The organism is Ferrimonas sp., from assembly GCF_048263965.1.
In the GTDB taxonomy this organism is placed as follows: Bacteria; Pseudomonadota; Gammaproteobacteria; order Enterobacterales; family Shewanellaceae; genus Ferrimonas.
Genome location: NZ_JBLXDO010000026.1, coordinates 1 through 56,872, shown reverse-complemented (window position 1 = coordinate 56,872; position 56,872 = coordinate 1). Strand labels below are relative to the sequence as shown.

The following is a 56,872-nucleotide window of genomic DNA, read 5'->3' as shown; positions in this document are numbered from 1 at the left end:
TGGGTTTGTTTGGCGACTACACAATAACCTTTCCAGCCGTTTTCGTATCTAGTTCCCGCTAATGTGCGAAGAACCTTAAAAAAGGGGAGCCATCGGCTCCCCTTTTTCTATTCCCCCTTGGCCAGCCGGCGGCTCAATGCGCTCTGACTGATCCCCAGCATCTTGGCGGCGGCGGTCTGGTTGTTGGCGGTGCGGCTCATCGCCTCCTCGATGATGGCCCGGTTCACCTCGGCGAGGCTGGGCAGTTGTTCTGGGAAGCGCAGTAGCTGTGCCGGTGTCGCGTCCCCCTGATGTTCCTGCATCGCCTCCACGAAGGGGGCGATGTTCAGGTGGGTGTCGTCGCTGCGACTGACGGCGTCGAACACCATCCCCTTGAGCTCCTGCAGGTTACCCGGGAAGGGGTAGCCCGCCAGTCTGGTGGCCAGATCTGCCGGCAGCAGCGGGGCTGGGCGCTGCATCTGCTCACTGGCCTGCTCGATGAAATGGTTGAGCAGCAGCGGCAGGTCCAGGGGGCGCTCCCTCAGGGGGGGCAGGTTGATGCGGTGAGCCCGCAGCCGGTAGAGCAGGTCATTACGGAAACGCCCCGCCTTTTTCAGCTCCAGCAGATCGTGCTGGGTCGAGGTGACGATGCGACAGCGCACCGGGAAGGGACGGTCGCTGCCGATGGGATAGTACTGACGGTACTGCAGCAGATCCAGCAGCTTTGCCTGGGCTTCCAGGGGCAGGTCGCCAATTTCATCCAGGTAGAGCAGCCCCTCTTGGGCGCTGTGCACCAGGCCGGCCCGGGCTGGCTCATCCTCTTCGACGGCACCGCGAACCTGGCCAAACAGGGTGGCCTCAAACCCCTGCAGGCTGAGGCCCGCCAGGTTGACCCGGACGAAGGGGGTCTCCGCCCCAATCAGGCGGTGTAGGGCCTGGGCAAAGAGGTCCTTGCCACAGCCACTCTCGCCGGTGATCAGGATCGGTTCCGGACTGATGGCCAGGGCTTCCAGGTAACGCAGCCGGTCCAGCATCGCCGGCTCGCAGGTGAGGATGTGGTTGAAGGCTTCAGGCTGAGCCAGCTCACGGCTGAGGAAGCTCTCCTTGATCTGCTGATAGCTGCGCTCCAGACCCACCACTTCCAGGGCGCGGCGCACCGTGCTGGCCAGGTCCTCGACGTTACCGGTCTTGATGAAGTAGTCGTAGGCGCCCCGCTTCATGCAGCGTACTGCGGTTTCCACCTCATTGACCCCGGTGACGATGATCACCCGGGTGTTGGGGAAGCGGCCGCGGATCTCTTCCAGCAGTTGTTCTCCGGAGTGGAAGGGCATGGTCAGATCCAGCAGCACCAGGGCATACTCCTTAAGCTCCATGCGGTTCAGCACCTGGCGGCTGTCCACGCAGGTGTCCAGTGTGGCCTCGGGCACCAGACGGGTCAGGGTCATGGAGAGGGTGCGCAGCCACTGGGCTTCGTCGTCCACCAGTAATAGGTTTCGTGCCAGTTTCATGCTTGCTCCTCCTCGGGGAAGTAGAGGGTCATGGTGGTGCCTTGCTCCAGTTCGGACTCAACCAGCCATTTGCCATTGTGTTCATTGATGATGCGGCTGCACACCGACAGCCCCAGCCCGGTGCCGCCTACATGGCGGCGGGTGGTAAAGAAGGGCTCTTTGATGCGCTGTACCGTCTCGTGGTCCATGCCACAGCCGTTGTCGCGAATCTTGATAAAGACCCCCTGGGGATCCCGGCCGGTCTCCAGTTGGAGCACGCCGCGGTCCGGGCTCATGGCGTGGCAGGCATTCTGAATCAAGTTGATCATCACCTGTTGCAGCTGCTGGGCATCGCCTCGCACTCTCGGCTCATGCTCATCCAGTGCGGTCTGGACACCGAAACGTTTCACCTGGTTGGCGGTGAGGCGCAGGGAGACCTGGACCACGTCGTTCAGGCTCAGGCTCTGGTGGCTGGCCTGGTCGGCGGGGCGGGCGTACTGCTTAAGGTCATCGACGATGCGGGCGATGCGTCTGGCCCCCTCTTCGATGGTGTGGCTGCCGTTGTCCAGTTCTCTCAGAGCCCGGTCCGGGTCCAGCCCGGCGATCAGCCAGAAGGGATCCTGCTCCCGGTACAGCTCAATGGCGGGCTTGAGATCCTGCATCGCTTCGCTGAACAGGGCGATGGCATGGACAATCAGTCCGGTGGGGTTATTGATCTCGTGGGCGATGCCTGCGGACAGCTCTCCCAGTGAGGCCAAGCGGCTGGCCTGTTCATTGGCCTGGCGCAGCTTGTGCTGCTCCGTGGTCTCCTCAAGCATCACCACCGCCTGCTCCTGACCTATGGGGTGGATCTGCAGCTGCCAGTACTGCTGCCCCTGGTGCAGCTCCTTTACCTGGCCCTTCTGGGTGTTGAGTACCATCCTCAATATCGGCGCCAGCTGGAAGTGCAGGCCCAGGCTGTCCAGTAGGGCACCGGACTCCAGCATCGACTGGTTCTTACCGTTGCTCCACAGGCACTCCTGGCGGCGGTCAAACAGGAACACCCCGTGAGGGATGCCGTCGAGCACCGATTGAAACTGGCGCGACAGCTGGGAGATGCGACTTTCCGCCAGCCGACGCTGCTCCAGTTCGTTATCCAGATCCAGGGTGCGTTTGTGCAGCCGACGGCTGATGGAGAAGGTAAACACCAGGCCGATGGCGGCCAAGGTGGCGATCAGCACCGAGCCCCACATCACCTGTTCGTGGGTGGAGGTGAGATCCACCTTCTCACGGCCGGTGCCAAACCATTTGTTCACCAGCAGGTCGTACTCGCCGGAGAGCTTGAGCTGACGCAGGGCCTTGTTGATCTCGGCCATCAGCGGCGCATTCTTGTCATTGCTGACGAAGTTGAAGGCACCGTAGATCAGGGGATCACTGGCACTGCGCACCGAGGGGTAGAGGGGCTGAAGGCGCCGGGCGACAAAGTTCTCCGCCAGCACCACATCCACCCGCTTCTGCAGCAGCATCTTGAAACCGGTTTCATACAGGTCCACGTCGATGCGGATGAAGTTCTGTGGGTGCCCCCGCAGGTAGACGTCGACGAAGGAGCCCACCTTGATCGCCACACGCTTGCCCGCCAGGTCCTGCCAGTTGTTGATGAAGCTCTTACCCTGAAGGGTGTAGGCCTTGGCGTGGGTGGCGTAGATGGGATCGGATTGCTGGGCATTGCGGCTGATGGCCACCGGGCTCACCACACAGATGACGTCGATGTCGCTGTCAGGGTTATGAACATCCCGAACTAACTGCTGGAAGGATTTGCGCCTGGGGTGGATGCTGTGTCCGGTCAGTTGACCGATTCGTTTGAGCAGCTCGATATTGAAGCCCTGATCCACCCCGTTCTTGCGCCATTCCAGCGGTGCGGTATTGGAGTGAACCCCAAACACCACAGGCTCGCCGGAGGCCAGACAGAGGGATGAGAACAGCAGCAGAATTGAGAGGCAATATTTCATGGGAGAATCATACCTAAGAGTAGGTAGCCGAGATGTGCAGAGGATCGCGAATTGGACTCAGGTCCAGTGCGGACTCTCACTCAGGGGAGCATGCGCTGTGTTGCCGGTCCCAAAAAAAGGGGCCCGAAGGCCCCTTGAAGTACATCGTACAGGAGTTAGAACTTGTAGTGCAGACCCATGGTGAAGATGTTGTCACCTTCGTCGTACAGCTTGGCGGCAGCGGTGGCCACTTCCGCATCGAAACGGCTGTAGTGGGCGTACAGCTTGGCGGCTTTGCTCAGCTTGTAATCGGCGCCAACGGCGTAGTTGGTCACTTCAGCCTTGGTCACGTCGCCCTTGTTCAGGCCAGCCAGGCTCTTCATGACGTTGCCCGCGTATTTGCCGTTACCGGAGTCGTCCTGGCCGTAACGTACCTTCAGGGTGATCACGTCAGTCAGAGGGTAGGCGGCGTCAACAACGAAACCACTGCCATCCAGGTTCTCGAAGTTGAGGTCTTTGGTGTCCTGGAACATGGCACCCAGCTTCACCTTGCCCAGTTTTACCTGACCAGTGACACGGTAGGCTTCATCGCCGCCCAGACCTGCGTTGTAGCCCAGGGCCACGAAGTAGTTCTTCTTCGCCAGCTTCTTGTCGCCGTAGAGGGCGGATACTGAGTACAGGTCACCCTCGACGTCTGCGTCGGCGCCGTAGGCATCATCTTCCAGCTGGTAGGTACCCATCAGAGTCAGGCCACCCAGTTTAGGGGAGATGTAGCTGATCATGTCGCCGTAGCGGCTGTTGCCGGAGAACAGACGGTTGATGTCGGTGTTGGTCAGGTTGAACTTGTCTACGCCGCCTTCAGCTTTCCAGAATGCGGAGCCCATCTTACCGAAGGTCAGTTGACCGAAGCCGCCTTTCAGACCCAGATAGGTGTCACGAGAGGAGAAAGGGTTGCTGGCGGCGCTGTCTTCACCGCGAACCATCACCTCGGCCTTGTACACCAGAGCCAGGGCGTCGTTCAGGGCTACGTTGCCCTTGATGCCAACCAGGGAGAAGTCGTTCTCGATGGTGGTGCCTTCGCCACCGCCGATGTTGGAGGCGAAGCTGGTGTCGGCGTCAGTCACGGCCAGACGCATGGCGCCGTAGAAGGTGGGCATTTCTGCCTGTACTGCAGTGGAGCCCAGCAGAGCCAGCAGCATAGAGGAAGCTACAATGCTTTTTTTCATCTTACATACCCTATTTTATTTGGTGTGGGATTGCTTGGCGAAAAGATTAAGAAATAAATAGCCGACATAATGTGATCTAAAGTGGAATTTATATTTGTTTAATTGTCTGTGGTTTTAATATTTGCTCCGAGCCTTATTTTATAGTTTTTTTTGACCCTGATAATGCAACGCTATGCAAAAACGCATAGGCGTTGATGGTGCAATGCACATCTGCATAGCCGCAAAACCCCGCTGTGACAGTGGTTTCACTTCTGTCTATCCAATGAGTATCTGGCTTGTAATTCCGCCTTGGCTGACAAAAGATAAAAGGTAAAAGAGAGCCAGCATTAAATTGTTCTATTTAAATGGTTCAGAAAATGAATATTAAGGCTCTTTTATTGACGGCGTGAAAAATCATTTTTCATGTTCGTAAAACCACCTAGGAGATATCGATGAACGCTCGCAAATATGCACTGTCTCTGAGTGCACTTTTGGTGTCCGGTGTATTGTCTGCTTCCACTCTGGCTGCAGACAATCTGGCCGATTTCCACGCTGATAACCTGGGCTGTGAAGCCTGCCACACCGAGAGCATGGAGTTGTCTGACGACAACCTGAGCCATGAGAATGGTCAGTGTGTCAGCTGCCACGGCGATCTGAAAGAGGTGGCCGAGTCCACCAAGCACGAGCATTTCAACGCTCACGCTTCCCACTTCCCCGGTGAGCCAGCCTGTACCGCCTGTCACGCGGGCCACCAGAAGTCCCTGAACTACTGCGATTCCTGCCACAGCTTCGATTTCGACATGCCTTACCACGGCAAGTGGGAGCGCCACGAGCCTTCCATCGCCGAGTTGCACAAGGATAAGGCTGACCGCGAAGCCGCCCTGGCTGCTGCCCCCCGTGACACCGTCGATGTACTGGTTGTGGGTTCCGGTGGCGCCGGTTTCTCCGCCGCCGTATCTGCCTTCGACAACGGCGCCAAGGTGATGCTGATTGAGAAGGAGCCTGTGATTGGTGGCAACGCCAAGCTGGCTGCCGGTGGTATGAACGCCGCCGAGACCAAGCAACAGGCCGCCAAAGGCATCAAAGACAGCATCGAACTGATGACCAAGGACACCATGAAAGGTGGCCGCAACATCAACGATCCTGCCCTGGTTAAGGTGCTGGTTGAGGACTCCGCAGGCTCCATCGACTGGATGACCGGTATGGGCGCGGATCTGAGCGACGTAGGTCGTATGGGCGGTGCATCCGTTAACCGTACTCACCGTCCAACCGGCGGTGCCGGTGTGGGTGCCCATGTGGTTCAGGTGCTGTATGACAACGCGGTGAAGCGCGACATCGACATGCGCATGAACACCCGCGGTGTTGAAGTCCTCAAAGATGCCTCCGGCAAAGTGAAGGGCATGCTGGTCAAGGGCAAGTACACAGGTTACTACTGGGTGAAAGCCGACGCCGTGGTGCTGGCCACCGGTGGTTTCGGTAAGAACAACGACCGTGTTGCCAAACTGGATCCCAAGCTGAAGGGCTTTAAAGCCACCAACCAGCCTGGTGCCACAGGTGACGGTCTGGACGTGGCCGGCGAAGCCGGTGCCGCCATGGTCGATCTGAAGTACATCCAGGCGCACCCAACCCTGTCCATCAAGGGCGGCGTGATGGTGACCGAGGCGGTTCGTGGTAACGGCGCCATCCTGGTGAACCGCGAAGGCAAGCGTTTCGTCAACGAGATCACCACCCGTGACAAGGCTGCCGCAGCCATCCTGCAACAGACTGGCAAGACCGCCTTCCTGATCTTCGATGACTCCGTACGTAAGTCTCTGAAGAAGATTGAGAAGTACATTGGTCTGGGCGTAGTGCCTGCCAACGCTTCCATCGTGGAACTGGGCAAATCCCAGGGCATCAACGGCGACGAGCTGAAGAAGTCCATCGCCCGCTACAACGAGTTTGTGGCTGCCGGTAAGGACAGTGATTTCGAGCGTCCTCAGCTGCCTCGCGCCCTGAACGAAGGCCAGTACTACGCCATCGAAGTGGGTCCGGGCGTACACCACACCATGGGTGGCGTGAAGATCGACAACAAGTCCGAAGTTCTGGACACCAAGGGTAAGGTGATTCCTGGCCTGTACGGTGCCGGCGAGGTGACTGGTGGCGTTCACGGTGCCAACCGCCTGGGTGGTAACGCCATCTCCGACATCGTGACCTTCGGTCGCCTGGCCGGTGAGGAAGCGGCCAAGTACTCCAAGCAGTAACAGCGAACATCAGTTTCATTCCTGCACGCTTTTGGGAGGGCCTCGCGCCCTCCCTTTTTTGTGCCTGTCTCTCCAGATTCAGCCTGAACTTTGTTTGTTGTCAATCTCAGCAGTGGTGAGTGTCGTCAGGACCGGTTGCGGCGGATGCCCGTGCTGTCGGCATGGAAAAACTCAGCAGAGAACTCGATACAGTAGAAATAAAGGTGTGATCAAAGTCACATTGTCTGTTAGATCTTATAGGGAGTGGCGGCATAGAGCCGCAAAGCACGCGCTAAAGGGAGAGAACAACAATGCGTACACTGATTGCATCCGCGGCCATGATGATGGCATCCATGGCTTCAGCCAGCACCCTGACCCTGCCCACAGGGTTCTACGCCATGGAGGTCAATGGTGCGCCCGCCCAGCAGCAGGGACGAACCCTGGACCTGGGAGAGGGCAAGCAGGTGGTGACCTTGAGGTACATCAACCCCTACATCAGCCACCCCGAGTCCAACGATTTCTACACTTCCAAGCCTCAGTACCTGGTGTTCAATGCCGGTTCTGGGGAGATGCAGCTGGTGCTGGAAGAGCGTCGCCAGTTTGACCCCTACAAGGGGGACTTGAAGTTCCACATTCAGGCCAATGGTCGCAAGGTGGCCATGAAACGCTACAGTGGCCACTCAGCCATTGCAGCCGCCCTGGCGGACTAGTTCCACCCGTAACATCTGTCTTCAACCGCACGAAAAATTCGGGGAGCCATCGGCTCCCCTTTTTTGATGCTGGATTCTCTGCGTCAACAGCCAACTCAGATTGACCGAGGCGGTGTTACTCCAGATACCAGTACCCCAGATTGATGAACTCCAGCAGGGTGGCGCTGTCCTCCTTGTCCGACAACAGGGGGCTCAGAGTGCCAGAACCCAGGCGAGCCTGTTCCCGCAACGGCAGTGCCAGAGCCTGGGTGTTCAGTAGCCAGTGGTGGCCATCCAGATAGAGGCTGCCGGGGCGATCTCCCTCCAGGTGCACCACCTTGAGGCCTCCAATGCGCACAATCTCTACCCCCTGGTCGAGGGCATCAATGAGCTGAGGCAACTCCAGGGGTGTTTGGGGAGGCAGGGGATCCAGTTCAAACCGGTTCTGGCTGAGCAGGGTACCCAGCATGGGGCGCAGGGTGGTGGGGTCGGAGATCAACTTGGCCATCAGGCTTAGCAGCCCCTGCTGATGGTCGGCGCTGATAAGAGAGGCCTGTCTGGGCTCGGAGTCAGAGGTGAACCGCTGCTGGCCCTGGTTGGTGTCCTGAAGCTGGTCGGCCAATTGGCACAGCAGCTCCTGCTGACTGGGGGCACGAAACCCCACCGAGTAGGAGAGGGAGGGAGTCAGGGTCTGGCCGCAGTGGGGGTAGCCCGGCGGAATGTAGAGCAGATCCCCCGGGGCCATCTCCACGTCCAACAGTGGCTCAAAATCCTCCACCAGCGCCAGGGCGCCGCTGCCCTTTCTGGGTTTGTGCTCACCCCGGTCGCCCACTTGCCAGCGGCGCTGCCCCTGGCCCTGGATGATAAATACGTCGTAGTTGTCGATGTGGGGACCCACCCCGCCACCGGGTGCGGCGAAGGAGGCCATCAGATCATCGAAACGCCAGTCCGGCAGGAAGCGGAAACAGGCGGCCAGCTCGCTGGCGGCGGGCTCCAGGTGATTGACCGCCTGCACCAGCAGTTGCCAGCCGCAATCGCCCAGTGGTTCAAAGTCGGTGACCGGACCCGACTCGCTGCGCCACTGGCCCTCCTGTTGGATCACCAGTCGGCTGCTGACCGACTCCTCGGTGGCCAGCCCCGCCAGCTCATCGGGCTCAATGGGGTCCAGGAAGTCCGCAAACGCGCCTTTGATAAACAGGGGCTTCTTCTGCCAGTGGTGGCGCAGAAACTCCTGAGTGTCGAGGTTGAGGTGGTACATGGCGCTCCTTGTCGATATTTCCACGTCCTCTGGGACCCCGGATTATATCCATTACCTAGCCCTTAGGCGACGGGATACGGAAGAACAGGGCGTAGAGCACCGGCACCATGATCAGGGTAAGCAGGGTCGCGAAGGAGAGCCCGCCCACCAGCACCACAGACATGGAGCGGAAGAAGGCGTCGAAAAACAGCGGTAGCACCCCAAGCACCGTGGTCAATGCGCCCATCATCACCGGCCGCACCCGACTGGCGGAGGCGTCGATGACCGCCTGGTAGGGAGGCTTGCCTTCGCTGATCTCCAGATCGATCTGGTCCACCAGGACGATGGCATTTTTGATCAGCAGGCCGGAGAGGGAGAGCAGGCCCAGGATCCCCATAAACTCCATGGGGGTGGCAGTGGTCAGCAGGCCCGCCACCACCCCAATCAGCGCCAGGGGCACCACCAGCCAGATGATCACCGGCTGGCGGACGGTACCGAACAGCACGAATACGATCACCACCATAAACATCACCCCCAGGGGGATCACCGACGCCAGATCCTCCTGGGATTCGCTGGAGTCGCCATACTCCCCGTCCCACTCCAGGGTATAGCCGTTGGGCAGGGGAATCGCTTCTATCTTGGCCTTGATGCGCCCCAGCAGATCCGACGCCAGCTCACCGGGGAGGGGATCGCTCTGGGCCTTGATGGTCCACAGCCTGTCCTCCCGCTTTATCTGGCCATCTCGCCAGGTGGTGCGAAACCCCTCCACCACCTGAGTGATGGGTACACTCTGGCCGGTGGAGGCGCTCAGCACCTGGATGTTCTGAATCCCCTCTATCCCCACCCGCTCCAGGGCGGGGGCCCGGGCAAAGATGGGGATAAGGTCGTCAAACTCCCGGAAGGTGCCTATCTGACGGCCGGAGAAGTTGGTCAGCAGGGCCATGGCCAGATCCTCCCGGTTGATGCCGGCCCGCCGGGCCTCGGACTCCGAGTAGAGGGGCTCGATGACGCTGACCGGCTGACGCCAGTCATTCTTGATGGCAATGGCACCGCCGTCGGCAATCATGATCGCCTTGGCCTGGTCCGCCAGTTGCCGCAGTACCGCCCGATCCGGCCCCTTGAAGGTGGCCTCGATCTTGGAGCCTCCTCCGGGACCGAGGACGAAGCGCCACACCTTGGCCTGGGCGTTGGGAAAGCTCTGGTCGATGAAGTTCTGAACCAGGGGGATCAGGGTATCGTTGCGCCGGTAATCATCCAGGCGCACCAGCAACTGGCCGTAGGCGCTGTTTTCCGATTCCGGGGCGTACACCAGCATGTAGCGCAGGCCTCCGGCCCCTATGGTGGCATTGACCGACTCAACCCCCTCCTGCTCCAGGATAAAGGCTTCAACGGCGGTCAGGTCCTTATAGGTGCGCTCGATATCGCTGCCCTGGGGCAGCCAGTAGTCCACCACCATCTGCGGGGTGGTGGAGGCGGGGAAGAAACCATCCTTGACGAACTGGAAGCCCCAGGCGGAGAGGAGGAACAGGCCAAAGATACCGAGCACCAGCAAGCCGCGCAGTCTCAGCGACAGCTCCAGGGTGGCCTTGTAGCTGCGGATAAAGCCGCTCTCCTGGGATTGGTGCTCCTGGGGTTGCTGCTCTTTGAACAGCCAGTAGCAGAACAGCGGGGTCAGGGTCAGGGCAAACACCCAGCTGTAGAGCAGAGAGATGAGGATCACCCAGAACAGGTGGCCGGTGTACTCGGCGGTGTCACCGGGGGCAAAGCCAATGGGGGCGAAGGCGATGATCCCCACCAGGGTGCCGCCCAGCAGCGGCCACTGGGTCTGGGTGACGATGTTTTTGGCGATCTCCAGTTTTTTGATGCCCCGCTGCATCCCCACCAGAATCCCCTCGGTGACCACGATGGCGTTGTCCACCATCATCCCCAGGGCGATGATCAGGGCCCCCAGGGAGATGCGGTGCATGGGGATGCCTCCGATGTGCATGGTGGCCAGGGTGGCGGCGATGGTGAGCAGTAAAATGGCGCCGATCACCGCGGCGGATTTCAGCCCCATAAACAGCAGCAGGGTTACCACTACGATCGCCAGGGCGATAAGCACATTGGCTACAAATCCCTGTACCGAGGCCTCCACCTCCTGGCCCTGATGATAGAACTGATTCACCTCCATGCCCCAGGGGCGACGGCTTTCGGCGTCCGCCAGTTTGGCGTCTATCGCCTTGCCGACCTTGACGATGTTACTGCCCTGGACCGCAGAGATCCCCATGGCCACCGCCGGTTGGCTGTTGAAGCGGTAGCTGTGATCCCTGGGGGTTTGGTAGCCACGCCAGACATTGGCGATGTCCTTGAGGTAGACCACCTGGCCGTCCGAGGTGGAGGAGACCTGCAGGTTACGAATGGATTCCACCGAGTCGATGTTGCCACTGGGGTAGATGATCACCCGTTTGTCGCCGATCTTCACATCACCGGCGCTGCTGACGGTGTTCTGGCTCTCCAGGGTAGCGTAGATGTTGTTGATGTTCAGCCCCAGGGCGGTAGCGTGGGCCCGGGAGATCTCCACATAGATCCCTTCGCTGCGCTCCCCACCCAGGGTCACCTTGGCCACATCCTCCACCTGCAGCAGCTCGCTCTGCAACTGCTTGGCGTAGCGGCGCAGCTCCGCATCGGAAAACCCCTGGCCGGTGATCAGGTAGTAGAGGCCATAGACGTCGCCAAAGTCGTCCACCACCACAGACTCGTACGTCCCCGGGGGCAGGTCGCTCTGGGCGTCCCTCACCTTGTTCCTCAGCTTGGTCCACACCAACTGCAGGGCATCCTTGGTCTTGGAAAACTCATACTTGATGTTGACCTTGATCTCCGACACCCCATCGGAGGAGGTGGACTCCAGAAAATCCACCTCCTGCATCTCCTGAATCGCCTGCTCCAGAGGGTCGGTGACCTCTTCGGCTACCTCCTCCGGGCTGGCGCCGGGGTAGAGGGTAATGACCGGGGCTTCCCGAATGGTGAAGTCCGGGTCTTCCAGCCGGGGCATCTCCTGGTAGGCGTTCCAGCCCCCCATGCACACCAGGATGATCAGGATGACGCTGAACACCTTGTTGCGGATGCTGAACTCTGCCAGGTTCATTCCTGCCATGGTTTCACCTCCATCCCCTCGGACAGGTAGGTGCCGCCGGCAGCCACTATGGTGTCGCCGATGACCAGACCCTCATTCACCGGCACCAGGTCGCCCACCCCCTCCGCCACCAGGATATCCCGGCGGCTGACAGTGTTGCTCTGCTGCTGATAGAGCCACACATAGGTTTGTTGCCCCTGTTGCTGCACTGCGTCCAGGGGGATGGCCAGGGTGGCGCTGTCGGCCCCGGGCGGCGTGGCTTCCACCGTGGCCAGCATGCCGGGGAGAATCAGCTTGTCCTCGGGCGGGGTGAATAACCAGGTGACCGGGTAGGTCTGGGAGCTGGGATCGGCAATCAGGCCGATCTCCTTGAACCGGGCGGTGAAACGTCGGCTGGGATCGGCGTTGATGTACACCTCGACCGTGGGGGGCTCGGCATTCTGAATCAGCCTGGAGGGGACATTGAAATTGACTTCCAGCTCCTGGGTGTCAATCAGCTTGGCCACCAGCTCACCGGCGGCGATGTTCTGCAGGTTGATCACCGGCACCTGGGCGATGATGCCGGAGAAGGGGGCGTGCAGGACGCTGTCATCCAGGGCTTTCTGGGCGATCCCCAGATTGGCCTTGGCGATGTCCCGGGCGGAGAGCTGCTTGGTGAGATCACTCTGGGAGATCAGCCCCTTGGAGGCCACCTGCTCCAGTCGCCGGTACTCCCGCTCGGCGTTATCATACTCCGCCTGGGCCGAGGCCAGTTTATTGAGGAAGTCCCTCTGGTCCAGCTTGGCCAGCAACTCCCCCTCCTGGACCTGCTGAGCTTCGATAATATTCAGCTCCTTGAGCAGGCCACTGACCTGGAAACTCAGGTCGGCGTCCCTGGAGGCGTCCACCACGGCGGGAAATTCATAGATCTGGTTGCGCTGGGCGTCGGAGATGGTGAATAGCTTCACCGGCCTGACTGCAGCGGCGCGTTGTTGTTCCGGTTCCGGGGAGCAGGCGATCAGCAGCGGCAGGCTGAGCAGCAGGGGTTTCAGGGAGTTCATCGGGGTCTCCGTCGGTGAAAGCTCAGTGTTTAGCCTAGACGAAGATGTTGAATGATAGAGGAAAGAAAAACGCCACCTTAGCGGTGGCGTTTTCACGAAGCGATGGGGTTACAGCTCTTCGAGGAAGCGCTGGGCACGGCCGGTGTAGTTGGCCGGAGTCAGCTGCTTGAGCTCTGCCTTCACCTCGTCGGGCAGGGCCAGGCCGTCGATAAACTCAGCCATCATCTGCTGGTTGACCCGCTTGCCCCGGGTCAGCTCCTTGAGCTTCTCATAGGGTTTTTCGATGCCGTAGCGGCGCATCACGGTTTGGATGGGCTCCGCCAACAGTTCCCAGTTGCTGTCCAGTTCGGCCAGCAGGCTGGCCTCGTTGACCTCCAGCTTGCTGATCCCCTTCAGGGTGGCCTGGTAGGCGATCAGGCTGTAGCCGGCGCCCACACCCAGATTGCGCAGCACGGTGGAGTCGGTCAGGTCACGCTGCCAGCGGGAGACTGGCAGTTTGGCCGCCAGGTGCTGGAACAGGGCGTTGGCCAGGCCCAGATTGCCTTCGGAGTTTTCGAAGTCGATGGGGTTGACCTTATGGGGCATGGTGGAGGAGCCAATCTCGCCAGCCACTGTCTTCTGTTTGAAGTGGCCCAGGGCGATGTAGCCCCACACGTCCCGGTCGAAGTCGATGAGAATGGTGTTGAACCGGGCGATGGCGTCGAACAGCTCGGCGATGTAATCGTGAGGTTCAATCTGGGTGGTCCAGGGGTTCCAGGTCAGGCCCAGGCCGGTCACAAAGCGTTCGGCCATCTGGTGCCAGTCTGCATCCGGGTAGGCGGACAGGTGGGCGTTGTAGTTGCCTACGGCGCCGTTGATCTTGCCCAGGATCTCTACCGCAGCGATCTGCTTCACCTGGCGTTCCAGGCGGATGGCAACGTTGGCCATCTCCTTGCCCATGGTGGTGGGGCTGGCGGGCTGGCCATGGGTACGGGCCATCATGGGGATGGCGGCGTAGCGCTGGGCCAGATCCTTGATGGCGTCGACCAGTTGCTGACAGTAGGGCAGGATCACCTGATCACGGGCTTCGGTCAGCATCAGGCCGTGGGAGAGGTTGTTGATGTCTTCACTGGTGCAGGCGAAGTGAACAAACTCGTTGATGGCGTGCAGCTCGGCGTTGTCTGCGATGCGCTCCTTGATGAAGTACTCCACCGCCTTCACGTCGTGGTTGGTGGTGCGCTCAATCTCCTTCACCCGGGCGGCGTCGGCTTCGCTGAAGTTGGCCACGATGCCATCGAGCACGGTCAGTGCCTCTTCGGAGAAGCAGGGAACTTCGTTGATCTCAGGGCAGGCAGCCAGCATCTTCAGCCAGCTGATCTCAACCTGAACCCGGTACTTGACCAGACCGAACTCACTGAAGATGGAACGAAGAGGGGATGTTTTGCTTCCATAGCGGCCGTCAACCGGAGAGATGGCAGTGAGGCTGGAAAGCTCCATTTAGGACTCCTTGGGTACAAAGACAGAGGTTGTGACCCGGGCTCGTGCCAGGGTTCGTTATAGTTGCGGGCAATTCTACCAAAGGCCTGCCCGAGTTTGGAGAGTCAATGCGCTCCAAAAAAAGATGCGCCCGTGGGGCGCATCCTATGGATTATCGCAAGGCCTGCATTGCCGCCTTGACCATGGCGCCCCGTGAGAACATCAGCTGGCGGCGTTTGCCACCCAACTGGCGCCACAGAACCGCCGCCCGAACGGCGCCCAGCAGCAGGGCACGGATGCGGGCCTGGTTGCTGCTCTGTTGCAGCTGCTCCGGGTTGCCGACCACCTGGATCTTGGCCCCCAGCGGGCTGATCACGTCGCTGTAGATGGAAGCCATGTTGGCCAGCACCTGGGGATCGGTCAGCTCGAAGTGGTGCAGCTGGCGCTTCACCTGGTTAATACGCTCACCCAGCATCCCCAGGGCAGAGGAGCTCTTGGCCAGTTTGCGCTCCAGGGCCAGGATGCCGACGATGTAACGAGTCAGATCCACATCCTTGCGGTTGCCATCGCCGATCTGGTCCACCAGGGTACGGAAGCCGGCATTGAGCTGATGGCGGTCGTAGACCTCCTCCACGCTGTCCGGGTTGGTGATCATCACCGCGCCCAGGGAGTGGCTCATCGCCTCCTCATCGACCCGCCCGTAGCGAGCCAGTTGCTGCACCTGCCATACCGCCTGACAAAGGGCAGCGAAGGCCAGGGTGCGCGCTTGCAGGTTATCTTGCATCTTAAATTCCGTTAGCGAATGACAGCGTCGATGATGCCGCCTCCCAGGCAGACCTCACCATCATAGAATACGGCGGACTGGCCCGGGGTGACCGAGGAGACCTGCTCATCGAACATCACTTCCAAGTCACCATTATCCAATACCTTGAGGCTACAGGGAATATCCTGTTGGCGATAGCGGGTTTTTACCGTTATCCGGCTGCCATCGGCCGGACCCTTGCGGTCCACCCAGTGCAGCTGATTGGCCACCAGGCCTTTGGAGTAGAGCCTTGGGTGGTCGGCCCCCTGGGCCACCAGCAGGACGTTGCGCTCCAGATCCTTGTCTACCACGTACCAGGGATCATCACCTGAGTTCTTCAGGCCGCCGATCCCCAGTCCTTTACGCTGGCCCAGGGTGTGGTACATCAGCCCCTGGTGAGTACCGATCACCTCGCCGTCCACGGTCTCAATGTCGCCGGGCTGAGCGGGCAGGTACTTGGAGAGGAAATCGGTGAACTTGCGCTCGCCGATAAAGCAGATGCCGGTGCTGTCCTTCTTGGAGGCGGTAACCAGATCCTGCTCTTCGGCGATACGGCGCACCTCTGGTTTCTCCAGCTCACCCACGGGGAACAGGGTCTGGCCCACGTGTTCGCTGCCCAGGGTATAGAGGAAGTAGCTCTGGTCCTTGTTGCCATCCAGGCCTCTGAGCATCTGGAAGTTGCCGTCCTCGGTTTCGCGGCGGCGCACATAGTGCCCGGTGGCGATGTAGTCGGCGCCCAGGGCTTCGGCAGCGAACTCCAGGAAGGCTTTAAACTTGATCTCTTTGTTGCACATGATGTCCGGGTTGGGGGTGCGCCCCGCCTTGTACTCCTCCAGGAAGTACTCGAACACGTTGTCCCAGTATTCGGCAGCAAAGTTGACACTGTGCAGTTCGATGCCAAGTTTGTCGCACACCGCCTGAGCGTCCGCCAGATCCTGCGCTGCGGCGCAATACTCTTCGGTGTCATCCTCCTCCCAGTTCTTCATGAAGAGGCCCTCTACCTGATAGCCCTGCTGCATCAGCAGATAGGCGGAGACAGAGGAGTCGACGCCGCCGGACATACCGACGATCACCTTTTTTGAGCTGTTATCTGACATAGACAAGCGAATTCCGGTTAGTGGTGTGGCTCAACAAAAAACGGCGCCCGCAAAGCGGGCGGGGCAGAATTTTATCACGAAATGGCCATATGGGGTTAGTGTCGACCCCCTTCAAGGGGGCAGGCGGAGAAACTTCCAAATAATTGGAACTAATTTTCCAGCTGCCGGTATTCTCCGCTGGCCAGTCCGTCCAGGGTCCAGTTGCCCATGCGATAGCGAATCAGCCTCAGGGTCGGGTGGCCGATATGGGCGGTCATGCGACGAACCTGACGGTTGCGCCCCTCGATGATGGTGATCGCCAGCCAGCTGGTGGGGATGGACTTGCGCTCGCGAATGGGCGGGTTGCGCGGCCACAGCCCTTGTGGCTCCGCAATGCGTTCCACCTTGGCGGGCAGGGTAGGGCCATCGTTGAGCGTCACTCCGTCGCGCAGTTGCGCCAGCGCGTCGTCACTGGGTTCCCCCTCGACCTGGACCCAGTAGGTCTTACTGGTCTTCTTGCCCGGCTGGGTCAGCCTGGCCTGAAGCTTGCCGTCGTTGGTGAGCACCAGCAATCCTTCACTGTCCCTGTCCAGGCGACCGGCGGCGTACACCCCGGAAACGGGAATGAAATCCTTGAGGGTGGCGCGATTCTGATCGTCGGTGAACTGGGTCAGCACATCAAAGGGCTTGTTGAACAGCAGCACCTTTCTCGGACCCTGAGGGGGGCGAGGGCGAGGGCGATTTGCCGATGCCGGACGGCGTGTGGTTCTTTGGGGTCTTCTCTTTTGCATCCCTGTAGTTTACCCAGCTTGATACCGAGGGACTAGGGTATGTCGGTGCCGGGTGGGTAATTTTGTACTGCTCGATGAACCAATAAGCGGTTTAGGGTCGCTTTTGCAGTGATTTTAGGTAGATACTCCGGCGGCTGCCAACATCTCACCGATGAAAAAACAACCCCTAGACCAAGGTTCAATGGTATGACCCTTATGATGAAGTCATACTCTATGGCGCTAAGTGGTGGCCGTTTCTAATCTGTGCAGTCTGGTATATGATGACGGCGAAATGTGACAAAGCTCATGATTCGGTCGGAAGGGCCGGCCCCCCCTACATGCGCAAGGAAAAAGGAGAATTACATGGAGTCTAAGATTGTCGTTCCAGCTGCTGGTGAGAAGATTACCGTTGCCGACAGCGGTGCGCTGAACGTCCCCAACGAACCCATTATTCCGTACATCGAAGGTGATGGCATCGGCGTGGATGTGACCCCCCCTATGCGTAAGGTTCTGGACGCTGCGGTAGAGAAAGCCTACGGCGGACAGAAGAAGATTCACTGGATGGAGATCTACTGCGGTGAGAAATCCACCCAGGTCTACGGTGCCGACACCTGGCTGCCAGAAGAGACTCTGGAGGCGGTGAAGGATTACGCCGTTGCCATCAAGGGCCCTCTGACCACTCCGGTGGGCGGTGGCATCCGTTCTCTGAACGTGGCCCTGCGTCAGGAGTTGGACCTGTATGTGTGCCTGCGTCCTGTGCGCTACTACCAGGGCACCCCCAGCCCGCTGAAGAACCCCGAACTGACCGACATGGTGATCTTCCGTGAGAACAGTGAAGACATCTACGCCGGCGTCGAGTGGCAGGCGGGCACCGCCGAAGCGGACAAGGTGATCAAGTTCCTGACCGAAGAGATGGGCGCCACCAAGATCCGTTTCGAGGAGAACTGCGGCATCGGCATCAAGCCCATCTCCAAAGAGGGTACCGAACGTCTGGTGCGTGCTGCCATCCAGTACGCCATCGACAACGACCGCGACTCTGTCACCCTGGTACACAAGGGCAACATCATGAAGTTCACCGAAGGGGCCTTCAAGGACTTCGGTTATGAACTGGCTCAGCGTGAGTTCGGTGCCGAACTGCTGGACGGTGGCCCGTGGTGCAAGATGACCAACCCCAGCACTGGCAAGGAGATCATCATCAAGGATGTGATCGCCGATGCCTTCCTGCAACAGATCCTGCTGCGTCCCGCCGAGTACGATGTGATTGCCACCATGAACCTCAACGGTGACTACATCTCCGACGCCCTGGCGGCCCAGGTTGGTGGTATCGGCATCGCCCCCGGTGCCAACATCGGTGACGGCGTGGCCCTGTTTGAAGCCACCCACGGTACCGCACCCAAGTATGCGGGCCAGGATAAGGTCAACCCGGGTTCCCTGATCCTCTCCGGTGAGATGATGCTGCGTCACCTGGGCTGGCTGGAAGCCGCCGACCTGGTGGTCAAGGGCATGGAAGGTGCCATCGCCGCCAAGACCGTGACCTACGACTTCGACCGCCTGATGGAGGACGCCACCCTGCTGAGCTGCTCCGAGTTTGGTGATGCGGTGATCGATAATATGTAAGAGCCTGTGTAGCCATTGGCTTGCGGCAATAAAAAAAGCAGACCATCCGGTCTGCTTTTTTTAATTCAGATTCCGCCTTACTTGGCGGGAGTGATGTTGGAGGCGTGCATCCCCTTGGGACCCTCTTCCATCTCAAACTCCACGTGTTGGCCGGCCTTTAGCGTCCGATACCCTTCCATCTGGATGGTGGAGTAGTGGGCAAACACATCTTCACCTCCAGTCTCAGGGCAGATAAATCCGAATCCTTTGGCGTTGTTAAACCACTTCACTGTTCCGTTAGCCATACCTCGACTTCCTTCCATTAGTCTTGAATCGTCTTGTAATCGTCTGGCTTCGCCCATATAACTGGTAGTGAGGGCGAAACGTAGCGGCCAACTATTGATGTTGACTCCCTATCTATTAACAAATGAGCAACATGGCCGTCAAGCCTTAAATGAATCACAATCTTCAACAAACCCCTATGGAATGACTAAGCTTTTACAATGAGCAGAGAGACCCTACCAGACTTGGTTGTTGAGAGAGAATCTCAAGAACAGGCTGTGGAGCCACCGCCTCAGTACAAGGTGATACTGAATAATGATGACTACACACCCATGGACTTTGTGGTTGAAGTACTGCAGAAATTTTTTGCCAAGCCCGTCGAGGAAGCGACGGAGATCATGTTGACAATCCACCATCAGGGAAAGGGTATTTGTGGGTTGTTCACCCTGGACATCGCCGAAACTAAGGCGATGCAGGTAAACCGGTACGCTCGTGAACACGGTCATCCTCTGTTGTGCTCAACAGAGCGCGTGTAACCAGCATGTCCAACGTAACTCAGGGGAACTCCATATGCTGAACAAAGACCTCGAACTGACCTTGAACACGGCGTTCCAGCGGGCCAAAAACAGCCGCCACGAGTTCATGACTGTTGAGCACCTGCTGCTCGCCCTGCTGGACAACCCGGCCGCCAAAGAGGCCCTGGAGGCCTGTGGCGCGAAACTCGTGACCCTGCGACAGGAGATCGAGGGCTTCATTGAACAGACCACGCCGTTGATCCCTGCCGATGATGAGGAGCGGGAGACCCAGCCGACTCTGGGGTTCCAGCGGGTGCTGCAACGGGCCGTTTTTCACGTACAGAGCAGCGGACGCAACGAGGTGTCCGGTGCCAATGTGCTGGTGGCCATCTTCAGTGAGCAGGAGTCCCAGGCGGTCTACCTGCTGCGCAAATCCGACGTCACCCGCCTGGATGTGGTCAATTTCATCGCCCACGGGGTGGTGAAGGGCGGCGAGGATATGGACGCCGGTGGTGGTGATAGCCAGGAAGAGGTGCAGAGCGAAGAGTCTGCCGAGGGCAATGAGAAGCTCGAGAACTTCGCCACCAATCTGAACGAGCAGGCCAAAGCCGGCCTGATTGATCCGCTGATTGGCCGCGACAACGAACTGGAGCGCGCCATCCAGGTTCTGTGTCGCCGCCGCAAGAACAACCCGCTGCTGGTGGGTGAAGCCGGGGTAGGTAAAACTGCCATCGCCGAAGGCCTGGCCTATCGCATCGTCAATGAGCAGGTACCCGAGGTGATGGCCGAGGCCATCATCTTCAGCCTGGATATGGGCTCGCTGCTGGCGGGCACCAAGTACCGGGGCGATTTTGAGAAACGCTTCAAGTCGGTACTGCGCCAGTTGCAGCGCCGTAAGAACGCCATCCTCTTCATCGATGAGATCCACACCATCATCGGTGCAGGCGCGGCCAGCGGCGGCATGATGGATGCGTCCAACCTGCTGAAGCCCTTGCTCTCAAGCGGTAAGCTGCGCTGCATCGGTTCCACCACCTACCAGGAGTTCCAGGGGATCTTCGAGAAGGATCGCGCCCTGGCCCGCCGCTTCCAGAAGATTGATGTGGTGGAACCCAGCGTCGAGGACACCATCCGCATCCTGCAGGGCCTGAAGGAGCGTTATGAGCAGCATCATGCGGTGCGCTATACCCAGTCGGCCCTGACCGCGGCGGCGGAGCTCTCCTCCAAGCACATCAACGAACGTCACCTGCCTGACAAGGCGATCGACGTGATTGATGAGGCGGGGGCCCGCATGGCGCTGTTGCCCCCTTCGAAGCGTAAGAAGACGGTCTCTGTCAACGACGTTGAGGCGATCATCGCCAAGATGGCACGGATCCCGGAGAAGTCGGTGTCTGCGTCCGACAAGGATCTGCTGGCCAATCTGGACCGAAACCTGAAGATGGTGGTCTTCGGTCAGGACCCGGCCATCGATGCCCTGACCGCCTCCATCCGTCTCTCCCGCTCAGGCCTGGGCAATGAGGATAAGCCCGTGGGCAGCTTCCTGTTGGCCGGTCCTACCGGGGTGGGTAAGACAGAGGTCACCAACCAACTGGCCAGGTTGATGGGGATTGAGCTGATTCGCTTCGATATGTCCGAGTACATGGAGCGTCACAGTGTCTCCCGTCTGGTGGGTGCCCCTCCGGGCTATGTGGGCTATGACCAGGGTGGTCTGCTCACCGATGCGGTGCTCAAGCATCCCCACTCCGTGGTGCTGCTGGATGAGATCGAGAAGGCCCACCCGGACGTGTACAACCTGCTGCTGCAGGTGATGGACCACGGTACCCTGACCGACAACAACGGACGCAAGGCGGACTTCCGCAATGTGATCCTGGTGATGACCACCAACGCCGGTGTTCAGGAGACCATTCGTAAGTCCATCGGCTTCCGTCAACAAGACCACAGCCTGGATGCCATGAGCGAGATCAACCGGGTGTTTACCCCAGAGTTCCGCAACCGTCTCGACTCCATCATCTGGTTCAACCATCTGGATATGCAGGTGATCGCCAAGGTGGTGGACAAGTTTCTGGTGGAGCTGCAGGCGCAGTTGGACGCCAAGAGCGTCACCCTGCAGGTGGACGAGGATGCGCGGGTATGGATGGCCGAGAAGGGCTACGACGAGAACATGGGCGCTCGCCCCATGGGGCGTCTGGTTCAGGAGCAGCTCAAGAAGCCGCTGGCCAATGAGATCCTGTTCGGTCGCCTCCAGGGCGGTGGTGAGGTGCAGGTGACCGTGGAGTCGGATGAACTGACCTTCCACTATGCCCCGGAAGAGGTGGCGGAAGCCTGACGCCAAGTCCAATAAACAAAAAGCCCAGCGTTTGCTGGGCTTTTTTGAATCCGGCGTCGGCCGCAGAGGCGGCCTCGCAACAGGAATTAACGAGAACGGAAGACGATGCGGCCCTTGCTCAGGTCGTAGGGAGTCAGAGCTACAGTCACGGTATCGCCAGTGAGGATACGGATGTAGTTCTTGCGCATCTTGCCAGAGATGTGGGCGGTCACGACGTGGCCGTTTTCCAGTTCAACACGGAACATGGTGTTGGGGAGGGTCTCCAGGATGGTGCCCTGCATCTCAATACTGTCTTCTTTTGCCATTAAGTGGTTATCCTGTTACGAAACAAAAATCGGGCGTATCATGCCGTAATTTACGGCTAGTGTAAAGTTGGCTTAGGCCAGGGTGTGCCAGCCGCCTGTTGTCAGGGTCTGATAGGGGCGATACTGGGTTTTATAGGCCATCTTCCGGCACTCCTCGATCTGGTAGCCCAGATAGAGAAAATGCTTACCCTCACTCTTGGCGTACTCCAACTGTTTAAGTATACCGCACACCCCCAAGGAGCGCTTATCCAACTCGGGCTCGAAGAAGGTGTAAACCGCAGACAGCGCCTGACTGAGGCGGTCGGTGACCGCCACCAGCACCAGCTTGCCGTCGAGCCGCCCCTCCAGGTATCTCTGTTCCAGCCAGTCGCAGGGGAGGAAGCGATTGAACTGCTCATCTGTGGGAGGATACATGGGGCCGTCGCTGTGACGTCCGCGAATGTATCTGTGATACAGGGCCCGGTGCTCATCGGTGGGCTGGCTGGCCACCCGCCAGGTCAGATCCCGGTTTCTGGCCAGTACCCGCTTTTGAGAGCGACTGGGGGCAAACTCTTTGACCAAGACCCGAACCGGCTCACAGGAGCGGCATTCCGGACAGTGGGGCCGATAGACATCGCTGCCGCTGCGCCTGAATCCCAGGCTCATCAATCCTTCGAAGTGGCCCGGGTTCATTTTGCTCTGCACAATCAGCAGTTGCTCTTTTTTCTCAGGCCGGTAGCTGCACTCGAAGGGTTGGCTCAGCCCCAGGGGCAACCGGCTCACCTCAGACATCCAGATTGATCTCCTGTGGTTGCCAGCGAACCGAATCCATCCGCTGATCCCGGCAGCCTGACAGAAGCTGCAGAAAGGCTTCTCGCGAGAGGCTTTCACTGCCCAGGTTGGCCAGGTGCTCATTGGGCACCTGAGCGTCAATCCAGTGGATGTTGCACGACTTCAGGTGTTGGTTCAGGGCCCAGAAGGCGGCCTTGGAGGCATCACTTTGACGATGGAACATCGATTCACCGCAGAACAGCCCGCCCACCAGCACACCATAGAGGCCGCCCACCAGGGTGCCGTTGTGCCATACCTCCACCGAGTGGGCCTGGCCCAGACGGTGAAGCTCAAGGTAGCCGGCGCGCATTTGAGGCGAGATCCAGGTGCCCTCCTGCTTGGATCTGGGGGAGGCGCAGCCGTCGATGACGCCGGCGAAATGATGATTCAGGGTCAGTCGCCACCCCATGCGACGCACCGACCGCTTCAGGCTGCGCGACGGCCTGTGATTGGCCACCTGAAACACCGCCCTGGGGTCCGGGGACCACCAGAGAATGGGCTCATCCGGGTTGAACCAGGGGAAGATTCCCCTACGGTAGGCCTGCATCAACCGCTCCGGGGAGAGGTCGCCACCTATGGCCAGCAGGCCGTTGGGTTCGGCCAGTGCCTCCTCCGGGGTGGGGAACCAGTGATGTTCATTATTGAGGTAGCGGACAACCTTGACCATAACGCGTACTATAGAACCTGTGTCTTATTAAAGTTAGCGAAAAAACCATGCAGGTGATACGAGGATTGTTGGTGCTGATGCTTCTCGGCACCTCCCTGGCCCATGCCCAGGTCTATAACCGCAACCAGGCGGTGCCGGTGCAGAAGGTGGATTATGCCACAGTGGAATCGGTACGCCAGGTGGAACAACAAGAGCTTATCGAAGATCGCAATCGGGGTTGGAAGACCTTTGGCGGCGCCCTTATCGGCGGTCTGATCGGTAACCAGTTTGGGGACGGCTCCGGGCGGGATGTGGCCACCGTGGTGGGTGCCTTACTGGGGGCCAATATGGCCCACAACCGCAATCCCGGCTATCAGGTTCGTCAGGTACGCCTGGTGGAACTGATTGTGGTGACCGAGGAGGGGGAGCGCCTCATGGTCCTGCAGGACAGGGATCCGGCGATGCTGTTTGCCCCTGGGGATGAGGTGAGGCTGGTGTTCCTCTCCAATGACAATGTTCGTGTCGACAAGGCGATGTAGCACCGCATGCCTTCCCTGAGCAACAAGGGCGCCTCGAGGCGCCCCTGTTGTTTATTGGCTGGGGAGAATTCGTCCCTGTTCCATCTGAACTACCCGATCCATCCTTTCCAGGCCGGCACTCTTGTGGGTGACATAGAGGACGGTGCGTTGGCCCTGCAGCAGCCCATCCAGTACCCGGCGCTCGGTGTCATCGTCCAGGCCCTCAGTGGGTTCATCCATCAGCAGCACAGATCCTGGGTGAAGCAGGGCCCGGGCCAGGCCGATGCGACGGGCTTCACCGCCGGAGAGCTGTCGGCCTCCCTCTCCCAGCCAGAGTGCCAGCCCCTCCCTCTCCAGCAGACCCTTGAGGCCCACGGCATCCAGAGCCTCTTCCAGCTCCGCATCACAGGCTGTGGGCCTGGCCAGCAGCAGGTTTTCCTTCAGGGTGCCACTGAACACGTGGACGCGCTGCTCCACCAGACGGACCTGTTGCCTCAGTGAGGCTTCGTTGAGCTCATGCCAGGGGGTTGAGCCCAGGGTCAGGCTGCCTGAGTCCGGCTGCCACTCCCGGCTCAGCAGGCTCAGCAGGGAAGATTTGCCGCAGCCGGTCTTACCCACCAGGGCGACCTTTTCGCCGGTGGCCAGAGTCAGGCTGACCTGTTGCAGGGCAGCAACGGGGCTGCCGGGGTAGGCAAAGCTGACGTCACTCAAATGTATCGGCGCGTTTTGCCAGCTGGCCCGGCCAAAGGTGAGCGATGAGCGCTGCTCCAGTACCGGCCTGAGTCGCCCGGCGGCATTGATGGTGTGACTCAGGTGCTGGAAGGCACCGGCCACGGGCACCAAAGCCTCGAAGCTGGCCAGGGTCACAAAGGCGACCAGGGCCAGCAGCGGTCCGGGTGGGGTGAGGCTGCCAATCTGGTCAGCGGCCAGGTAGAGCATCAATACCAGTGCCCAGCCATTGAGCAGCTGCAGCAGGGCCTGAGAGGCGGCGGTGATCCGGGTCAGCTGGCGCTGGGATTGCAGCAGCCCAGACTCGGCATCGCGGATCTGGCTCCGTTGGGCCGGTGTGCCGCCGTAGACCGACAGTTCGGTCTGGGCGGCGATAAAGTCCACCAGCTGCTGACGCAGGGCGCGGGTGCTTTCCCCCAGCTGCCGCCCTGGGCCTCGACCCAGACGGTAGAAGAGCAGGGGCAGGATCACCAGCAGGCTCAGCAGAATGGCGACCAGCAGCGCCGCCAGATTGGGGTCAAACAGGGCCACCAGGGCGCCCACGGCGGCGATGGCAACCACGGCCGCCACCAGGGGGGAGATCAGCCTCAGGTAGAGGTGATCCAGGGTGTCCACATCCGTCACCATGCGATTCAGCAGATCGCCGTCGCGCAGATCGCCTCTGTCTCCCGGGGTCAGAGGCGCCAGGGCTCGGAAGAAGCGGTCGCGCAGGTCGGTGAGCAGACGGAAGGTGGCATCATGGCTGACCACCCGTTCCGCCCAGCGAGCCGCGGTACGCAGGATGGAGAGGCCGCGGACCCCGCCACTGGGGTACATGTAGTTGAACTGGCCCCGGGTCGCCACCACCAGGCCAGCGCTGGCGGAAGCCGCCAGGAACCACCCCGACAGGGAGAGCAGGCCGATGCTGGCACACAGGGTGATAATGGCCAGCAGAATACCCAGGCTCATCATCCGCCAATGGGGGCGGAACAGGCTCAGGAAGGGTTTAAGATCATTCATCGACGGCCTCCCTGGGCAGAATCTCCAATACCTGGTCCAGCTCCTCCAGCGCCTGACGGCGGTGGCTGACCAGGATTACACTCTTCTGTTGCCAGTGATGTCTCAGGCCGTCCATCACCAGAGTTTCACTCTTGTTGTCCAGACTGGCGGTGGGTTCATCCAGCAGCAGCAGTGGCGCATCCTTGAGCAGGGCCCGCGCCAGGGCCAGCCTCTGCGCCTGTCCTACCGACAGGCCGCTGTTGCGGTCCCCGACTCTGTGCGCCAGTCCGCCAGGGAACAGGGCCAGGGCCTCATCCAGGTGGGAGAGGGCACAGGCCTGGGTCAGTTGTGTGTCGGTGACCTGGGGATTGCCCAGCAGCAGGTTGTCCCGGACACTGCCGTGTACCAGGGCAGGGTTCTGGCCCAGCCAGCTGTAGTGGCTCATCCAGTGGTCTCGCGCCAGGTCTCGCACCTCGGTGCCATTGACCTTGAGGCTGCCCTGGTAGGGCATCAGGCCCATGAGGGCCTTGAGTATGGAGCTCTTGCCAGCACCGGAGGGGCCCACCAGGCCGAGCTTCTGCCCGGGTGTCAGGCTGAAGCTGACCGGAAGGGTCAGTGGGGTGCCATCAGGGGCGGTCACCACCAGCCGGTCCGCCTCCAGGGCGATAAGATCAGCCTGATTCAGGGTGTTCTCTCCCGATGCCTGCGGTTCTGGTTGCTCCAGGAAGGCGACGATGGACTCGGCGGCGCCCAAGGCCTGGGCCTTGGCGTGATAGAAGGCCCCAAGGTCTCGCAAAGGTTGATAGAACTCGGGCGCCAGCAGCAGCACCAGGAAGCCGGTAAACAGGGTGATGCCGGCGCCATAGTGGCCGAAGTCCAGGTGACCCAGATAGCTGAAACCGAAGTAGACGGCGATCAGGGCGATGGAGATGGCGGCAAAGAACTCCAGCACCGCCGAGGAGAGGAAGGCCATGCGCAGCACCTCCATGGTGCGCTCACGGAACTCTTCTGAGGCTTGGTTCAGGGAGCGGGCCTGGGCGTCGACGGCGGCAAACTGGCGTATGGTGCTGATGCCGCGAAGCCGGTCGAGGAAGGTGCCGGAGAGGCGGGCCAGGGCCTGGAAGTTGCGCTTGTTGGCGTCGGCGGCGCCCATGCCGATGATCGCCATAAAGAGAATGGTCAGCGGGGCGGTGCCCAGCAGGATAAGACCGGCAATCCAGTTGATGGGGAACAGCAGCACCAGGATCATCAGGGGGATCATGCCCGCCAGCATCATCTGCGGCAGGTATTTGGCGAAGAAGTCCTGCATCTGCTCGGTCTGCTCAAGCAGCATGGTGGTCCAGGCTCCCTGAGCACGTTGAGCCGTATAGGCAGGGCCCAGTCGGTCCATCTTATCCAGGATGGCGCTGCGGGTATTCTGACGAACCAGGGCGCCGATGTTGAAGCTGAAGCGTTCACGTCCGGCCAGAGCCAGGGACTTGAGGGCGATGAGTGCCGCCAGCATCAGGAACTGCTGGGTCAGCTGCTCTTTGGCCACGTCGAGGATAATGAGTTGGTGCAGCAGGTCGGCCAGGATCCACGCCTGGCCGATGATCGCCAGACCGGCGAGCAGGCCGCACCCCAGGGTGAGCATCAGCCACAGGCGGGCCGGCTTGGCAGCGCCGCGGAGCCAGGTGGTCAGGTGGCGCTGAAGGGCTTTATCCATAACAACTGTCTTTCAAAGGCGAAAAGGGGGAGTCTGCGCTCCCCCTTGATTCGTGATAACAACCGGAATCTTATTGAGCGTCCAGGAAACGCTCGGCGTCCAGGGCAGCCATACAACCTGTGCCGGCGGAGGTGATCGCCTGGCGGTAGTTGTGGTCCATCACGTCGCCGGCGGCAAACACGCCGGGTACAGAGGTGGCGGTGGCGTTGCCCTCAAGGCCGCTCTGAACCAGGATGTAGCCATCCTTCATCTCAAGCTGGCCTTCGAAGATCTGGGTGTTGGGCTGGTGGCCGATGGCGATAAAGGCGCCGTCTACGGTCAGTTCCTCGGTGGCATCGGACTTGGTGTCCTTGATGCGAACACCGGTGACGCCCATGTCGTCGCCCAGTACTTCATCCAGGGTACGGTCGGTGTGTAGTACGATGTTGCCGTTCTCCACCTTGTCCATCAGTCGCTTCACCAGGATTTTCTCTGCCCGGAAGCTGTCACGGCGATGGATCAGGTGCACCTCACTGGCGATGTTGGAGAGGTAGAGCGCCTCCTCCACGGCGGTGTTGCCGCCGCCGACAACGGCCACAGGTTTGTTGCGGTAGAAGAAGCCGTCGCAGGTGGCACAGGCGGACACACCGCGCCCCTTGAACGCTTCTTCGGAGTCCAGGCCCAGGTACTTGGCGCTGGCACCGGTGGAGATGATCAGTGCATCACAGGTGTACTCACCGCTGTCGCCTTTGAGGCGGAAGGGGCGGGTCTTCAGGTCCACCTCATTGATGTGATCGAACAGGATCTCGGTTTCAAACTTCTCCGCGTGCTCCTGCATCCGCTGCATCAGGCCGGGGCCGGTCAGCCCTTTCGGATCACCGGGCCAGTTCTCCACCTCGGTGGTGGTGGTCAGCTGGCCGCCCTGTTGCATGCCGGTGATCAGTACCGGATTAAGGTTGGCGCGGGCTGCGTACACCGCTGCGGTGTAGCCGGCGGGGCCGGAACCAAGGATCAGAAGGCCGCAGTGTTTTGCCTGGGTCATTAGAGTCTCCATCCATAAGCATATGCCCGGATTTTATGGGCCGGGGAGGCAAAAGAAAAGGGGGCCATTGCCCCCTTTTTTCGATTGCACTGTCAGGTTTTTTATCCAACCAGCAGGGAGCGTGGCTCGACGAACTCGAAGTTCAGGGCCTCGGCCACCTCTTCACAGGTGATCTTGCCGTCCATCACATTCAGGCCGTTCAGCAGGTGCTTGTCGTCCAGCAGGGCTTGTTTATAACCCTTCTCCGCCAGGGCCACAATGTAGGGCAGGGTGGCGTTGTTCAGGGCGAAGGTGGAGGTGCGAGGCACGGCGCCAGGCATGTTGGCCACACAGTAGTGCACCACGTCGTCGATGATGTAGACAGGGTCCTGATGGGTGGTGGGCTTGGAGGTTTCGGCGCAACCGCCCTGATCGATGGCGACGTCCACAATGGCCGCGCCGGACTTCATCTTGCTGATGTGCTCTCGGGTGACCAGCTTAGGGGCGGCAGCGCCGGGGATCAGTACGCCACCGATCACCAGGTCCGCTTCCAGCACGTGCTTCTCCAAAGCTTCTGCGGTGGAGTAGATCACCTTGGCGCGGTTCTCGAACTGATGGTTCAGGTCACGCAGTACGTTGACGTTACGGTCGAGGATGGTCACGTCGGCGCCCAGGCCAACCGCCATCAGGGCGGCGTTGCGGCCAACCATGCCGCCACCAATCACCACCACCTTGGCAGGTTCTACGCCGGGTACGCCGCCCAGCAGCATGCCTCGGCCCTGGTTGGACTTTTCCAGTGCCTGGGCACCGGCTTGGATGGACATGCGACCGGCCACTTCGGACATGGGGGCCAGCAGAGGCAGGCCGCCCTTATCATCGGTCACGGTTTCATAGGCGATGCAGATGGCACCGCTCTTAACCAGGTCCTCGGTCTGAGGCAGGTCGGGGGCCAGGTGCAGGTAGGTGAACAGAATCTGGCCGGGGCGCAGCATGGCACGTTCTACCGCCTGAGGCTCTTTTACCTTTACAATCATCTCCGCCTGGGCGAAGACCTGCTCTGCGGTGCCGAGGATTTCGGCGCCGGCGTTGATGTAGTCCTGATCGTCAAAACCAATGCCGCTGCCTGCCTGGGTTTGCACCAGTACCTGATGGCCGCGGCGGGTCAATTCCCGCACGCTGGCTGGCACCATGCCAACTCGGTACTCGTGGTTCTTAATCTCCTTTGGCACACCGATGATCATATTGTCCCCTTTTGTATTTTCTATTAATCCACAGGCGTAAGTATGGAAAAACTACCCCTGAATATGATTTTTTCGTGGCTATCGGGTGCGAATCAGTATATTATTCAGTCGGAAGTTTTTCTTCCGATATATTTGGGCATTATTAGGATAAAAACCCAACCAAGAAGGGAAAAGGAAGCACAAAATGGCATATAATAAGAAAAAGCCACTCAAAGAGTTGGACAGAATCGACCGCAACATCCTTAATGAACTGCAGAAGGATGGCCGCATCTCCAACGTTGAACTGTCCAAGCGCGTGGGTCTGAGTCCGACTCCCTGTCTGGAGCGGGTTAAGCGCCTCGAGCGCCAGGGTTTCATCCAGGGTTACACCGCACTGGTAAACCCCCACTATCTGGGCGCCTCTTTGCTGGTTTATGTGGAGATCACCCTCAACCGTGACTCCCCGGACGTGTTTGATAAGTTCAATCACTCCGTGATGGCTCTGGAAGACATCCAGGAGTGCCACCTGGTATCCGGCGATTTCGACTACCTGCTGAAAACCCGCGTGAGCGACATGTCCGCTTACCGTCAGCTGCTGTCCGACACTCTGCTGAAGCTCCCCGGTGTGAAGGACACCCGCACCTACGTGGTGATGGAAGAGGTCAAGCAGACCAGCCGGGTTCAGATCAGTCAGACCACCATCCCTGCCTGATCCTCGGGAAACCCCCAGCCAACAGTGCCTCCAGCGGAGGCACTGTTGCGTTTAGGCCCCTGTAAACCCCGCCAATAACTGTATAGATAACCATGCATCTGCCGCCATTGTCTGATATGGTAGGCTTCTCTATTGAATCTGCGAGAAAAAAAGGGTTACGCCTTGAGTGAGCAAGAGACTGCGACACGCACTCTAAACGGCATTCAGCGATTACTGGAACTGGGGTTAATTCTCTGTTGTGCCCTGGCTCTCTATCTCCTTGCCGCCCTGGGAAGCTTCCATCCGGCAGACCCGGGCTGGAGTCAGACCGCCTGGGACGGGCAGGTGCATAATACCATGGGGCGGGTAGGCGCCTGGCTGGCAGACCTTCTCTACTTCGCCTTTGGCATCAGTGCCTGGGCCATTCCGGTGCTGAGCGCAGGCATCGGCTGGTTGATGTTCCGCCGCAGCTACCGCCTGGGCGAGATTGACTACTTCTCCGTGGCCCTGCGCATTGTTGGCCTGCTGCTGATGCTGCTCGGATTCTCCACCCTGGCCTCCATTAACGCCGATGACATCTACTATTTCTCCGCTGGCGGGGTGATCGGTGATGTGATTCGTGATGCCATGCTGCCCTATTTCAACCTGATGGGCACCACCCTGTTGCTGCTCTGCTTTATTGGCGCTGGCTTTACCCTGTTTACCGGTCTGAGCTGGGTGACTGTGGTGGAGGCGGTGGGCGCTGGCGTCATCAAGGCGCTGCTGTGGCTCTGGGCCCTGCCGGGCAGATTGTTCAATCGTGACAAAGGGGATCAGGAGTCGTCCGAGGATGACATTCTGGCGGTGGCCAAGAAGCACAAAGAGCCGGCATTCAGCGGCGCTGCCACTCCGGCCTATGCCACCTCGGCCATCTCCGCGGATCTGGAGCGGGAAGTGGAGAGCGAGGATGAGCCTACCGACTGGCTCGACCGGGTGCCGTTCCTCTACCGTTTCCGTTGGTTTAACCGTTTTGTGGCCTGGTATGACGAGCGCCGTTACGGGCCGGAAGAGGCTCAGGATGAACTGCCCCAGCCATCCATCAAGGCTGAGCCCCAGGTGGATGCCGAGGCCCTGTTTGGTGCCCGAACCGAGCCGGTGATGGGAGCCGAGCCCCCACAGGATGAGCCGGTTGCGCCAGCTCTGACCCAGGAGCTGAACTCAGACCCGCATCAAGGGGGGCTGCTACCTAAGGCTGTTAAACCAGCCAGGGCGGTCAAATCGAAAGAGAAGGTCCAGCCTGCGGCAGCAGAGGCGCAGACAGAGGTCCAGACCCTGATGCCCACCCTGGAGCTGCTGGACAGGCCCAACAAGAGCAAGAACCCCATCAGTCGCGACGAGCTGGATCAGATCGCCCGCCTGGTGGAGCTGAAGCTGGCGGATTTCAGTATCTCTGCCCAGGTGGTGGACGTGCATCCCGGCCCGGTGATCACCCGGTTTGAACTGGATCTGGCCCCAGGGGTCAAAGTCTCCAAGATCACCAACCTGGCCAAGGATCTGGCTCGGGCCCTGTCTGCGGTCAGTGTGCGGGTGGTGGAGGTGATCCCTGGTAAGTCGGTGATCGGCCTGGAACTGCCCAACAAGCACCGGGAGATTGTCTATCTTCGCGACGTGCTGGGCAGCGACAAGTTTGAGCAGTCCAAGTCCAACCTGGCCATGGTGTTGGGACAGGATATCGCGGGTTACCCGGTGACCGTGGATCTGGCCAAGATGCCCCACCTGCTGGTGGCCGGTACCACAGGCTCGGGTAAGTCGGTGGGGGTCAACGTGATGATCCTCAGTCTGCTGTACAAGTCCACCCCGGAAGAGGTGCGGCTGATCATGATCGACCCCAAGATGCTGGAACTGTCGGTCTATGAGGGGATTCCTCACCTGTTGTGTGAGGTGGTCACTGACATGAAGGAGGCCTCCAATGCTCTGCGCTGGTGCGTGGGCGAGATGGAACGTCGCTACAAGTTGATGTCCGCCATGGGGGTACGAAACCTCAAAGGGTTCAACGCCAAGGTTCAGCAAGCCCGAGACGCCGGCGAGCCGTTGACCGACCCACTGTGGAGCGCAACGGACTCCATGGATGTTCAGCCCCCAGAGCTTGAGAAGCTGCCCTCCATCGTGGTGGTGGTGGATGAGTTTGCCGACATGATGATGATCGTCGGCAAGAAGGTGGAGGAGCTGATTGCCCGTATCGCTCAGAAGGCCCGGGCTGCCGGCATCCACCTGATTCTGGCGACTCAGCGCCCGTCGGTGGATGTGATTACCGGCCTGATTAAGGCTAACATCCCCACTCGCATCGCCTTCCAGGTGTCCAGTCGGGTGGATTCCCGCACCATCCTGGATCAGCAGGGTGCGGAGCAGTTGCTGGGGCAGGGTGACATGCTCTATCTGCCTCCCGGCACCGGCGTACCGATGCGGGTTCATGGGGCGTTTGTGGATGACCATGAGGTGCACCGGGTGGTGGCGGATTGGCGCGCCCGTGGCGAGCCTGACTACATTGAAGAGATCCTCGCCGGCGAGAGCGGCGGGGAACAGGTGTTGCTCCCTGGAGAGAGCGGCGATGCAGAGGGGGAAAAGGACCCCCTGTACGATGAGGCGGTGGCCTTCGTCATCGAGTCCCGTCGGGCGTCCATCTCCAGCGTCCAGCGTAAGCTGAAGATCGGCTACAACCGGGCGGCGCGTCTGGTCGAGGAGATGGAGCAGAGTGGGCTGGTGAGCCCTCCGGGCCACAATGGCAACCGTGAGGTGCTGGTGCCCGCCAGAGATTAGACAAGATGCCCAGGGGAGGGATTGGCGCAACACTCTCCAACTGAGGCATTACCTCCAGAGAGGAACTATGAAAAGAGTGATTTTGGCAGTAGCCCTGCTGCCTGCGTTGGCTCATGCCGGAGCCGAAGAGAACCTGAAGCAGAAGCTGTCGCAGCTGGAGAGCTTCCAGGCGGGCTTCAGCCAGCAGGTGTTTGATGACCAGGGAGAGCTGATCCAGGAGGGCGAAGGCCGTCTGGCGGTGAGCTCCCCGGATCGCTTCCGCTGGCAGTTGACCGCGCCGGAAGAGAGCCTGGTGGTGGCCGACGGCAGTGCCGTGTGGGTCTACGATCCGCTGATGGAGGCGGTGTCCGTCTATCGTCAGGATGACGCCATCGCTCAGACACCGCTGACCATACTGACCCGCACCGATGACCAGGCCTGGAGTCAGTATCAGTTCAGTCAGAATGATCAGTGCTTCGACGCCGAGCCCATCAGCGAAGAGAGCCACATCCGCCGTATGTCTGTCTGCTTCCAGGGCGACAGCATCGCATCCTTGGCGATGGTGGACAGCCAGGCGGTTCGCAGTGAATTTACCCTGTCCGGCTTCAGCTCTGAGGCTGTGTCCGCGGAGCAGTTTCAGTTCACGGCGCCCGAGGGCACCGAGATCGACGATCAGCGCGGTCAATGAGCAGCCTGAGCCTGGACTTTAGCCCGGATTTTCGTCCGCTGGCGGCGCGAATGCGCCCGGAGAAGCTGGAACATTACATAGGCCAGGAGCATCTGTTTGCCCCTGGCAAGCCCTTGCGTCAGGCCCTGGAAGCGGGCCGCGCCCACTCCATGATCCTCTGGGGCCCGCCGGGCACCGGCAAGACCACCCTGGCAGAGCTGGTGGCCAGCTACTCCAACGCCCATGTGGAGCGGATCTCTGCGGTCACCTCCGGAGTCAAGGAGATTCGTGAAGCGATCGCCAAGGCCAAGGAGGTGGCCCAGGCCCAGGGCCGTCGCACCCTGCTGTTTGTGGATGAGGTTCACCGATTCAATAAGAGTCAGCAGGATGCCTTCCTGCCCTTTATTGAAGATGGCACGGTGATCTTCGTTGGCGCCACCACGGAAAACCCCTCTTTCGAGGTGAACAGCGCACTGCTCTCCCGGGCCAGGGTCTATGTGATCAAGAAGCTGGACGCCGAAGCGATCAAGCGGATCCTCAGCGATGCCCTGGCCGATACGGACCGTGGGTTGGGCAAGCTCAACCTCAGCATGGCCGATGAGGTGCTGACCGCCCTGGCCGTGCTGGTGGACGGCGATGCTCGCCGCGCCCTGAACCTGTTGGAGCTGATGGCGGACATGAGTGAGGATGGCGTTCTCACTCAGGAGATGCTGACTCAGGTGGCCGGTGAGCCGGTGGCTCGCTTCGACAACAACGGCGACCAGTTCTACGACCTGATCTCGGCGGTACACAAGTCGGTGCGTGGCTCCAATCCGGATGCGGCCCTCTACTGGTACTGCCGCATCCTCGAAGGGGGCGGCGATCCCCTGTATGTGGCCAGGCGCTGCCTGGCGATCGCCTCCGAGGATGTGGGCAACGCCGACCCCAGAGCCATGGAGGTGGCCCTGAATGCCTGGGACTGCTTCCACCGGGTCGGCCCGGCAGAGGGGGAGCGGGCCATTGCCCAGGCCCTGGTTTATCTGGCGGCGGCACCCAAGAGCAACGCCGTCTACACCGCCTTCAAGGCCGCCCGGATGCGGGCGCGGGAAACCGGGCACCTGGAGGTGCCGGTGCATCTGCGCAATGCCCCCACCAAGTTGATGAAGGAGCTGGGTCACGGCGCCGAGTACCGCTACGCTCACGATGAGCCTGGTGCCTATGCAGCCGGCGAAGTCTATCTGCCGCCGGAGCTGGAGCAGGACAAGTTCTACCAGCCTACTGAGCGAGGCCTGGAGAGGAAGATCAAAGAGAAACTCAATCAGTTGGCGGAAATGGACCGCCAAAGTGGGAACAAACGCTATGAATAACCTTATTGCGGTGGCCTTGGGGGGCGCGGTGGGAGCGAGCGCACGTTATGGCACATCAATTCTTGCCCTAAAGCTATTCGGAACTGGCTTTCCCTTTGGTACACTGATCGTCAATTGCATAGGTTCTCTGATTATGGGGGCGCTTTACGCCTGGGGCGATGTCTCTAATCTATCCCCGACCCTGAAAGCGTTTATTGGTGTTGGCATGCTGGGTGCGTTAACCACCTTCTCCACCTTCTCCAATGAAACCGTCCTGCTGATGCAGGAAGGGTACTGGATCAAAGCCATGTTGAATGTATTGCTGAACGTAGGCCTCTGTCTTGCGATGGTGTTCTGCGGTCAGCAGTTGGTTTATGCACGACTCTAAATAGAAGCGATATGTTAGACAGCAAATACCTAAGAGCCGACATCGAGCAAACTGCCGAGCGTCTGGCTACCCGAGGCTACATCCTGGATGTGGCGCGTTTGACCAAACTGGACGAACAGCGTAAAGCGCTGCAGGTCGAAACTCAGGAACTGCAAGCTGAACGTAACAGTCGCTCGAAATCGATCGGCAAGGCTAAGGCCAATGGCGAAGACATTGCCCCGTTGCTGGCGGAAGTGGCCAGCCTGGGCGATAAGCTGACCGAGACCAAGGCAGCCCAGGACAAGCTGCTGGCCGAATGGGACGACATCGTTGCCGGCATCCCTAACCTGCCGGATGCGTCCTGCCCCATCGGTGCCGATGAGGATGAGAACGTCGAGGTAAGCAGCTGGGGTGAACCCCGCAGCTTCGATTTCGACGTCAAGGATCACGTGGACCTGGGCGAAGGTGTGGATGGGCTGGACTTTGCCTCCGCCGCCAAGCTGTCCGGTTCCCGCTTCATCGTGATGAAGGGCCAGGTGGCCCGCATGCATCGCGCCCTGGCCCAGTACATGCTGGATGTGCACACCACAGAGCACGGCTACACCGAGATGTACGTGCCCTACCTGGTGAACCCGGACAGCCTGCGCGGTACCGGTCAGCTGCCCAAGTTTGGTGAGGACCTGTTCCACACCGAGCAGCTGGAAGAGGATACCGATCGTCGTCTGAGCCTGATCCCCACCGCCGAGGTGCCGCTGACCAACATGGCTCGTGATGAGATCATCGATGCCAAAGCGCTGCCGGTGAAGATGACCGCCCATACTCCCTGCTTCCGCAGCGAAGCCGGTGCGTCCGGTCGTGACACCCGCGGCCTGATTCGTCAGCATCAGTTTGACAAGGTGGAGCTGGTTCAACTGGCCAAGCCTTCCGAGTCCATGGCGGCTCTGGAGCAACTGACCGGTCACGCCGAGAAGATCCTGCAGAACCTGAATCTGCCCTACCGTAAGGTGGTGCTGTGCACCGGTGACATGGGCTTTGGTTCCACCAAAACCTATGACCTGGAAGTGTGGGTACCCAGTCAAGCCAAGTACCGCGAGATCTCCTCCTGCTCCAACATGGGTGACTTCCAGGCGCGTCGCATGAAGGCGCGCTGGCGTAACCCTGAAACCGGCAAGCCAGAGCTGCTGCACACCCTGAATGGCTCCGGCCTGGCGGTGGGCCGGACTCTGGTGGCCATTCTGGAGAACTGCCAACAGGCGGATGGTCGCATTGAGATCCCCGAAGTGCTGCGCCCCTACATGGGTGGCCTGACCCACATCGGTTAATTCAAAGCACCCGTAATTCGATGAAAGCCCGGCCAAGTGCCGGGCTTTTTTGTGCTTGAGGCTAGGGCAATCGCTGTACTAAGGAGCTAAGGGTCCCGCTTCTCCAGCTGTTTCAGCCGCTGCCTCAGGGCAACCACTTCGCTGAGCAGGGCGGAGAACACCAGCACCATGATGGAGATGATGGAGAGTTCGCCACTGGAGTAACTGTCATAGCGCATCACCGTGTAGACCACGGCGGTCAGCAGAAGGACCAGGGTGGAGATCAGCATGGTGCGGCGCCTCTTCAGGGTGGATGCCATACTCTGATAATAGACGGCGATCACTCAGATAGCATAGGATCTCCAGTCAGTTAGCTCCAACCTCTCCCCGAGGTGACAGGCAGAAAAAGAGGCGCTTCAGCGCCTCTCGCCTGATCTGGCGTGACCCCAGCTTCAGAAGCGAACTTTGGCCCCCAGGTTCAGAGTTGTTCCCAGTCCTTTGGTGTTGTAGCCCCCATAGGTAAAGGCCTGGGAGGTGGCGGGGTAGTAGTCTTCATTGAACAGGTTTTCGACCCCCGCAAACATCTCCCAGTTCGCCAGTTGGTAACGTGCGCTGAGGTTGACCACGTCATAGCTGTTGACCGGCGCCTGATCGCCGACATATTTTCCATCGACAGGCTCAAACCGCTCTCGGTCTCCGACGTGCAAGTAGGTTAAGGAGATCTTGGCGTTGTCGACCGGTGCCCAGTCCAGATAGGCGGTTATCTTGGGCGCCGAAACCTGACGGGCCCCCAGATAGGTATCATTGTCTGTGTCTTTGCCCTCAACCCAGCTGTAGGTGCCTCCTAGGGAAAGGGCGCCATTGACCCTGTAGTCCAGGCTGGCTTCGTAGCCCCAGATCTTTTGCGGGGCTCGAACTGGCATGTAGACACCCGTATTGGGATCAAACTTATTGGAGGTTCCGAGTTCTGAGGTGCTTCGATAGGCGGCGAAGCTGAACAGCAGATCGTCAAACTGGCTGCTGAAGCCCAGCTCGTAGTTGTCGATGATGGACGCTTCGGTTCGGATGTCATTGATGTCAGACACGGTGGCGGTGCGAAGCAGTCGGCCAATGTCCGAGATGTCTGCTCCCTGGGAGTAGTTGGCGAAGGGGGAGAAGCGTTCATCAGCCAGGTATCTCAGGCCAAAGTTGTAGGTGGTGGCCCTGTATTCGAGTTTGCCTCCGGTGACATCCATTGGGATGGAACAGACGTCGGCACTGCGGCACAGCTTCAGGGTCTGATAGTCACCCACATCCAGGTCGATGCTCTCTTTACGTACCCCCGCCTTGACCACCCAGTCATCGGCGACGATCCATTTGGTCTGCAGGAAGAACGCCAGGTTGTTCATGTCCATTTCAGGCACCCAGATGCGATCATCGACCAGGGGCTGGGAGGTCACGTCGTTTAGCAGATCGGCGCCGTAGATGAAGGTTCCCTCGACACCGTCCCATTCCAGCTGGCTGTTGAAGGTTGCCCGAAAGCCGCTCTTTTCCGACTTGATGTAAGACTGACCACCGGCGTAACCCTCTTCCGGATTGGAGAGCACCGGGGAGTAGAAAAAGACGTTTTCAATCTTTTGCCAGTAGCCATCGACGGTCATCTCCGTGTTGGTGAATACCTCGAGATCACTGTATTGAAGCATGACGTTGTGGTTGCCACGGGGACCCTGGGGCTCCCCCGGGTTGGGGGTTCCTGTGGTGTTCTTGATGGCGTAGGTTTTCTCACCGGCGTTTATGTCCCCCACGACATCGACCAGATCCGCGTCGATCTGGGACTCATAGTAGTTGTAGGTCAGCCGCATCACCTTGTCGTCGTCCAACTGATAACCCAGCTTGGCAAAGTAGTTGTTGGCGACGCTGTCTGAGATGCCATACTTGGTCCCGATGATGTCTCCCTCTGCGTCCCTTTGTACCCCGTTTTCCTCTCTCACTGCTGACAGAACGTAGCTGAAATCGTCCACGGAGCCACTCAGACCGCCCTCCAGCCTGAACCCCTGGCTGTCTTCCAGCTTCACCAGGCTGGCCCGGCTGGAGAGGCCGAGTTCAACCTGGTTCTCCTTACCGGGCTTCTTGGTGATGTAGTTGATGATGCCACCGGCGGCGCCGTTGCCATAGATGGAGGTGGCGCCTTTGATGACCTCGATTCGCTCGATGACGGAAGGATCCAGGGTGCGGATACCCAGGCCGCCATTGCGTAAGGGGGTAGATTGGGGCACGCCGTCTATCATCACCAGGGCGGAACGTCCCCTCAGGGTCTGGCCAAAGTTACTGGTGCTGCCAGTGGAGGGAGCCATGCCCGGAACCCGTATCGCGAGCATGTTCTGCAGCTCCGAACTGACCTGCAGATCATCCTGTAACTGCTCAGCCGTCACTATGGTGATCGACGCAGGCACTTCATCAATGCTCTCGATGATTCGGCTGCCTGTGACGACGATTCTTTCGATGTTTTCCTCGGGTGAGGAGCCGGTTTCAGCGATGGCAGTGGCGGGAAGGGCAAGGGCGACGCAGAGGGCCAGGTAGGACTTATGCATTGAATACAACCTTAATGAGTGGTTAAGAAACTGCGCCATATTACTCAGGTGATGACTAGATGCAAATGAGAATGATCACGATTCGCAACAATGTAAATCCACATTTAAAGTAAGAGAAAAGCGGATTAGAACAGTCATTTAGTCAAAAGTGGGCGATTTTGGAGCGGGATGAGGTCCATTATTGGCAAGTCGGGTCATCTGTTGCCTTCGGTTACAACTATCAACTGTTGCTGAACGTCCATGGATGGTATAGATCTCTTTTTATGTCAGTTTTCCCCCAAGTGCCTCGAGCTGCTATGCCCATGTTCGCCAAACCGCTGCAGGCCCTAGCCCTGGTTCTTATGATTTGGACGGTCAACCTGTCGGTGCTGGCCAGCCAAGGGCTGGAGGAGGCGATGCATCATCATGAGGCTGGCGCGCCCTGTGCCCACGCCCTGCTGATTGATCTCTGGTTTCAGGCTGCCGGCCTTACCGCGGTTACCTGGCCCGCTTCGGTCCCCGGTCTGGCTGAGGGGGCATCTCAGCGTCGTGTGCTGCCTCAGCTTGCACTTCAGAACAGGGGCAACCGCGATCCACCGATTGCTCTGTCATGAATTCACCCTTTTTAACGATTCATAGACGGAGTTTCTCTATGCGAAGCAAAACAGTGCTGGGGCAGTTCGCTCTGCTGATTGGCTTATTTCAGCTGCCGGTGAGTGCTCTGGCGTCGGACCCTGAAGGTCACCATCATCATGAATTTGAGGAGCATCAGGCCCACCTGCATGGGGCAGGTCTGTTGACCCTGGTCCAGGACCAGCACCTGGTGCAGGTCAGCCTGGAGGTGGATACCCACTCTCTGTGGGGCTTTGAGCATGCACCGGCCGATGAGAGCCAGTGGGCTAAGGTGGAGCAGGTGATGACTCGGCTGGAGCAGGGGCACGCCTTGTTCAGCTTGAACGACCCGGCTCAATGCCGCCCTGATGGGGTCAACCTGAGCCGGCCTGAAGGGCTGGATAACCCTTCGGAGCATGGTCATATGGAGTTGGAGGTCAGCTGGCAGTGGCGCTGTGAGGCCCCCTCGGCCCTGAATCAGCTGGAGGTGGGATTGTTTGCCCAGTTTCCTGAGCTGCACTCGTTGACGGTTCAACGCCTGACGGCGCAAGACAGTGGTGGAGGCCAGCTCGATCGCCAACACACCACCCTAAGCTGGTAGGGGGCGCCATGACACAATTGGCCATAGAGGGCCTGAGCTACCGCTGGTCAGGCTCAGGGCGAGAGCTCAGGGTCGATGAGCTGGCACTGAACGCCGGGGAGAGGGTGTTGCTGCAGGGGCCGTCAGGCAGCGGCAAGTCTACCCTGCTCAACCTGATCAGTGGCGTACTGTCCGGTTATCAGGGACGGCTCAAGCTGGAGGGGGCGGAACTCTCGGACCTGTCTGCGGTGGGCCGGGATCGCCTGCGGGCGGAGTCCATGGGGATCATCTTTCAGCAGTTCAACCTGCTTCCCTACCTGAATGTGGAAGAGAACGTGCTGATGCCACTGAAGTTTTCTAAGGAGCGCCGGTGCAGAGTCGGCAATCCCACCAAAGAAGCCCGCCGGTTGCTCACCGCCATGGAGCTGGATGAGAGCCTGCATCGTCAGCCTGTGACTCAGTTGTCCGTGGGGCAGCAGCAGCGAGTGGCGGTCGCCAGGGCGCTGATTGGATCGCCGGGCCTGATTCTGGCGGATGAGCCCACCTCAGCCCTGGATCCCAAGGCCAGAGACAGCTTCCTGTCGTTGCTGACGCAGCAGTGCGCTCAGTCAGGCTCGGCCCTGCTTCTGGTCAGTCATGACCCGGCATTGGCCGAGGTGGTGGAGCGGGGTTATCAGTTGGTGGTCAATCAGCTTGGAACCGAGGTGCTGCCATGTTGAGCCTGATGACACGCAGCATGGCCAACCGGCGTACCAGCGTCGGCCTGACCCTGGCGGTGATCGCCCTCTCCGTGGCCCTGTTTATTGGGGTAGAGATGGTCAGGACCCAGGCCAGGCAGAGTTTCGCCAACACCATCTCAGGCACCGACCTGGTGGTGGGTGCGCGCAGCGGCAGCATCAACCTGCTGCTCTACTCGGTGTTCCGGCTCGGGGATGCCACCAATAATATCGGCTATGACACCTACCGGAGGCTGGCGGGCACCAAGGGGGTGGCCTGGACCATTCCTCTGGCCTTGGGGGATTCCCACAAGGGGTACCGGGTGGTGGGCACCAACCTCGATTATTTCCGCCACTACCGCTACGGCAAGGGGCAGTCCCTGGCCTTGTCCGAGGGCGGCCCGTTTGAGGGGCTGTTCGATGTGGTCCTGGGTGCCGAGGTGGCCAGTAAGCTGGGCTATCAGCTTGAAGATCAGCTGGTGCTCTCCCATGGCGCCGGCGCGTCGGTCAGCTTCTCCAAACACGATGAGATGCCCTTTACCGTCGTGGGAATCCTGGCGCCAACCGGCACCCCGGTAGACCGGAGCCTGCATGTGTCCCTGGAGGCCATCGAAGCGATACACCTGGGATGGCAGGGGGGCGGCCGGCGCTATGCGGTCAGTGGTGACCAGGTGGGGCAGTATGATCTGACCCCTAAGACCATCACTGCCTTCCTGGTGGGGCTGGAGAGTAAGCTGAGGCTGCTTGGGGTACAGCGGGCCATCAATACCAACCGCTCTGAACCTTTGTCCGCCATTCTGCCCGGTATGGCCCTGTCCCAGCTGTGGGCGCTGCTGTCGCAAGGTGAGCGCGCCCTGGCCATCGTTTCTGGCTTTGTGGTGGCGGTCGGGCTGACCGGCATGTTGACCACCTTGCTGGCGAGTCTGGGGGAGCGACGCCGTGAGATGGCCATCTTGAGGGCCATGGGGGCCGGGCCCAGACACATCTTCCTATTGTTGTGGGGAGAGGCGGCGCTGCTGAGCCTGATTGGAACCCTGTTCGGTTATCTGTTGGCTCAGCTCAGTGTGCTGGTGCTGGCGCCCTGGGCTAGGAGTCAGTATGGTCTTGAGCTGAGCCTGGGCATGCCAGCGGATTCGGTGCTGTGGATGATGGGGGCGGTACAATTGGCCGGCACCCTGGCCGGGATCGTACCCGCCTGGCGAGCCTATCGCCATACCCTCAGTGATGGCCTGACCCAAAGATTGTAAGGAGAGAAAAATGAAAATGCGATATCTGTTGTTGGCTGTCCTGGCCCTGGTATCCCAGATGGTCAGTGCCGAGGTTAAGGTGCTGGAGTGGGAGGATCTGATCCCGGCAGAGGAGCGAGATAACCCCTTACCTCCGCCTTCCAATGCCATCCACCCCATGTTTGCCGATGAGAGTGTCCCCATCGACTGGGTGCAGACTTACGGAAAGGTGGTGGAAGCGCTGAACGGCAAGGAGGTGCGACTGGCCGGGTTCGTGGTGCCCCTGGAGGGGGATGAGAACAGGGTTACCGAGTTCCTGCTGGTGCCTTACTATGGCGCCTGCATCCATGTGCCTCCGCCACCGACCAACCAGATCGTCTATGTAAACTATCCTGAAGGCTTGCCCCAGGACATAGTCTGGGATGCGGTATGGGTGACTGGCACCCTCAATGCGGTCACCTACGATATGGAAACCTTTGCCGCGGGATACTCCATGAAGGCCACCTTGGCCAACCCCTACGACGAAGGGTAGGTGGGGCCGGGCTTTTGGTCCGGCCTGTTCATCCTTTAGGATGGCGTGAGGCGGTTACCTGGGCCCTTGCCTGGTGATGCAAGGGTAATTTCAATTAACAGCAATAAGTTAGTTGCCTAAAGCTCGAGGGTGAATATACTCGGCAATTATTTGTTGAATTTTGTATAGGAAGAACATGCCTGAGGCACAATACTGGCCTGAGGTGCTCGTGGCACTTCGGCGCATCATCCGGGCGACCGACCTGCAGTCTAAGAGAATGATCAAAGCCTGCGGGCTGACCATTCCCCAGGTCATGGTGCTGAGAGCCATTGATACCCTTGGGGATGTGACGGTGCGCCGTCTCTCTAATGACGTTTCCCTGAGCCCGGCAACGGTCACCACCATCTTGAATCGACTGCAGGATCGTGGGCTGATTGAGCGGGTCCGCAGTCAGACGGACAAGCGAATCGTCAATGCCAGACTCACCGAGGAGGGAAGCCGGGTCCTGGCCTCGGCGCCGCCACTTCTGCATGAGAAGTTCATCGATCGCTTCGAGAACCTTAATGATTGGGAGAAGACCCAGATTCTCTCTTCCATGCAGCGTGTTGCCTATATGATGGATGCAGAAACCCTGGATGCTGCGCCTCTGCTGGATATCGCCTCACCGGATACAGTGAAGTAAACCAGGATTCCCATAAAAGGGCGGCGTAAGCCGCCCTTTTTTGTACCTGAAATCAGCGCATTGGTTTGAGATCAAATGATTGGTTCGTTAACATGTAACGTTGTTGCGTCCCGGCGGTTGCAGAAATGTGGTTCGGGGCGTCTGTTTTGGAACATTCATAATTTCAATTAGGATGCGTTGTAATGAAAACCAAACTGGCCATTGTCATCGGTATGATTTTCTCTGCCGCGGCGGCTGCTCAAACCAGTGAAATCGAAGAGCTCAAGCAGCGAATCGATGAGTTGGAGAAGCGTCAGCAAGCGGTAGAGCAGGAGAAGGATGAGGGAGGCATTACCCTGGGAGGGGCGGCTCGATTCCAGTATAGCTATGAAGATTATAGCGATGACAACAGCGACAGGGGCGGAGACTTCGATTTTGATGTATTCAGGTTAGATGCCAATGGCAAGATTGGTGACCTGACGCTTTCCGCTCAGTACCGTTGGTACCAATACATGGATGTGCTGCATCACGCCTGGGTTGGGTATGATTTCAGCGACACCCAGAGCGGTCAGATCGGTGTCACCCAGGTGCCTTTCGGTATCCTGCCTTACGCTTCTCACAGCTTCTTCTTCAGCTCAAATTTTTACACTGGTCTGGAAGATGACTATGACATGGGCCTGAACTATAAGTTTGAGTCCAAACGAAATCGACTGGATGTGGCGTTCTACAAGAACGATGAGCAGGGCGGCATCGATGGTTATGTGTCTGAGCGCAGCGATCGATATTCCTATGACGTGCTTGGGGTGCGTCTGGAGGGCGAAGGCACCTACGATGCACCGAGCCTGGAGGTGGGGGAAACCAACACCTTCAACCTTCGTTACGCCCATACCCTGGAGTTGGATGGCGGCTCAGTAGAACTGGGCCTGTCCGGTCAGTTTGGTGAGCTGGAAGTGGATGGCGGCATGGACGGCGACCACTGGGCTGCGGCGGTGCACGGCGTCATCAACTACGGTGCCTGGAACCTTCAGCTTCAGGCGTCTGACTACGAGTATGATATCGATGGCATGGACGTAGAGCAGATGGTGGTTGGTGCCTACGCCTTCTACGACTCCATTCCCGCAGAAGCGATCACCTACACCGCCAACATCGCTTACAGTCTGCCGGTGAAGATGGGCCCGGTCACCAACCTGACCTTCTACAACGACTACTCCCTGATGACCGACAAGCCGGGCGAACTGGACGATACCTTCATGAACGTGACCGGTATGGCGATCAGTGCCGGTGCGCTCTACACCTACGTGGACTTTGTTGTCGCTGAGAATCAGCCCTTTATCGGCGGCACCCTGGTGGGCAGCGGTGACACCAACAAGCGGGTGAACATCAACTTCGGCTATTACTTCTAAGCCAGGAGTTAACCGCATGCAGCCCCGCCCATTGGCGGGGCTTTTTTTGTCTGGTGTTACGGTGTTGGTTAATAAAAAGGGGCGCCGCAGCGCCCCTTGGAACCGGAGTGTGAGGTTACCCTCTTGGCTCGGTCTTCATGCCTTTGACCAGGCTGACGCACATCATCAGCAGGATAAAGGTAAAGGGCAGGGCGGTGGAGATGGTGCCCGCCTGCAGGGCCTGAATCGCTTCGGTGCCGCCGATCCACAGCAGGGTAGCGGCAATGGCGCCCTCGATGGTGGCCCAGAAGATGCGCTGGGGCACAGGGGCATCCACTTTTCCGCCGGCGGTGATGCTGTCGATCACCAGGGAGCCGGAATCGGAAGAGGTGATGAAGAACACCATGATCAGCACGATAGAGATCACCGACAGGAAGGTACTCCAGGGCAGGGCATCGTAGGTGTAGAACAGGGCCAGGGTGATGTCCGACAGACCATTGGTGCCCAGTTCGCCCACCTTGTTGATGATCTGGTCAATGGCGATGCCGCCAAATACCGACATCCAGATGATGCACACTGACGTGGGGATAAACATCACCGCAATCAGGAACTCACGCACGGTGCGACCCTTGGAAACTCGAGCGATGAACATGCCAACAAAAGGAGACCAGGAGATCCACCAGGCCCAGTAGAACACGGTCCAGCCGTGCATCCAGGCTTCATCTTCACGACCGTGGGGGTTGCTCAGGGGGATCAGGTTTTCGGCATAGCCAAGCAGGGTTTGTCCCAGATTGCCGAAGGCGACGGCGGCGCCCACCAGAGTCACGAACACCAGCAGAGCCAGAGCCACCAGCATATTGACGTTACTCAGTACCTTGACGCCGCCTTCGATGCCCCGGACCACGGAAACGACCGCCAGTCCGGTGACAAAGGCGATGACACCAACCTGCATGCCGATGCCGCCTTCGGTGCCGAACACGTGATTGATGCCGCTGGTAGCCTGTTGGGCACCCAGGCCCAGGGAGGTCGCCAGGCCAAACAGGGTCGCCAGCACCGCCATGATGTCGATGGCGTGGCCAAACCAGCCCCAGGTCTTGTCCCCCAGAATGGGGTAGAAGATGGAGCGGATCGACAGGGGCAGTCCCTTGTTGAAGGCGAAGAAAGCCAGGGACAGGGCGACAACGGCGTACATCGCCCAAGGGTGCAGGCCCCAGTGGAATATGGTGGCGCCCATGGCAACCCTGACCGCTTCCGGAGAGTTGGCTTCGACGCCCAGCGGCGTCTCGTACCAGCCGGTGAAGTAGGCAACCGGCTCGGCAACGCCCCAGAACATCAGGCCGATGCCCATACCGGCGGCAAACAGCATCGCCATCCAGGACAGGTTGGAGTGCTCGGGACGGGCGTCGGCACCGCCGAGGCGGATGCGGCCGTATGGGCTCACCATCAGCCATAAACAGAAAATCAGGAACAGGTTAGCCGACCACATAAAGAGGGCGTCGAAGTTGTTTATGATTTTCCACTTGATGCCGTCGAGGGCGGCTTTGGCGGTGGCGGCATCGCTGATCAGGATGGCTGCCAGGAAAAGAAGAATCAGGCCGGCACTGATGCCGAAAACAGGGTTATGGACATCAAACCCCCACTTCTGAATGTTGTCTTGGCCAACGGTATAGTCAGTATTGTCGATACTGTACTTATCTATGGGGTTACTCATTAATCCTCTCTGTTAGGTTTGAAATCAAACCAATTGATGAGATGTTTTAGTTGTAATGCGGGGCAATGCTAACAAAGTGTTAGGGTAGAGCTCAAATCGTCTGGTGACTTGAAATCTGCTTTTGAGCTTCTTTTTTGGTGATAAAAACACCAGGGGGTTACGGTTTGAATAATGTTAAGTTTATTAAAAACAACTATATGTATTGTTTTTGGTGTCGGATGGACCGAAAGGGAAAATGCAACGAGCTGTAGTGAAAATAAAATAACATCTACCAGGTTAAAGTAGGTTTGAGGCTAAATATTGACCGCCGGGTGCTTATAGTTGAAATTAATTGTTCAGGTTTCAGAGTCTGGCTTAACCCGAGGCATGACTATGCCAGTTGTTTTGGTTGTACCAATCCAAGGGGTGATGACCGTTCGCTTTAAGGTTTTATATCAAGCGTTCATGGTTTCTATTTGGGCGCCCACCCTCGAGATTTAACGAAAATTTAACGTCAGGTGGCCAGAGGAACCCTTGGGGATAAATTTGATATCAATCGTATATAGGGTATTTGGGAAGGGTTTTTGTTAGATATCGTTTGAGTTGTCAGGCCCCGGAATGACCAATTACTCCAGGGGCCTCTTTCAGTTGATCACCAGCGTTGGCCGGTGTAATCCAGGAGTCGTACCTCTTTGCTGCCCAGATCGAAGGCGGCTCTGAGGCTGCCGCTTTTACCTATGGCCCTCTGGGAGGGCAGGTGCAGATAGAGGGGGATCTGGGTATGGCTGAGAGTGACTGGCTGCCAGAGTCCGCTCTCGTTTTCGGTTAGCACCTCGAGGAACACCGTCACAATCAGGGCATCACTGTTGTTGCCACCCATGCCGTACCCCAGCCTGTGAATGGGGTAGAAGGGATTATCCAGGTCATAGCGGCTGCCCGAAGGGACGGTCATCCGGAACCGGTAGGTGAGATAGGCGGAGGCCTGCTCCGGGTAGGTCAGCTCCAGAGGAGCCTGATGGTAGGGGCCGTTTCGGTCGAAAAACGGGGTGGTCTGTTTACGGCGGTGGTCGCTGGGGGCGGCGTCGAAACACAGCGGTCGCTCCCCCTCTTTCGCCAGGTAACGGTAGACCAGGCAGCTCAGCTCGCCGCCCAATCGACGCAGGCCTCTCTCCAGATTGGGGTCCCGGATGAGATCCCTCACCAGCTGTCGCTGATCCTCTGTGGTGTTGAGGGCCATTACACCCTGTAAGACGTGTCGGTTGTCTGCCGTCGGCGGGTACCAGTGGTTGCCAGAGATGGCATATTCGAAGGAGCGGATATGGTCTACCTGAAAGTAGAACTTGGGGTAGGCGTGCCTGGCCCAGGCCGGCAGGGAGGCGGCCAACATCAATATGACGAGTGCAATTCTCATGGTATCCCTCCGAGAGACGCTGGATAAATCATACTCAATTCTCTCCCTGGCTGTTAAGCTTTCTGTCTGAAAATTAACAGAATTGTTGACTATTTCTCGTTGCTGGAGAGAAAGGGAGAGTGGGGGAGCAATTCCGTCCAAGCTCACAGTTGGCTTTGCGGCTAATCAGGATCGCACCTGGTAATGAGGAGCAAGCGAGGGGATATGAAAACCATTGGCATCATAGGCGGCATGAGCTGGGAATCCAGCGTCAGTTACTATCAGCAGATAAACCGGGGAGTGGCGGCTGCCCTGGGCGGGCTGCACAGCGCCAAGCTGGTGCTCTACAGTGTGGATTTCGCCGAGATTGAAGCCCTGCAGCGCCTCGGCGACTGGCAGAAATCGGCAGAGCTTCTGACTAAGGCGGCGGTGGCGTTGCAATCTGCAGGCGCCGATTTCGTGGTGATTGCCACCAATACCATGCATAAGGTGGCGGCTCAGGTCATCGAGGCGGTGACGATCCCTCTGCTGCATATCGCCGATGCCACCGCCGATGCGCTGTTGAAATCGGGGATAAGCTGTGTCGGGTTGCTGGGGACGCGCTTTACCATGGAGCAGGCCTTCTACAAGGAGCGTCTGGAGGCCCGGGGTATCCGGGTGCTGGTACCCGACGATGCGGGGCGGGCCATGGTCGACCGGGTGATCTACCAGGAACTGTGCCTGGGCAAGGTGGAGTCCCTATCCCGCCGGAGGTACCTGGAGGTGATCGACCGGTTGGCGTCAGAGGGGGCACAGGGGGTGATCCTCGGCTGCACCGAGATCGGCCTTCTAATCAGCGACAGGGACACCAAGGTTCCCCTGTTCGATACCACAGAGATACACGCCAAGGCGGCGGTTGCCAAAGCCCTGGAATCGTGAGAAAAAGATAGGTTCCCACAGAATTTCAACGACATAGAACAGGGAGACAGTATGCTCATTCGCGCCCCCCGTCCTGAGGACGCCGCCGACATTACCCAGACCATGGCTCAGCCGGAGTGCTTTGGTAATACCCTGCAGATGCCCCATCCCACCGAGCAGATGTGGCGTGAACGGCTGACCAGCAAGCCGGACAACATCCATGTGCTGGTGGTTGAAATGCAGGGCAGGGTGGTGGCCAACGGTGGGCTGGAGCTGGCTACCTCGCCCAGGCGTCGTCATGTGGCCAACATCGGCATGGCGGTGCACCCCGAATTCCATGGCCAGGGCGTGGGGGCAGCGCTGCTGGCGGCGCTGCTGGAGTTGGCGGACAACTGGCTGGCGTTAAGGCGCATCGAGCTTGAGGTGTACAGCGACAATGAGGCGGCGCAGGCACTCTACCGTAAGCACGGCTTCGAGGTGGAGGGGACTGCCCGGGAGTATGCCTTCCGGGACGGCCGCTATGTGGATGCCCTGCTGATGGCCAGGGTCAAGGCGCCCGGCTGATGAATGCCGGCCGCCTGGCGTCAGGTCCAGTGGTTGTGCTTGGTTCAACAGCGCCTAAGGCAGGGTCAGGGTCACCGAAGGCTGGGCCCGGTTGAGCTGCCAGCTCTGGGTCTGGCGGAAATCCTGAAGGTTCAGGGTATTCACCTGACTGGGTTCCACCTCCTGCAGCAGGGTCAGGGTGATGGTCAGTGGGTGTCCCCGGTATTCGCCGATGGGCAGTTCCTGATAGATGAGGATATCCTTTACCGTGGGGTCGATGCCCACCCAGTTAGGTTCCAGCTGCAGCCCGGTATCGGTCTCCAGCCTGAAGTGCTGATTCAGGTACTGCTCCAACTGCAGCTCGGCATCGGCAAAGCCCTTGCTGGCAGGAAGCTCCAGGGCTCGCCCCATATCCCGGGCACTGTAGCGGTGGATGATCTCCAGGGACTGACCGTTGCGGCTCAAGGCCATTTCGGTCAATCCAAAGTGGAAATTGTGGGCCCAGGCGCCGCCGCTGAGCAGCGCCAGGACCAGAAGCCAGAGTCTCATTGGGTCTCCTTTCCGTCCTCCTTCAGAGGTTCGGCGTACTTCTGCATCATGTTCTTCTTCTTTTTCTCCTTAAACAGCTCCAGCCTGGAGGGCAGGATCTGTCTCGGATAATGGTTGTTGTCCACATTGGTGTCGGCGGTTTGCCAATGGGGGTCAACCACCACAGAGGTTAGCCTTTTCTCCTGGGGCCGTACCAGCATCTTCGTCACTTTTTGAGCGTTCTTCACCCAGATTTCAGCGGGCAGGGAGAGCGACTCCTGTGTGCCGTCGTCGTAGCTGAGCTCCAGGATGATGGGCATCACCAGGCCACCCAGGTTGGAGAAGTCCAGCAGGTAGACGTTGTGATCGTCCTGCAGCAGCTCCCGTTCGAACGGCTCCAGTTTGGCCAGCATCTTAGCGTAGTCGTTGCGGTCCTTGTTGGTGGCGGTGAACTGGTCATGCTCGTTGTAGAAGTCCTGCTGCTCGGGTTTGCCGTCGATGAAGCGAGGCATCCCCTGGTTGCGCAGCTCGGTGATGGTTTCCGGTTTCTCCTGATGTTGCTGGCGCCGCCATTGGGACTCGATGTCGGGATCCTTGGTGTTCACCGTGAAATGACGCACCCGGTCGATGCTGATGTCGACGTGATCCGTGGTGTAGAACCAGCCTCGCCAGAACCAGTCCAGGTCGATACCGGAGGCGTCTTCCATGGTGCGGAAGAAGTCTGCGGGCATCGGGCGCTTGAACTTCCAGCGCTCGGCGTATTCCCTGAAGGCGAAATCGAACAGATCACGCCCCAGGATGGTTTCCCGCAGGATGTTCAGGGCGGTGGCAGGCTTGGCATAGGCGTTGTTGCCAAACTGCAGAATTGACTCGGAGTTGGTCATGATTGGCACCTGACCCTCACTCTTCATGTAGGAGACGATCTCCTGGGGTTCGCCGCCCTTGGAGGGGTACTCCTCCTCCCAGGCCTGTTGGGCCAGGTACTGAACGAAGGTGTTGAGCCCCTCATCCATCCAGGTCCACTGGCGTTCATCGGAGTTGACGATCATCGGGAAGTAGTTGTGGCCCACCTCATGGATGATCACGGTGATCAGGCCGTACTTGGTGCGTCTGGACCAGGTGCGGTCGCTGCGATCCTCCTTGTTGATCTCAGGGCGCGGGCCGTTGAAGGAGAGCATGGGGTACTCCATACCGCCCACGGGGCCGTTGACCGAGATCGCCACCGGGTAGGGGTAGTCGAAGCTGTAGCTGTTGTAGACGTCGATGGTGTGGACGATGGCGGCGGTGGAGTACTTGTCCCACAGTGGCGTCGCTTCCTCGGGGTAGAAGGACATGGCCAGGGTGTCGGTGCCGCCCTTCTGGTAGCCCTGGGCATCCCACAGGAACTTGCGGGAGGAGGCCCAGGCAAAGTCACGCACCGCGTCCGCCTTGAAGCGCCAGGTCTTGGTGCCCTTGCTGCGGCGCTTTTCGTTCTCCAGGGCCTCGGCCTTGGTGATGATATACACCGGTTTGTCCGCCTCTCTGGCCTGCTCCAGGCGTTGGCGCTGGGTGCGGGTCAGCACTTCGTCTGGGTTGGTCAGGGTGCCGGTGGCGGTGACCACATGGTCGGCGGGCACGGTGATGTTCACCTCGTAGTCGCCAAACTCCAGGGTGAACTCCCCATGGCGCAGGAAGGGCTTGTTGTGCCAGCCATGGGCGTCGCTGTAGACCGCCATCCGGGGGAACCACTGGGCGATCTCGTACAGATAGTTGTCGTCCCGTTCGAAGTACTCATAGCCGGAGCGCCCGCCCAGGGCTTTCTGCTCGTGGATGTTGTACTGCCAGCCAATGGTGAGGTCGAAGCTCTGCCCGGGCTTCAGTGTTGTGGGCAGGTCCACCCGCATCAGGGTATCCACCAGGGTGTACTTCAGGGGCTGACCGTCCTTGCCGCTGACCTGGGTCAGATTGATGCCAGAGGGGTGGACCTGGGTCATCAGTTCCCGGCGGTAGCTGCCCATGTCGATGCGGTTGGCCTTGTCTCCCTCGTCGGCCACAGACACGGTGCGCATCCGGTTGGCCATGGAGTCCTGGCGGAAGCGGTTGGCATCCAGTTGCAGCCACAGGTAGCGCAGGCTGTCCGGAGAGTTGTTGGTGTAGGTGATCACCTCTTTGGCGGACAGGCTCTGGTTGGCGTCATCCAGAGTCACGTCGATGTGGTAATCCGCCTGTTGCTGCCAGTACTGGTGGCCTGGGGCGCCGGAGGCGGTCCGGTAGCTGTTGGGGGTGGGCAACAACTCTTCGAGCTGGCGGAACTTGTCACCGGCGACCAGCAAGGGGTCGGCGGCCAGGGCTGTGGTGGCGATCAACCACAGACCCAGGATAAGGGAGCGAAATGGCACGGGCTGTATCCTTCTTAAGGGTGAATCCCACGGCCGCTTTGGTTATGAGTTTGGTGCGGCGGGGTGGTGTAGCGCGGGCAAGATACCACAGGGGAGGGGAGGTGAAAAACCGCCGGGGAAGCCGGCGGGGAACAGCTGACCAACAAACCGGATTCAGCTATTTAAGCTGTGATTAACACCCGGGATTTATTGGTGAAAAGTGCCGAATCTCACGAAAAAGGAAACAGGAAAAATTGTGTAAGCTGGTTTTTCCGAGGGGGTCAGTTCAGCCACTCCCGGTTTAGTTGCTCTCGGTCCTCACCCAGATAATCCAGTACCCAGGCCAGCAGGGCGTTGGACTGATCCTTGCGCCAGGCCAGGCAGCAGTGGCTGGGGTTGCGGGGGGTTGGCAGCTCTTTTTCCACCAGGATCCCTCTGCCAATCAGAGGTTCGGCATAGTGGCGGGGCATGCAGCCCAGCCCCAGTCCTTCACTGAAGCAGGCGATGGCATTGGGCCAGTCGGGCACCATCAGCCGGCGCTGGTGGGGCAGTTGCCAGTTGCTGCGCTTGGGCAGGGTGCGGGCACTGTCCTCCAGGCTGATGGCGGGGAAGCGGCCTATGGCCTCTTCACTGAGGTGCTCTGTGTTAGCCAGGGGGTGGTGGGCCGCCATCACGAAGGCCCAGTCGATCTCGCCCATGTCCAGGTAACCGAAGTCTCCGCCCACGGGAATGGCGGAGGTGGCGCCGATGGCGATCTCTGCCCGGCCCTCGGCCAGGGCGTCCCACACGCCGTTGAACACCTCCATGCTGATCACCAGTTCGGCGTTGTCGAAATGGCGATAGAAATCCCGGATCAGAGCAGTGATTCTGTGGGGTTTAACCACATTGTCCAGGGCCAGACGCAGGGTCTGTTGCCAGCCACTGGCGACCCTCAGGGTCTGGGCTTTTACCTCCTCCATCTGCCTGAGCATCGCCCTGGCTTGCGTGATGAAGTGCTGGCCCGCTTCGGTCAGTTCGACCCGGCGAGGAAGGCGATGGAACAGTTCGACCCCCAACTCCCCCTCCATCTGGCGCACCCGGTAACTGATGGCGGAGGGCACTTTGTGCAGTTGACCGGCGGCGGCAGTAAAACTGCCCAGGCGGGCGACGCAATCCAGCAATTCGAGGTCGGCTTTGGCAAACATGAGCAATCAAAATATTTGAACGATAACCCAGCATAATATCGTTTAATTTTCTTCATTACGACAAATACAATCCTCGGCGATGATATACATGGGGCTGGCGCCACCTCGCTCGATGAAAATTGTTGAAAGGTATTTGTTGTGAAAACCACTAAACTGGAGATGGTCTACCTGGCAGCCCTGTCGATGCTGGGATTTGTCGCTACCGATATGTACCTGCCCGCCTTCGAACGGATGCAGGACTTTTTTGGCAGTGGCCCGGAGGCGGTGGCGCTCTCCCTGTCGGTATTTCTGGCGGGTCTGGCCATAGGTCAGCTCCTCTGGGGCGCAGTGTCAGACCGACTGGGCCATCGTAACGCGCTGCTGGCGGGCCTGGCACTCTTTGCCCTGGCTTCTGTGGCCATCGCTTACAGCCAGAGCATCTGGCAGCTGCTCGCCCTGCGATCCCTGCAGGCGGTGGGTGTCTCCTCTGCCGCGGTTATCTGGCAGGCGATGGTGATCTCTGAAAAGAGCGACCGCGAGGCGCAGCGCCTGTTTGCCACCATCATGCCCCTGGTGGCGCTGACCCCGGCACTGGCACCGCAACTTGGGGTGGCACTGATGCGGTGGTTTGACTGGCAGGGAATATTCATTGGACTGGCTCTGATGGGGCTGGTGTGTCTGTTGGTAACCCTTGCTCGCCCGGGCCGCAGGCCACAAGCTTCCCAGGGCAGCATCGCGGCGGATTTTGGCTTGCTGCTTCGACGCCCCGGTTATCTGGGCAACGTTCTGATCTACAGCTTCGGCTCGGCGGCCTTTTTCGCATTTTTGACCGGCCTGCCGAAGGTGATGACTGGCATGGGTTATGGCGCCGGCGACATCGCCATGGTGTTTCTGCCGCAGACGCTGGCCTTTATGGCCGGTGGCTACCTGGGCAAGCGACTGGTAGAGCGCATGGGAGATGAATGGGTACTGAAGCAGCTGCTGGTGCTGTTCGGGTTTGCCTCGCTGCTGTTGACGGTCGTCTCCCTGCTGCCCCTCTCCGTTATCTGGCCGATGCTGGCGCCTTTCTGTTTGTTGGCCGCCGCCAATGGTGCGCTCTATCCCATCGCGGTCAATCGTGCCCTTGGGCAGGCGAGGGAGTGTCCGGCGACCGGGGCTGGCCTGCAGAACAGCATCCAGATCAGCATCAGCTTCGCTGCCAGTGCGGCGGTGGCGCTCTTTGCCAGTCAGGCACAGGCGGCCATAGGCATCGCCATTGGGTTGAGCTGCATCGGCGTGATGCTCGGCTATGTGGTGTCCGATGCCAGGCAGCGCTGCCAGTGGACCCGGCCGGATCCGGCCCGGGTGGCGATGGACGAGCGGGAGTAGGCATTGCCTAAGGCCTGGCTGGCGTTAAGAGGGAATCGGGAAATCTGTATGGCTCCAGCATCGCCCAAGAGTTTTCGCCATCCGCTCCGTCCAGAGAGGTTGGCATCGCTTCTCTGCCAATGATTCAGCCCCGGCTTGCACCGGGGCTCTCTATGAGGAACCCGTCTTGATGTCAGCGGGTACACCAGTCTGTTTTCCAGAAGAGCTACAAACCTGCCACCAGCAGCGGTGCAGGCTGCTCCTTCAGATCTACTCGCACAGGGGTATGAGTGGCATCGTTTCTATCTATTGCCTATTCCTGTTTCGAATTATAGCTATTCACCATGGCCGTCTTATATTCGCCATGTCGTGAGTCTAAGCTCTACTTTCATTCGGGGGGCCGGGGAGAAGGCAATGAGCCTGAGCCAAAACGGCCTTGGTGCGGGCATCGTCTCCCTGGATTGCAAACGCCCCCCGATATCCGCTAACCCATTCGTGGGACCGAGGCTTAAGAGGACGAGTTATGAATAAGTTGATGCTATTGCTGACCTTGATCGCGGGCACGGCCCAGGCGGCGATCCCAGGCATGCGCGGGCCCGACCACCTCGGTGTGACCGTGCCGGATCTGAAGCAGGCCACCACCTTCTTTACCGAGGTGATGGGGTGCCGCGCCTTCTTCGAAATGGGGCCATTCAAGGATGCGGAGGGCAGTTGGATGGCAGACAACCTCAACGTGGACCCCAGGGCCGAGATTACCGTGCTGAACATGATGCGCTGTGGCAATGGCAGCAATCTGGAGCTGTTTGAATATAAGGCCGAAGATCAGAATCCGGTTGTTCCACGCAACAGCGATATTGGCGGCCACCACCTGGCGTTCTATGTGGAGGAGATGGATGCGGCGGTAGCCTATCTTAAGCGCCATAACCTCAAGATCCAGGGAGAACCCAAGACCATGACAGAGGGCCCCAATGCCGGGGTAACCTGGGTCTACTTCCTGTCACCCTGGGGGATGCAGCTGGAGCTGGTGAGCTACCCAGATGGCCAGGGCTATGAGAAGGTGACTTCAGAGCGCCTGTTCAAGCCCTAATTCGGCTGCCCTGGCCGGTAGAGGGTGGCACCGCAGCGGGGACAGCTCTCAAGGTGCAGGGGGACACCGCCGGTGCTGCCACCGGAGCCGGGAGGCAGTTGCCCACAGCCGGGACACCGGGCCCAGCAATAGAGAGCGGCAATCACCGTAACGATGGAGCCCAGGGCAGTCGTCAGCAGCACCAGCTGCAGCGGCGACGGAGCGTCATCGTCAAGCCTGCATAGAGGCAACCCGCTGTCGCTGACCGTGAAGGCAGACAACGCCAGTAAGGCGAGGCTCAGCACAAACACCCCCATGGCCGGGTAGACCCAGCGTACCACCAGGGTCATCTGCCGCTGGTAGGCGATGCTCCAATCGAGGCCGACGTTATCGGGGAGCGGTAGTGACGGCGCCGAAAAATGACGTGCCAGTATTCCCAAACTGACCAGTACCAGCAGGACCAGGGGCAGGCCCAAGGCAAGGGCGGCGCCGAGACGGGGCTGAAGGTAGAGGCACAACAGCAGGCTGGCCATGGCGGTCAGGGCGATAAGGAAGATGGGCTTGCCCGGATTGGGCCTCATGGCGTGGCTCCTATGCCGTCGCTTGGTGTTGGACGCCATTATTGGGCTTTTGCCTAACTGCTTCAATTCATTGAACGAATAGTAGCTATTCGATGCTATGACCAGTCACAGTATTCGGGATGATGTTGCTCGAATACACAGGGTAACGAGTCACCGAACCTGGATTAAAAAGGGGCGCTTCAGCGCCCCATTTTCTTGTCGTTGTTGTCCCGTCCTGAAATAGGTTTACACATTGGAGACCTATTATGGGCAAACCAACAATAGCAAGGCGTAAGCGCACTC

49 protein-coding genes are annotated in these 56,872 nt (G+C 59.4%); 23 read left to right on the top strand and 26 right to left on the bottom strand.

Translation table 11 applies throughout. The annotated features are described in order from the left end of the window. Nucleotides 1-107 precede the first annotated feature (107 nt). The 3 genes from ACN0RV_RS17645 to ACN0RV_RS17635 all read right to left on the bottom strand — a co-directional run bounded on the left by ACN0RV_RS17645 (nt 108) and on the right by ACN0RV_RS17635 (nt 4,659). Entirely contained in the window at nt 108-1,487 is a 1,380-nt protein-coding gene (locus ACN0RV_RS17645; protein WP_417349686.1) for a sigma-54-dependent transcriptional regulator, read from the bottom strand. Beyond that, on the bottom strand, nt 1,484-3,454 hold the full coding sequence (locus ACN0RV_RS17640; protein WP_417349684.1) for an ATP-binding protein: 1,971 nt from the start codon (nt 3,452-3,454) through the stop codon (nt 1,484-1,486). Before ACN0RV_RS17640 ends, ACN0RV_RS17645 begins: the two co-directional genes overlap by 4 nt. Before the next feature lie 155 nt (nt 3,455-3,609). Next, complete coding sequence (locus ACN0RV_RS17635) at nt 3,610-4,659, bottom strand: porin (RefSeq protein WP_417349682.1); 1,050 nt, start codon at nt 4,657-4,659, stop codon at nt 3,610-3,612. Nucleotides 4,660-5,090: 431 nt separating this feature from the next. Here ACN0RV_RS17635 and ACN0RV_RS17630 point away from each other — a divergent pair, with 431 nt between their 5' ends. After that, nucleotides 5,091-6,878: a flavocytochrome c gene (locus tag ACN0RV_RS17630; RefSeq protein ID WP_417349680.1), complete on the top strand. Its 1,788-nt coding sequence runs from the start codon at nt 5,091-5,093 to the stop codon at nt 6,876-6,878. 290 nt (nt 6,879-7,168) lie between these two features. Further along, nucleotides 7,169-7,567: a DUF2057 family protein gene (locus ACN0RV_RS17625; RefSeq protein WP_417349678.1), complete on the top strand. Its 399-nt coding sequence runs from the start codon at nt 7,169-7,171 to the stop codon at nt 7,565-7,567. 115 nt (nt 7,568-7,682) lie between these two features. Here the strand turns inward: ACN0RV_RS17625 and ACN0RV_RS17620 are convergent, their stop codons facing one another. The 7 genes from ACN0RV_RS17620 to rluE all read right to left on the bottom strand — a co-directional run bounded on the left by ACN0RV_RS17620 (nt 7,683) and on the right by rluE (nt 17,059). Next, nucleotides 7,683-8,804, bottom strand: coding sequence for a JmjC domain-containing protein (locus tag ACN0RV_RS17620; RefSeq protein ID WP_417349676.1), 1,122 nt, complete (start codon nt 8,802-8,804; stop codon nt 7,683-7,685). Nucleotides 8,805-8,859: 55 nt separating this feature from the next. Next, nucleotides 8,860-11,916 carry an efflux RND transporter permease subunit gene (locus ACN0RV_RS17615; RefSeq protein WP_417349674.1) on the bottom strand — a complete coding sequence of 1,019 codons (3,057 nt, stop codon included), beginning with the start codon at nt 11,914-11,916 and terminating at the stop codon, nt 8,860-8,862. Further along, entirely contained in the window at nt 11,904-12,935 is a 1,032-nt protein-coding gene (locus tag ACN0RV_RS17610) for an efflux RND transporter periplasmic adaptor subunit (RefSeq protein ID WP_417349672.1), read from the bottom strand. Before ACN0RV_RS17610 ends, ACN0RV_RS17615 begins: the two co-directional genes overlap by 13 nt. 108 nt (nt 12,936-13,043) lie before the next feature. After that, the gene (purB, locus tag ACN0RV_RS17605) at nt 13,044-14,411 is read right to left on the bottom strand and encodes an adenylosuccinate lyase (protein WP_417349670.1); all 1,368 of its coding nucleotides are present in this window, start codon (nt 14,409-14,411) and stop codon (nt 13,044-13,046) included. A gap of 151 nt (nt 14,412-14,562) precedes the next feature. Then, nucleotides 14,563-15,174 (bottom strand): high frequency lysogenization protein HflD, encoded by a 612-nt coding sequence (gene hflD, locus ACN0RV_RS17600; protein ID WP_417349668.1) that lies wholly within the window; start codon nt 15,172-15,174, stop codon nt 14,563-14,565. An 11-nt stretch (nt 15,175-15,185) separates the two neighbouring features. Continuing rightward, nucleotides 15,186-16,289, bottom strand: a complete 1,104-nt coding sequence (gene mnmA, locus ACN0RV_RS17595; RefSeq protein ID WP_417349666.1) for a tRNA 2-thiouridine(34) synthase MnmA — start codon at nt 16,287-16,289, stop codon at nt 15,186-15,188. A 149-nt stretch (nt 16,290-16,438) separates the two neighbouring features. After that, on the bottom strand, nt 16,439-17,059 hold the full coding sequence (rluE, locus tag ACN0RV_RS17590; protein ID WP_417349664.1) for a 23S rRNA pseudouridine(2457) synthase RluE: 621 nt from the start codon (nt 17,057-17,059) through the stop codon (nt 16,439-16,441). Nucleotides 17,060-17,401: 342 nt separating this feature from the next. Between rluE and icd the strand changes: the two genes are divergently transcribed. Continuing rightward, nucleotides 17,402-18,655 (top strand): NADP-dependent isocitrate dehydrogenase, encoded by a 1,254-nt coding sequence (gene icd, locus ACN0RV_RS17585; RefSeq protein ID WP_417349662.1) that lies wholly within the window; start codon nt 17,402-17,404, stop codon nt 18,653-18,655. A gap of 77 nt (nt 18,656-18,732) precedes the next feature. Here the strand turns inward: icd and cspD are convergent, their stop codons facing one another. After that, nucleotides 18,733-18,939 carry a cold shock domain-containing protein CspD gene (gene cspD, locus ACN0RV_RS17580; RefSeq protein WP_417349650.1) on the bottom strand — a complete coding sequence of 69 codons (207 nt, stop codon included), beginning with the start codon at nt 18,937-18,939 and terminating at the stop codon, nt 18,733-18,735. A 198-nt stretch (nt 18,940-19,137) separates the two neighbouring features. Here cspD and clpS point away from each other — a divergent pair, with 198 nt between their 5' ends. Further along, entirely contained in the window at nt 19,138-19,452 is a 315-nt protein-coding gene (gene clpS / locus ACN0RV_RS17575; RefSeq protein WP_417349647.1) for an ATP-dependent Clp protease adapter ClpS, read from the top strand. A gap of 34 nt (nt 19,453-19,486) precedes the next feature. Then, nucleotides 19,487-21,754, top strand: a complete 2,268-nt coding sequence (gene clpA / locus ACN0RV_RS17570; RefSeq protein ID WP_417349645.1) for an ATP-dependent Clp protease ATP-binding subunit ClpA — start codon at nt 19,487-19,489, stop codon at nt 21,752-21,754. A gap of 86 nt (nt 21,755-21,840) precedes the next feature. On the opposite strand, the gene infA is transcribed toward clpA, so the two are convergent. The 3 genes from infA to aat all read right to left on the bottom strand — a co-directional run bounded on the left by infA (nt 21,841) and on the right by aat (nt 23,536). After that, on the bottom strand, nt 21,841-22,059 hold the full coding sequence (gene infA / locus ACN0RV_RS17565; protein WP_028108260.1) for a translation initiation factor IF-1: 219 nt from the start codon (nt 22,057-22,059) through the stop codon (nt 21,841-21,843). A 72-nt stretch (nt 22,060-22,131) separates the two neighbouring features. Next, a complete protein-coding gene (locus ACN0RV_RS17560; protein ID WP_417349642.1) occupies nt 22,132-22,830 on the bottom strand; it encodes an arginyltransferase in 699 nt (232 codons plus the stop codon). After that, on the bottom strand, nt 22,823-23,536 hold the full coding sequence (gene aat / locus ACN0RV_RS17555) for a leucyl/phenylalanyl-tRNA--protein transferase (protein WP_417349640.1): 714 nt from the start codon (nt 23,534-23,536) through the stop codon (nt 22,823-22,825). The genes ACN0RV_RS17560 and aat overlap by 8 nt, the downstream gene beginning before the upstream one ends. Nucleotides 23,537-23,592: 56 nt before the next feature. On the opposite strand from aat, the gene ACN0RV_RS17550 reads away from it, so the two are divergent. After that, nucleotides 23,593-24,054, top strand: coding sequence for a glycine zipper 2TM domain-containing protein (locus ACN0RV_RS17550; protein WP_028108263.1), 462 nt, complete (start codon nt 23,593-23,595; stop codon nt 24,052-24,054). Between the two features lie 51 nt (nt 24,055-24,105). Here ACN0RV_RS17550 and cydC read toward each other — a convergent pair whose 3' ends face one another. From cydC to ald, 4 genes are all read right to left on the bottom strand, one after another. After that, entirely contained in the window at nt 24,106-25,761 is a 1,656-nt protein-coding gene (cydC, locus tag ACN0RV_RS17545; RefSeq protein ID WP_417349638.1) for a heme ABC transporter ATP-binding protein/permease CydC, read from the bottom strand. Then, nucleotides 25,754-27,445, bottom strand: coding sequence for a heme ABC transporter permease/ATP-binding protein CydD (cydD, locus tag ACN0RV_RS17540; RefSeq protein WP_417349636.1), 1,692 nt, complete (start codon nt 27,443-27,445; stop codon nt 25,754-25,756). Before cydD ends, cydC begins: the two co-directional genes overlap by 8 nt. Before the next feature lie 70 nt (nt 27,446-27,515). Then, nucleotides 27,516-28,466, bottom strand: a complete 951-nt coding sequence (trxB, locus tag ACN0RV_RS17535) for a thioredoxin-disulfide reductase (RefSeq protein WP_417349633.1) — start codon at nt 28,464-28,466, stop codon at nt 27,516-27,518. Nucleotides 28,467-28,567: 101 nt separating this feature from the next. After that, on the bottom strand, nt 28,568-29,686 hold the full coding sequence (gene ald, locus ACN0RV_RS17530; protein WP_417349632.1) for an alanine dehydrogenase: 1,119 nt from the start codon (nt 29,684-29,686) through the stop codon (nt 28,568-28,570). 184 nt (nt 29,687-29,870) lie between these two features. On the opposite strand from ald, the gene lrp reads away from it, so the two are divergent. The 6 genes from lrp to serS all read left to right on the top strand — a co-directional run bounded on the left by lrp (nt 29,871) and on the right by serS (nt 36,812). Continuing rightward, nucleotides 29,871-30,377: a leucine-responsive transcriptional regulator Lrp gene (gene lrp / locus ACN0RV_RS17525; RefSeq protein WP_286342228.1), complete on the top strand. Its 507-nt coding sequence runs from the start codon at nt 29,871-29,873 to the stop codon at nt 30,375-30,377. 162 nt (nt 30,378-30,539) lie between these two features. Next, on the top strand, nt 30,540-33,152 hold the full coding sequence (locus ACN0RV_RS17520; protein WP_417349630.1) for a DNA translocase FtsK 4TM domain-containing protein: 2,613 nt from the start codon (nt 30,540-30,542) through the stop codon (nt 33,150-33,152). 67 nt (nt 33,153-33,219) lie between these two features. After that, complete coding sequence (gene lolA, locus ACN0RV_RS17515) at nt 33,220-33,819, top strand: outer membrane lipoprotein chaperone LolA (protein WP_417349628.1); 600 nt, start codon at nt 33,220-33,222, stop codon at nt 33,817-33,819. Next, the gene (locus ACN0RV_RS17510) at nt 33,816-35,144 is read left to right on the top strand and encodes a replication-associated recombination protein A (RefSeq protein ID WP_417349626.1); all 1,329 of its coding nucleotides are present in this window, start codon (nt 33,816-33,818) and stop codon (nt 35,142-35,144) included. Before lolA ends, ACN0RV_RS17510 begins: the two co-directional genes overlap by 4 nt. Continuing rightward, nucleotides 35,137-35,511, top strand: a complete 375-nt coding sequence (gene crcB, locus ACN0RV_RS17505; protein ID WP_417349624.1) for a fluoride efflux transporter CrcB — start codon at nt 35,137-35,139, stop codon at nt 35,509-35,511. Before ACN0RV_RS17510 ends, crcB begins: the two co-directional genes overlap by 8 nt. An 11-nt stretch (nt 35,512-35,522) precedes the next feature. Then, nucleotides 35,523-36,812 carry a serine--tRNA ligase gene (gene serS, locus ACN0RV_RS17500; RefSeq protein WP_417349622.1) on the top strand — a complete coding sequence of 430 codons (1,290 nt, stop codon included), beginning with the start codon at nt 35,523-35,525 and terminating at the stop codon, nt 36,810-36,812. An 86-nt stretch (nt 36,813-36,898) separates the two neighbouring features. Here the strand turns inward: serS and ACN0RV_RS17495 are convergent, their stop codons facing one another. After that, the gene (locus ACN0RV_RS17495; RefSeq protein ID WP_417349620.1) at nt 36,899-37,111 is read right to left on the bottom strand and encodes a hypothetical protein; all 213 of its coding nucleotides are present in this window, start codon (nt 37,109-37,111) and stop codon (nt 36,899-36,901) included. Between the two features lie 132 nt (nt 37,112-37,243). Next, the gene (locus tag ACN0RV_RS17490) at nt 37,244-39,361 is read right to left on the bottom strand and encodes a TonB-dependent receptor (protein WP_417349618.1); all 2,118 of its coding nucleotides are present in this window, start codon (nt 39,359-39,361) and stop codon (nt 37,244-37,246) included. Nucleotides 39,362-39,657: 296 nt separating this feature from the next. Here ACN0RV_RS17490 and ACN0RV_RS17485 point away from each other — a divergent pair, with 296 nt between their 5' ends. The 7 genes from ACN0RV_RS17485 (at nt 39,658) to ACN0RV_RS17455 (ending at nt 45,049) form a co-directional block, all read left to right on the top strand. After that, entirely contained in the window at nt 39,658-39,954 is a 297-nt protein-coding gene (locus ACN0RV_RS17485) for a hypothetical protein (protein WP_417349616.1), read from the top strand. A gap of 38 nt (nt 39,955-39,992) precedes the next feature. After that, nucleotides 39,993-40,553, top strand: a complete 561-nt coding sequence (locus ACN0RV_RS17480; protein WP_417349614.1) for a ZrgA family zinc uptake protein — start codon at nt 39,993-39,995, stop codon at nt 40,551-40,553. Nucleotides 40,554-40,561: 8 nt separating this feature from the next. After that, nucleotides 40,562-41,251 carry an ABC transporter ATP-binding protein gene (locus tag ACN0RV_RS17475; RefSeq protein ID WP_417349612.1) on the top strand — a complete coding sequence of 230 codons (690 nt, stop codon included), beginning with the start codon at nt 40,562-40,564 and terminating at the stop codon, nt 41,249-41,251. Next, nucleotides 41,245-42,495 (top strand): ABC transporter permease, encoded by a 1,251-nt coding sequence (locus tag ACN0RV_RS17470; RefSeq protein ID WP_417349610.1) that lies wholly within the window; start codon nt 41,245-41,247, stop codon nt 42,493-42,495. The genes ACN0RV_RS17475 and ACN0RV_RS17470 overlap by 7 nt, the downstream gene beginning before the upstream one ends. 10 nt (nt 42,496-42,505) lie before the next feature. Then, on the top strand, nt 42,506-43,006 hold the full coding sequence (locus ACN0RV_RS17465) for a DUF3299 domain-containing protein (protein ID WP_417349608.1): 501 nt from the start codon (nt 42,506-42,508) through the stop codon (nt 43,004-43,006). A gap of 175 nt (nt 43,007-43,181) precedes the next feature. After that, a complete protein-coding gene (locus ACN0RV_RS17460) occupies nt 43,182-43,667 on the top strand; it encodes a MarR family winged helix-turn-helix transcriptional regulator (RefSeq protein WP_028108279.1) in 486 nt (161 codons plus the stop codon). A 182-nt stretch (nt 43,668-43,849) separates the two neighbouring features. Next, nucleotides 43,850-45,049, top strand: a complete 1,200-nt coding sequence (locus ACN0RV_RS17455) for a carbohydrate porin (protein WP_417349606.1) — start codon at nt 43,850-43,852, stop codon at nt 45,047-45,049. Between the two features lie 115 nt (nt 45,050-45,164). Here the strand turns inward: ACN0RV_RS17455 and ACN0RV_RS17450 are convergent, their stop codons facing one another. Together ACN0RV_RS17450 and ACN0RV_RS17445 are read right to left on the bottom strand one after the other, a co-directional pair. Next, nucleotides 45,165-46,739, bottom strand: coding sequence for a BCCT family transporter (locus tag ACN0RV_RS17450; protein WP_417349605.1), 1,575 nt, complete (start codon nt 46,737-46,739; stop codon nt 45,165-45,167). 631 nt (nt 46,740-47,370) lie between these two features. Continuing rightward, the gene (locus tag ACN0RV_RS17445) at nt 47,371-48,129 is read right to left on the bottom strand and encodes a hypothetical protein (RefSeq protein WP_417349603.1); all 759 of its coding nucleotides are present in this window, start codon (nt 48,127-48,129) and stop codon (nt 47,371-47,373) included. Between the two features lie 204 nt (nt 48,130-48,333). Here ACN0RV_RS17445 and ACN0RV_RS17440 point away from each other — a divergent pair, with 204 nt between their 5' ends. Both ACN0RV_RS17440 and ACN0RV_RS17435 read left to right on the top strand, forming a co-directional pair. Continuing rightward, entirely contained in the window at nt 48,334-49,026 is a 693-nt protein-coding gene (locus tag ACN0RV_RS17440; protein WP_417349601.1) for an aspartate/glutamate racemase family protein, read from the top strand. A 51-nt stretch (nt 49,027-49,077) separates the two neighbouring features. Continuing rightward, nucleotides 49,078-49,569 carry a GNAT family N-acetyltransferase gene (locus ACN0RV_RS17435; protein ID WP_417349599.1) on the top strand — a complete coding sequence of 164 codons (492 nt, stop codon included), beginning with the start codon at nt 49,078-49,080 and terminating at the stop codon, nt 49,567-49,569. Between the two features lie 54 nt (nt 49,570-49,623). Here ACN0RV_RS17435 and ACN0RV_RS17430 read toward each other — a convergent pair whose 3' ends face one another. From ACN0RV_RS17430 to punR, 3 genes are all read right to left on the bottom strand, one after another. After that, on the bottom strand, nt 49,624-50,097 hold the full coding sequence (locus tag ACN0RV_RS17430) for a DUF6702 family protein (protein WP_417349597.1): 474 nt from the start codon (nt 50,095-50,097) through the stop codon (nt 49,624-49,626). Continuing rightward, nucleotides 50,094-52,454 carry a M1 family metallopeptidase gene (locus tag ACN0RV_RS17425; RefSeq protein ID WP_417349595.1) on the bottom strand — a complete coding sequence of 787 codons (2,361 nt, stop codon included), beginning with the start codon at nt 52,452-52,454 and terminating at the stop codon, nt 50,094-50,096. Before ACN0RV_RS17425 ends, ACN0RV_RS17430 begins: the two co-directional genes overlap by 4 nt. Before the next feature lie 260 nt (nt 52,455-52,714). Then, nucleotides 52,715-53,617, bottom strand: a complete 903-nt coding sequence (gene punR, locus ACN0RV_RS17420; RefSeq protein WP_417349593.1) for a DNA-binding transcriptional activator PunR — start codon at nt 53,615-53,617, stop codon at nt 52,715-52,717. Nucleotides 53,618-53,755: 138 nt separating this feature from the next. Between punR and punC the strand changes: the two genes are divergently transcribed. Further along, nucleotides 53,756-54,964, top strand: coding sequence for a purine nucleoside transporter PunC (gene punC, locus ACN0RV_RS17415; RefSeq protein ID WP_417349591.1), 1,209 nt, complete (start codon nt 53,756-53,758; stop codon nt 54,962-54,964). A 502-nt stretch (nt 54,965-55,466) separates the two neighbouring features. Beyond that, nucleotides 55,467-56,030, top strand: coding sequence for a VOC family protein (locus ACN0RV_RS17410; RefSeq protein ID WP_417349589.1), 564 nt, complete (start codon nt 55,467-55,469; stop codon nt 56,028-56,030). Here the strand turns inward: ACN0RV_RS17410 and ACN0RV_RS17405 are convergent. Continuing rightward, nucleotides 56,027-56,590 (bottom strand): hypothetical protein, encoded by a 564-nt coding sequence (locus ACN0RV_RS17405; RefSeq protein ID WP_417349587.1) that lies wholly within the window; start codon nt 56,588-56,590, stop codon nt 56,027-56,029. The genes ACN0RV_RS17410 and ACN0RV_RS17405 overlap by 4 nt on opposite strands. Between the last annotated feature and the right edge of the window lie 282 nt (nt 56,591-56,872).

Bases quoted from the DNA above. Each gene is read 5' to 3' on its own strand.
- ACN0RV_RS17645 (WP_417349686.1), bottom strand. From the start codon at position 1,487: ATGAAACTGGCACGAAACCTATTACTGGTGGACGACGAAGCCCAGTGG.
- ACN0RV_RS17640 (WP_417349684.1), bottom strand. From the start codon at position 3,454: ATGAAATATTGCCTCTCAATTCTGCTGCTGTTCTCATCCCTCTGTCTG.
- ACN0RV_RS17635 (WP_417349682.1), bottom strand. From the start codon at position 4,659: ATGAAAAAAAGCATTGTAGCTTCCTCTATGCTGCTGGCTCTGCTGGGC.
- ACN0RV_RS17630 (WP_417349680.1), top strand. From the start codon at position 5,091: ATGAACGCTCGCAAATATGCACTGTCTCTGAGTGCACTTTTGGTGTCC.
- ACN0RV_RS17625 (WP_417349678.1), top strand. From the start codon at position 7,169: ATGCGTACACTGATTGCATCCGCGGCCATGATGATGGCATCCATGGCT.
- ACN0RV_RS17620 (WP_417349676.1), bottom strand. From the start codon at position 8,804: ATGTACCACCTCAACCTCGACACTCAGGAGTTTCTGCGCCACCACTGG.
- ACN0RV_RS17615 (WP_417349674.1), bottom strand. From the start codon at position 11,916: ATGGCAGGAATGAACCTGGCAGAGTTCAGCATCCGCAACAAGGTGTTC.
- ACN0RV_RS17610 (WP_417349672.1), bottom strand. From the start codon at position 12,935: ATGAACTCCCTGAAACCCCTGCTGCTCAGCCTGCCGCTGCTGATCGCC.
- purB (WP_417349670.1), bottom strand. From the start codon at position 14,411: ATGGAGCTTTCCAGCCTCACTGCCATCTCTCCGGTTGACGGCCGCTAT.
- hflD (WP_417349668.1), bottom strand. From the start codon at position 15,174: ATGCAAGATAACCTGCAAGCGCGCACCCTGGCCTTCGCTGCCCTTTGT.
- mnmA (WP_417349666.1), bottom strand. From the start codon at position 16,289: ATGTCAGATAACAGCTCAAAAAAGGTGATCGTCGGTATGTCCGGCGGC.
- rluE (WP_417349664.1), bottom strand. From the start codon at position 17,059: ATGCAAAAGAGAAGACCCCAAAGAACCACACGCCGTCCGGCATCGGCA.
- icd (WP_417349662.1), top strand. From the start codon at position 17,402: ATGGAGTCTAAGATTGTCGTTCCAGCTGCTGGTGAGAAGATTACCGTT.
- cspD (WP_417349650.1), bottom strand. From the start codon at position 18,939: ATGGCTAACGGAACAGTGAAGTGGTTTAACAACGCCAAAGGATTCGGA.
- clpS (WP_417349647.1), top strand. From the start codon at position 19,138: ATGAGCAGAGAGACCCTACCAGACTTGGTTGTTGAGAGAGAATCTCAA.
- clpA (WP_417349645.1), top strand. From the start codon at position 19,487: ATGCTGAACAAAGACCTCGAACTGACCTTGAACACGGCGTTCCAGCGG.
- infA (WP_028108260.1), bottom strand. From the start codon at position 22,059: ATGGCAAAAGAAGACAGTATTGAGATGCAGGGCACCATCCTGGAGACC.
- ACN0RV_RS17560 (WP_417349642.1), bottom strand. From the start codon at position 22,830: ATGTCTGAGGTGAGCCGGTTGCCCCTGGGGCTGAGCCAACCCTTCGAG.
- aat (WP_417349640.1), bottom strand. From the start codon at position 23,536: ATGGTCAAGGTTGTCCGCTACCTCAATAATGAACATCACTGGTTCCCC.
- cydC (WP_417349638.1), bottom strand. From the start codon at position 25,761: ATGAATGATCTTAAACCCTTCCTGAGCCTGTTCCGCCCCCATTGGCGG.
- cydD (WP_417349636.1), bottom strand. From the start codon at position 27,445: ATGGATAAAGCCCTTCAGCGCCACCTGACCACCTGGCTCCGCGGCGCT.
- trxB (WP_417349633.1), bottom strand. From the start codon at position 28,466: ATGACCCAGGCAAAACACTGCGGCCTTCTGATCCTTGGTTCCGGCCCC.
- ald (WP_417349632.1), bottom strand. From the start codon at position 29,686: ATGATCATCGGTGTGCCAAAGGAGATTAAGAACCACGAGTACCGAGTT.
- lrp (WP_286342228.1), top strand. From the start codon at position 29,871: ATGGCATATAATAAGAAAAAGCCACTCAAAGAGTTGGACAGAATCGAC.
- lolA (WP_417349628.1), top strand. From the start codon at position 33,220: ATGAAAAGAGTGATTTTGGCAGTAGCCCTGCTGCCTGCGTTGGCTCAT.
- ACN0RV_RS17510 (WP_417349626.1), top strand. From the start codon at position 33,816: ATGAGCAGCCTGAGCCTGGACTTTAGCCCGGATTTTCGTCCGCTGGCG.
- crcB (WP_417349624.1), top strand. From the start codon at position 35,137: ATGAATAACCTTATTGCGGTGGCCTTGGGGGGCGCGGTGGGAGCGAGC.
- serS (WP_417349622.1), top strand. From the start codon at position 35,523: ATGTTAGACAGCAAATACCTAAGAGCCGACATCGAGCAAACTGCCGAG.
- ACN0RV_RS17495 (WP_417349620.1), bottom strand. From the start codon at position 37,111: ATGGCATCCACCCTGAAGAGGCGCCGCACCATGCTGATCTCCACCCTG.
- ACN0RV_RS17490 (WP_417349618.1), bottom strand. From the start codon at position 39,361: ATGCATAAGTCCTACCTGGCCCTCTGCGTCGCCCTTGCCCTTCCCGCC.
- ACN0RV_RS17485 (WP_417349616.1), top strand. From the start codon at position 39,658: ATGCCCATGTTCGCCAAACCGCTGCAGGCCCTAGCCCTGGTTCTTATG.
- ACN0RV_RS17480 (WP_417349614.1), top strand. From the start codon at position 39,993: ATGCGAAGCAAAACAGTGCTGGGGCAGTTCGCTCTGCTGATTGGCTTA.
- ACN0RV_RS17475 (WP_417349612.1), top strand. From the start codon at position 40,562: ATGACACAATTGGCCATAGAGGGCCTGAGCTACCGCTGGTCAGGCTCA.
- ACN0RV_RS17470 (WP_417349610.1), top strand. From the start codon at position 41,245: ATGTTGAGCCTGATGACACGCAGCATGGCCAACCGGCGTACCAGCGTC.
- ACN0RV_RS17465 (WP_417349608.1), top strand. From the start codon at position 42,506: ATGAAAATGCGATATCTGTTGTTGGCTGTCCTGGCCCTGGTATCCCAG.
- ACN0RV_RS17460 (WP_028108279.1), top strand. From the start codon at position 43,182: ATGCCTGAGGCACAATACTGGCCTGAGGTGCTCGTGGCACTTCGGCGC.
- ACN0RV_RS17455 (WP_417349606.1), top strand. From the start codon at position 43,850: ATGAAAACCAAACTGGCCATTGTCATCGGTATGATTTTCTCTGCCGCG.
- ACN0RV_RS17450 (WP_417349605.1), bottom strand. From the start codon at position 46,739: ATGAGTAACCCCATAGATAAGTACAGTATCGACAATACTGACTATACC.
- ACN0RV_RS17445 (WP_417349603.1), bottom strand. From the start codon at position 48,129: ATGAGAATTGCACTCGTCATATTGATGTTGGCCGCCTCCCTGCCGGCC.
- ACN0RV_RS17440 (WP_417349601.1), top strand. From the start codon at position 48,334: ATGAAAACCATTGGCATCATAGGCGGCATGAGCTGGGAATCCAGCGTC.
- ACN0RV_RS17435 (WP_417349599.1), top strand. From the start codon at position 49,078: ATGCTCATTCGCGCCCCCCGTCCTGAGGACGCCGCCGACATTACCCAG.
- ACN0RV_RS17430 (WP_417349597.1), bottom strand. From the start codon at position 50,097: ATGAGACTCTGGCTTCTGGTCCTGGCGCTGCTCAGCGGCGGCGCCTGG.
- punR (WP_417349593.1), bottom strand. From the start codon at position 53,617: ATGTTTGCCAAAGCCGACCTCGAATTGCTGGATTGCGTCGCCCGCCTG.
- ACN0RV_RS17410 (WP_417349589.1), top strand. From the start codon at position 55,467: ATGAATAAGTTGATGCTATTGCTGACCTTGATCGCGGGCACGGCCCAG.
- ACN0RV_RS17405 (WP_417349587.1), bottom strand. From the start codon at position 56,590: ATGAGGCCCAATCCGGGCAAGCCCATCTTCCTTATCGCCCTGACCGCC.